Here is a 57,671-nt window from a genome sequence, read left to right as displayed (position 1 = left end):
GGATCGAGATGGCCCTCGAATTCTCGGGGCTCGCCGCGCGCAGGAAGGATCGCGTCTCGACCTACTCCGGCGGGATGCAGCGCCGTCTCAACCTCGTCAGCGGCATTCTCCACGACCCGCCCGTGATCCTCCTCGACGAGCCGACCGTCGGCGTGGACCCTCAGTCGCGAAATCTCATCTTCGACAACATCGAATCGCTGAAGCGGCTGGGACGGACGATCGTCTACACCACCCACTACATGGAGGAGGCGCAGCGCCTCTGCGATCGCGTCGCGATCATCGACCGGGGGAAGATCCTGGCCCTCGACACCGTCGAGGGTCTGCTTCGCGCCCACGGTGGGCCGCCGACCGTGCAGGTCGAATTCGCGCGAAAGCCGGCGGCGCTCGAGGATCTGGGCGGCGAGTGGGAAGAGAATACCCTCCGCGTCCGAACCGAGCGACCCATGGAGGTGCTCGGGCGGATCGCCGGAATGGGAGACGCGTTCCAACACGTCTCGATCGAGCGGGCCGATCTTGAGGCGGTGTTCCTCCATCTCACCGGCAAGAAGCTGAGGGACTGACCGTGAACGCCATCCTCACGATCGCGCTCAAAGACCTCAAGCTCCTGGCGCGGGACAAGGCCGGCTTCTTCTGGGTGCTTCTCTTTCCCATCCTGATGGCGGTCTTCTTCGGCGCCATCAGCTCCGGCGGAAGCGGAAATCGGGCCGCGATGCCGATCGCGGTCGTGGACAAGGACGGAAGCCCCTACGCCCGCGCGTTCCTCTCGGAGCTCAAGAAATCGGAAGCGCTCCGCGTGCGCGAGGCCGACCTCGACTCGGCGCGTCTGCTCGTGCGGCGGGGCCAGCTCGTCGCCTACGTCGCGCTCTGGCCCGGCGCCGGCCGATCGTTCGGCTTCGGAGGCGACAGCGCGATGATCGAGCTCGGGCTGGACCCCAGTCGCCGCGCGGAGGCCGGCTATCTTCGGGGGCTTGTGACCGCCGCGACATTCTCCACGATGCGCGGGCAATTCTCGACGGGCGGGAGCGGGCGCGAGATGATCCGCCAGAGCCTGGCGACCCTCCAGACCGACCTCACGCGATCCCCCGAAGAGCGGCGCCGCGCGGCCGGTGTCCTCAACAATCTCGAGCGCTTCATGGTTTCGTTGGACTCCACGGAGGGTGCCGGCGACACGACCGGCGCCGCCGCTACCACCGCCGCGGGCGCGGGCGGCCCGAGGATCAAGGTCATCGACATCGCCGAGGAGGAGAACGGGCCGCGGAACGCCTACGAGATCACGTTCCCGTCCTCGGTCATGTGGGCTCTGATCGGGGTCTGCATGAGCTTCGCCATCTCGATCGTCCACGAGCGGATCCGCGGAACGTTTCTCCGGCTTCGACTCGCGCCGATCTCGAGGTCCCAGGTGCTCGCCGGGAAGGGGCTCGCCGCGTTCCTCGCCGCCCTCGGGGCTGCGACCCTGCTGCTCGTCCTCGCCGCGGTGGTCTTCAACGTGCGGATCACGAACCCGCCCGCACTGGCGGTCGCGCTCGTCGCGGCGGCGTTCTGCTTCACGGGACTCATGATGCTGATCTCGGTCTTCGGCCGCACGCACTCCGCGGTCGCCGGGGCCGGCTGGGCGGTGCTCCTCGTCATGTCGATGACCGGCGGAGGCATGATCCCGCTGATCGCGATGCCTGCGTGGATGCAGAGCGTAAGCAACTTCAGCCTGGTGAAATGGGGTGTCCTCGCCGTGGAGGGCGCGATCTGGCGGGGATTTTCGGCGCAAGAGATGGCGGTCCCCGTCGGCATTCTGCTCGCGGCCGGGGTCGTCGGCTTCGCCGTGGGCGCGCGCGCGCTCGCAGGCTCGGAAGGGTAGCGTCGCCGGAGGTTCGCCGCCGGGACGCCGTCCCTAGTTCTGCAGCCAGCGCTTCGAGAGGGCGATCAGCTCGTCCTCCATCTCGTCAAAGATCAGGTCGAGCCTCTTGAAGGCGCCCCCAACGCGCCCGATGCCATCCGACCAGCCCTGCACGTCCTTCATCTCCTGCCTCGCGATGAGCTGGAGCATGGCGTCTCCGAATTCCCGTCTCGCTTCCTCCAGCCTCGGGAGGAACGGACGGACCTCGGGCGCGTAGAAGCCGATCAGCATCCGTAGCCGCTCCACGGGGAAATCCTTGGGAGCTGCGATCCGGTCACTGGGCATGCGCGCGACGCAGCCCGCGACGACCTCCAAATAGGCGCCTCGAAGATCGCCGACCGCGGCGTAGAGGTCCTCGAGCTTGGAGCGGTACAGCGTCCTCCGCTCCCAACCTTTATCCCACTTGAACTGAGATCGGGCACTGATGAAATGGGAGATCCCGACGATCAGCGCGCCGGCGAACGCCCCGATGAGTCCGACCCAAGCATTTTGCATGGGACACCACCTTCTATACCCCCGAGCGTTACAGAGACTCTAGGAACTTGATCAGAGCCGCCCGCTCCGCTTCTGAGAGCGCCGCGAATTTGTCGCGCGAAGCCGCCCCTTCCCCACCGTGCATCCGAATTGCCTCCTCGACCGTCTTGGCCCGACCATCGTGAAGGAAGCTCGCCTCGCCCTCGCCTTCCGAGTTTGCCGAGAACCGAAGACCCATTAGCGGCTCGGTCCGGAACTCGGACGGCGATGCCTGACCCAAGCACATATCGGCCAGCTCCGGACCCATGTCGTGGAGCAGAAGGTCGGTATAGGCGGCGACCTTCTTGTACCGGAGCGCCCGCACCGGGTTGTTCCCCGTCCAGAGGGCCGGCAGGTGGCACCGGTTGCATCCGACCTCGGTGAATAGCTGCCGTCCGCGCTTCCCGACCTTGGAGAGCTTCTCGGGCGCCGGCGGCGAGAGGAAGCGGACGAAGGCGTTGGTCAGATCGAGCCCTTCCTGATTGATCTCCGGCTCGGGCACAGAGTCGACGCCCGCTGGAATCGGCTGCCCTCCGACCGTCTCCTCGTTGGGGACGGCCGGGCTCGTGATTCCCATCTCCGCCGCGTAGGCTCCGTTGTTGAATTCCGCGAGCGTCGGGACGAGCGCCTTACGGCCGAAGCGTCCGATCCGTCCGTCGAAGAATCGGTTGGGGCGGCCGGAGATTCCGTCGTGATTCCGATCGTCGGGATCGGCGTTGGCCAGGATGACCGAATCCGGGATCGCGTCCAAGAGGCCAAAGCCGAGGACGTCCGGCGTCGTTCGGTGCGCGACCGTCGCGTCGGGGGGCAGTGGCTCGCTGTCGATGCCGAGCGCGGCGTGGAGCGCCGGCGTCACCTTTTGCTCGATCACGAATCCACCCTTGTCGACCAAGGGATCGCAGAACCCGGTCTCCGGCATAAACGCGCTCACGTGCACCTCGACCTCGTCGCCGCGGCCTCCGACGGCCGGATCCTCGTGGCACTCGGCGCAAGCGTCCGAGTTGAACGTGGGACCCAAACCAGTCCCCGGCGTGAATACCGTCGTGAACCGAGCCTTGCCGCGGTCGAAGAGCGCTCGTTCCTCGGGGGTCAGCCCGACGAGCGGCTCACCCGGCTTGGGAGGCTTGGCGCATCCCGCGCAGAGGATCACGGCGCCCAGCGTCAGCGCGGCGAACGTCGCGGCCGCGCGGCTCACCGCACACCTCCGCTCTCCGAGAATGAAACGGTCTCAATGGCGCTCGCCATCAACCGCGGGGGAGCCTTCGGCCCCGCAGGCACGGGCTGGTAGCGAACCCGAACAATCGTGCCCGGCTTGATGTTGTTGAGCTCGGCCGCGGACCCGCCGACGCTGATCTCGCAGGCCGGAGCGACACTCATGCGATAGAGGCGGAGCGCGTAGCCCACGCCCGTGATGACTTCGACGGTCCTGGTCTTCACGTCGACGGCCCGGACGGTGCAATTCAGATACGCCGGCTCCCCTACAGCCTGGGCCTCCGTCGGCGCAGAGGTCGTCGGGGCCGAGCGCGCGCCGAAACCCAGCGCGAGAACTGCGAGTGTCAGAAGACAGCCGAATAAAATCGATGTGCGTTTCATGGAAACCTCCAGACCAAGCTACGTCTTATGAGGTGGACATGCCCCCACCAAATTGGAACCCGTCCGACTCCTGTCGGATTCAGTCTTTCTCGCGGAATCCACTAATTGCCGCGTGCAAATTGCACTATACACTGCCGGTCTCCACCATCCTCCCCAGCACCTACCTCTTCGATCCCTTGCGGAGCTTCGCGCGCATTTCTTCGAAGAAATTGAACGCGACGTCGAAGCGCGTGAGATCGTCTTCGTCTTCGCCCTTCTGGATCACGAGAAGGTTGCCGTCAGGCAGGAGGTCGAACAGGGAGCTGCTCCCATCGCTCACGGTCCGGAGTGCGCCCAGGTCCCATGCAATCTTCGGAGCCGACGCGCTTAGTCGCGGCGTGGTGCTGATGTCGACGGACGCGACCTCGTTCTGACTTGACTCGTAATACAGATGCTTGCCGTCCCGACTCCACCTCAGCCAGTAGTTTCCCCCGTTCCGCGATGCCAGGATCGGCTGGCCCACAGGACCACCCTGTTCCCATCTACAAACGTGGGCCTCGTGCTGTCCCGTTTCGTTGGACATGTACGCGAGCATCCGACCATCCGGTGAAAAGCATCCCGACCAGCGCGACGGGCCTTCCCCGAAGACCCTCCGCGCATCTACCTCGTGCGGTTGGGAGACCGGTGCGACCATGAGATCGGCTCGGCCGGAGGGGAGTCGGGCGCAGCAGAGGAGCTGTGCGCCGTCCGGAGACCACGACGTCGGGACGACTGGAGTGTCCTCTTCGCCTTTGACGATCCTCCAGGCCGCGCCGCTCCCGTCGGCGTTGGCGATGTAGACTCCGTTGACGTTGCCTCGCCCGTTTTGGTTGAAGGCGAGCTTCGCACCGTCGGGGGACCACTCGGGCATATAGGCGTCGACTCCGGAGACGGCGATCACGCGCCGGGAGACCGGGGCGCCTCGATCGGAGACCCAGATCTCGTAGATTCCCCCCGCGTCCCCGATGACGACCGCGAAGCGACTCCCGTCTGGTGAGGCCTTCACGAGCGACTCGAATGGCTGCCTCTCTCCCGACCACTCGGAGATCTTGCCTCCCGCATCCACGACCACGGCGCGGCGGTCCTGCCCGACGTTTCCACCCAACATGTGGAGCAATGTCCCGTTGGAAGCTAGCCTGATTTCCGCGTTCCCGTCGCTCGCGACGACCCGCAGTCCTCCCAGGAGCGCGACCGGCTCCCCCTTCACCTCCAGCCTCCCGAGATCGAACGGAACGGCGAGTAGGGCGTTTCCGCGCGTGAATAGAAGATGCCCTGTGGGTGAGTATTCCGCGCTCCCCCCGTCGCGAATCAGGATCTTCGTTTTCCGGGACCTCAGGTCGAGGACGCCGACGCCCAGCTGGTAGGCGCCGCCCTCATACGAGATCGCCTCGAGCAAGACACCCCGATCGCCGGGTAGCGGGCGCCTGAAAATGAACGATCCGTCGAATCCCGGGGCATCGAATGGTCGCGCCTTCGATGGCGGGCCGCCTGTCGAGGGCAGGCGTGAATATTCCTTACCGTTGGTCGATGGAATGAGAAAATCGCCGGACTCAAGCCAGGACGGATGCCTGGGCAAAGCAACATCCACTTTCGCGATGGGTACGGGCGGGGCGCTTCCATCGGTGGGCATCTTCAACATCTGCGTCTGAGTCGATCGCTCGGAGGCGGCGACAAATGAGATCGACTTCCCATCCGGGCTCAGCATGAAGGTGCTCGCTCGACTGGTCCCGCGAATTGGCTCGAACGAAGGTTGGTCCATCCGCCGGGCGTAGATCTGGGATTGTGGCTCCTCTCCCTTCGCGGTCCTGCGCGGCAGCGCGAGGATCAAGATGGTTCGCCCGTCGGGTGCGATCTCCCATTGCAGCACTTGCAATCCCACCGGAATCTCGACGGAAGCGCGCGTAACCGCGCGGCCGGCACGCCCTCCACCTCCGCCCAGACCCAACACGCCCCAAAGTATGAGGGCCAGGGCCCCGACAACGACGATGCCGAGACCGAGCATCGCGCCGCTCATCGCGCCAAGGCCCCTCTTCCCGGGCGCTCCCTCCACCGCGGCCGCGGCTGGCGGGGCGGCGACGCCCCGGCCCGCCTTCAGCTCCTCGAAGGCAAGTCGAGCGTCGCCCATGTCCCGAAGCCGCTTCCTCGCGTCGGGCTCGAGACAGCGCTCCAGGAGTGCGCGGATGGCCGGCGGCGTGTTCCCGGGCAGGCGCGACCAATCGACGTCCCTATCCAAGATCCTCGCGATCGTGTCCGAGACGGTCTCGCCCTCGAACGCCAGGCTCCCAGTGAGGCACTGGTAGAGCACACAGCCGAAGGACCAAATGTCCGTGCGGCGGTCGAGCGGCTTTCCCCGGGCCTGTTCCGGGGAGAGATAGGCCGCCGTTCCGAGAACCACGCCCGGGATCGTGGTCGGTGCGTGGTACGTCGGCGAAGGCGCGATTGTCGGGGACTGCGGGAACGTGGGCGAGGTCGGAAATGTCGGCGACCGCCCAAGATCAGAGTCCGCGACCTTTCCCTTCGCTAGGCCAAAGTCCAGCACCTTGACGACATCACTCGGCGTGATCATCACGTTTCCGGGCTTCAGATCCCTGTGGATGACGCCGCCTTCGTGCGCCGCCTCGATCCCCGAGGCTATCTGGTGGCAGATGTCGAGCGTGTCGGCGAGTGGCAGCGGCCCCCGGCCCAACCGCTCCGCGAGCGACTCGCCCTCGACGTGCTCGAGGATCAGGTATCGCGCCCCCTCGCTCTCTTCAACACCGTAAATCGCCGCGATATTGGGATGACTGAGCGAGGCAAGCAACCTGGCCTCGCGCTCGAAGCGTTGGAGCTGCTCCGCGCTCGCCACCACTTCGGGGGGGAGGACCTTGATCGCGACAGCACGATCGAGCCGCGTGTCGTGTCCGAGAAAGACGACGCCCATGCCGCCTCGGCCCAGCTCGCGGTCGATCCGGTAGGGCCCAATCGTCGTCGGGAAGGTGGTGGTCACGAACGCTCCGTCACTGGCCGGATTGGAGCCCCTTCAGGAGGTCCTGCGCTTTACGGTTCTCCGGGTCCAGCTCCAACGCGTGCGAAAGGCTCTCGATCGCGGCGGCCTTGTCGCCCTTCGTGATCTGGAAGGTGCCGAGAAGAACGTAGCTGTCGGCCACCAGGGGGTCTCGATCGATGCTGAATTTCATGATGGAAATCGCCCCGTCGGTGTCCTTCCGGTCGCGGGCCAGCCATTCGGCGAGCGCGCTCAACGATCCGGGCCCAAAGTCGTAGGCCCCGCTCCCGTAGTATTTCCCCCGAAGCTCCTTGTATCGCTGCATCGCCCCATCGATGCCGTCCTTCTTGACCGTCTTTTTCAACAGATCGGTCAGCGTTTCCGGGGTCTCGACGCCGCGGTGGCACGTGACGCACTGAACTTTGGCCGGTGATTTGATTCCGGTCTTCGGAATCAGCTTCTTGTTGATCGAGTCGACCATCCTCATCATTCCCCGCGCGATTTCCTTCTCCTTCTTCGCGTCGGAGGCGAAGTCCATCTTGTTGCCTTTCCCGCTGTCGGCCTGCATATGACAGTAGTTGCACCGGACGCCCAAGCCGATCGAGAATTGGCGCATGGTCTGGATGAGATCGTCTTTGGCGATGGTCTTCGGGAGAATCTTGAGATTCGTGAACTTGTCCGGAACCTGCGCCGACCCCGATCCGCTCCAGGCGAGCAAGGCAAGGCAGGCCAGCGTTCCGGCGAGCGTCCGCGGATCCAGGTTCATGGGCGACTCTCCCCCGTATTGGGCGTGGGCACGAAGGGATCGTGCGTGGGGAGAATAACAGGCGCATCGACACTTTCCACCCTCAGGAATCGCCGTTGCTCCCGAAACTGATGCTGGGCCGGCTCCTCCTCGCTTCGGGGCTCCTCGCCCTTTGCGTCACGCCCGCGCCCGCGACCACGCCCGCACCCGCAACCGCCCCTGCGCCCGGCGTCGCAGCGGCCCCGGGCGGCGTTCGTCTCATTCCCGTCGGCCGCTATGACTTCGAAGCGCCCGCCGTCGGCGAGCGCGCCCTGCGCCCCGAAGGGCTGAGTGGCATCGTCTCGCTCGGAGGCGATCAATATCTCGCCATCGGCGATGAGCACGCTTGCCTGCATCCGCTGACGATCCAGGTGGACTCGATCACGGGCAAGATCCGCGCGGCACGGTTCGGAAAGCCGATCCGCCTGCTCGATTCCCTCGGCGCGCACCTGCCCGACTCGGTCCTGGGCAAGGATCGCGAGGCGATCGCCCTCGACGCCACCAGCCAGTCGGTCTGGATCGCGAACGAGCGCACCGGAACGGATCTCCACCGTCCCTCTCTCGAGCGATACGCGCTCCCGAGCGGCCGGATGACGGAGCTTGTCCGTGTCGACTCTCATCCCATGCTCCGCGTCTTCGAGACCATCCGCGTCAACCTGGGATTCGAATCGCTCGCGCGCGGCCCCGGGGGGTTCTGGACCGCGAACGAGGGCCCGCTCACGGTGGACGGGGCCTCCGCCACCAACTCCGCCGGGGCCGTCGTGCGACTGCAGAAGCTCGACGACCAGATGCGGCCCCTCGCCCAGTACCCATACGAAATCGACCGCTACCCGGCCCGAATCACCTCGCCCTTCTTTCTCGCGAGGAACGACGTGAGGGGGCTGTCCGAGCTGCTGGCGTTGAGCGACGGTCGGCTCCGTGCTCTGGAGCGATCGTTCGCGGGCGATTCCACCGGATCCGCGAATTTCAGGAACCGGATTTACCTGGTGGACGTGACCGATGCGACGGATGTCTCGCGGGGAGAATTCGCGGTTGGTCTGGAGGGACGCGCCTACACGCCCGCCCGGAAAACCCTGCTCTGGGAGCTGAACTCCGGATTCACGAATTCCAATTTCGAGGGGATGGCGTTCGGCGGACGCCTGGCGAACGGGGACCAGCTCCTGATCCTGATCGCGGACAACGACACCGGGCGGGACGAGGCGCTCTACTCCTTGCGGCTGGTCCTGCCTAAGTAGCCCTTTCCGCCGCCGATCGCTCCAGAAGACATACGCCGCCCCAGGGGTGCGAGCCTTGCCGGCCCTGCGACTCGGGCAGGAGCGCGGCGAGCCGCAACAGGAGGGGCAGCCGCTTCTTTTTCGCCGCCCATTTGAGCATCGAATGGACGGCGACCGGACGCCAACCGTAACGGACGAAGAATCCCGGTCCTTCCTCGGGGCTGAACCGAAGCGGCGCGCGCGCCTCGTTCAAGAGGGAGCCGATCTGCCGCATGACCATCTTCCTGAGCCCAGGGGACATCAGATCGTGGGTCCACCACCGAAAGCCGGCCGGCGCCGCCAGATCCTCCGCGAGCCCGGCGACCTGCTCCGCGGTGAGGTAGACGATGAGACCCTCGGACACGACGAGGGCGGCCTTCGACTCGCGCCCCAGCTCCGCGAAAAGCGCGCGCCGCGCCTCGCGGTTGGCGAGGTCGAGGCGGACGCGCCGGAGCGCGCATCGGGGTTTCTCCCCCGCCAGAATTCCCTCCTTATAGTCGAGAATCTCCGGGAGATCGACCTCCACCCATCGGAGCGAGGACGGCAGGTCCATCCGGTAGGGCCGCGCGTCGAGACCGGCGGCCAGGTTGACCACCGTGTCGCCGCCCCGGCCGACGTAATCGGCGATGAAGGTGTCGAAGAGGTTGGTCCGGATGACGAGAGACCAATCGTTCCGCGAGCGCCGGAGCACCTCGGCCGCGATCTCCTCGCCGCGCTGCCCCGCCAGGCGGGCCGCGAACGGATCGCGAAAGAGCGCGTCCGGCCGCTCCGACTCGCGCGCGCGGTAGACCGCGACCCAGCGCGCGGTGTCGGAGATGTTGCGGATGAGGGGCTCGGTTTGGCTCACCCGCGTGCGCGCCTCGCCCCTAGTCCGGCCACAGCCAGCCGAAGACGCCCGCGGTGAGGCACGCGTAGACAAGGCCGTCGAACATCGACTTCAACGTCGCGCTCCGGGAACGCTTGTACCAGATGTGATTCTGGATCAGTCCCATCGAGTAGCAAGCGAAGGCGGTGGTGCCCACGAAGCGGAAGACCGCGAGGTAGGGCGCGCCCGGAGCGAGCGCGCGGCCCGCCACGTAGGCCGCGAAGATCCCGACGACCACGATGTACACGAACCACTGGAACAGCTCTCTCCCCATGGACGGCGGGCCGGCCTTCATGACGGTCATCATGCCGATCGGGCCCTTGGTGCACTTCTCGATGAATGCCGGGTCTTTCATCGCCTTCATGCTGTCCGGGCGCGGGAAATGGTAGTCGCCCGGCGGAATGTTGAACTTGCGGAGCGCCTCGAGAACCGCGTCTTCGGAGGGGAGCTTCTTGTAATCGGAGCGGTGGTAGCCGAGCACCATGTGAATGATCGCGCTGACGATGAAGACGAGAACCGAGGAAAGCAGAAGCGGGATCCAGAGTGCTGGGATATGGACCATCTGACCCTCCTATGGTTGACTGGGGCAGGATAGCAGGCTCAAGCGCCTGGGAAACCGGAATCTAGGGGAAGGAAGGAGAACCGCGTGGCTGAATCCATCGAAAAGGAGACGGCACGGGTCGAGGCGTTCAGCGACGGAGTCTTCGCCATCGCGATCACGCTGCTCGTGCTCGAGTTCAAGGTCCCGCACTTGCCGGTGGGAGCGAGCGGCCGGGACCTGTTCCTCGCCCTCCTCAAGCTGTGGCCCTCGATGGTCGCGTTTCTCGGGAGCTTCGGCGCGATCCTCATCATGTGGATCAATCACCATGGCCTGTTCCGCCTGATCCACAAGATCGATTCGCCCTTCCTCTTCGCGAACGGGTTCATGCTCCTGCTGGTCACATTCGTTCCGTTCCCGACCGCGGTTCTCGCTGAATATCTCGGCACGCCGGGCGAGCGGGTCGCCGCCGCGTTTTACATCGGCACCTTCGTGGTCATAAGCATCACCTTCAACGCGTTCTGGGCCACGGCGACAAAGCGCCGTCTCCTCAAACACGGCGTTCCCGACGCGGTCGTCCTGAGAATACGGAACGCCTACCGGTTCGGGCTCGGCGTCTACGTCGCGTCGACCCTGCTGGCTCTCTGGAACGCGTCTCTCGGTCTCGCCGCTTGCCTCTCTCTCTGGATTTACTGGTCGGTGCTGGAGTATCGCGCGGAAACGTAGGCTACGGCAGCTCGACGACCGGAGCGGGTCGGCGCGTCCCCGGAAGGAGCATCGCGCAGGTGAGGCCTCCGAGCAGCGCGCACGAAAGCACGGCCAGCGCGGCGTGCAACCCGTAATGATCCGCGAGCGCTCCGATCGGCCCGATGAGGAGCGCCCCCATTCCCCACGCGGCTCCCATCAGGAGGCTCGAGATCGCCGAGGAATGCCTCGGCGAGAGCTCCTGCCCCAAGACCACGTTCACCGAGAGAGAGGACTGGAGCGCGAACGACCCCAGGATCACGCACGGGATTCCGAGCGCGTCCGGCAAGACCAGAAAGCCGAAATAGAGCGGGGCCGCGACCAGGAACGACAGGACGATCAGCCGGTGGCCCCCGATGCGCTCGGAAAGCCACCCGCCGAAGAATCCGCCAAGGGCGCCCAGGAGCAAGTAGGCCGAGACCATCGCGCCGCTCTGCGAGAATTGGTAGCCGCGCGCGTTCAGGTATAGCGGCAGAAACGTCATGAAGCCGTACGACACGGTCGAGCGCGACACCGTCGCGAAGTAGAGAAGCGAGAGCGGCCGTGCGACCGGGCGAAGCTCGCGGAGCGGGACGTGTCGGGCCTCGTGGCGCGGACGCGGGGGCACGCGGGAGAACCAGGCGAGCAAGAGAGCGGACGCCACGAGCCCCGGTGCGGCCGCCACCCAGGTCCACTCGAGGCCGAAGGCCGAGACGACCCCCACCGCGAACATCGGTCCGACGGAGAACCCGATCGTTCCGCCGGTGATGAAGAAGGCCATCGAGACGTTCCGCCGCGCCGATACCTGCGACGCCAAGACCGCCGCCTGCGGATGGAACGCCGCCACGCCCAGACCCCCGAGCATGAGGAGCGCCAGCAGCGCCCCATAGCTCGGCGCGAGTCCCAACCCGCTCATGAAGACCGCCGCAGTCAGCGGCCCGAACGCCACGAACCAGGGGCGCCGCATGCGATCCGAGATGAGGCCGAAGAGGGGCTGCGAGAACGACGATGTGATGGAGGAGAGCGCCACCAACGTCCCCACGAGGGTGAGGCTCAGATGGAGCTTGTGCACTAGGAGCGGGAGGAGCGGCGAGAAGAAGCTCGAGTACGAGTCGATCGTGAGATGGCCGAAGGCCAAGAGGCCGAGGCGGGGGGTGATGGTGCGAGGCATGCGCGGTGAGAATAGCACCGAATGGCGGCGCGGGGACGATGCTGGTATCCTTATAGGCTACCTATGAATTTCCTCTCCTGCCGACGCCCATTCCCGACACTCATGGCGCTGCTGCTTGGTATCGCCGTGGTCCTGAGCGCCGCGACCGGCATCGGGCGAGCCGATGATTCCTCGCTTCCAGCCTCGGTTCCGGTTCCGGCGAAGCCGGCCCGGATCCGGTACGAGGGGACCGTCTGGCTCGAGGGCCACTTTCGGAGACCCCACGAGACGCGGCCTCTCCACTCCATGGCGATTTACGTAACGGACGGCAAAGGCCGCTCGCGCGTCGACTGGACGACTTGGGCGGAAGGCGATTCGGCCCGCGTCCCCGAGACCTACCTCGCGGTGCGCGAGAGCGTCTTCCATCGGGACGCGCCCGGGGGAGCGTGGCAGCTCCTCGCGGGCGAGAGCCGCCGCCTCGGGCGCCTCCAGGCGGTGGCCGGCATTCCGTCGCAGCTGGGGCGACTCGCGCGACTCCAAGAGAGGACCGGGGGCAGCGACTTCATGTTCGACGGGCCCCGATTCACCTACACGGAGCGGCGCGCGCATCCGCGGCTCGGCGACGTGATTGACTCGGTGGCGTATACCTATGAGGGATTGGAGGTGCTTCCCCGGGAAGCCCTCGTGGTGGTCCACGAGCGCGATTCGCAGTGGCGGCTCGTGGAGCACGTCGTCGGCTCACCCAAGCAGGAATTCCCAGAGTCGCTGCTGGTGTCGCCCGCCTCCTTCGAGCCACCCACGGCCGACGCCGACTCGCTCGTCGGAGAGCCGAAGATCGTCCCCCTCGCTCCGGGGCTCTGGGCCGCGGAGATGGAGGACGTCGACTCGCGCTCGATGATCGTGGAGTTCGCCGACCATCTCGCGGTGATCGAATTCGCCGTGGGTAGCGCGAATGGCGAGCGGCTGGCCGACGCGGCGCGGCGCCAATGGCCCAGCAAGCCGATCCGCTACGCCCTTTTCAGCCACCACCATCCGCACTACGTCGGCGGGGTTCGCGCAATGATCGCCGAGGGCGCGACGGTGATCACGACTCCGGGGAACGAGGCGTACGTGCGGGAGATCTCGGGGTATCCCTTCGAGTCGAAGCCGGACCGTCTCGCGCGTAAGCCTCGACCCGTCACGATCCGGACGTTCGCGGATCGTCTCGAGCTGACCGACTCGACGAACCAGCTCGTCGCGATCAACTACGGCAAGCGGTCCCAGCACACGGACGAGTTCGTCGTCTTCTGGTTCCCCGGCGCCAAGCTCCTCTTCGAGGCGGAGCTGGGCTGGGTCCGCGCCGGCGGGAAGCTCCGCGCCAGCAAGCGAGCGGCCCCGCTCCTGGCCTGGCTCACGGAACAGAAGCTCGACGTCGATCGGATCGTCCAGTCATGGCCGATGAGCGGGAACGAAGCCAGCCAGACGCGAGCGGAGCTCGAAACCCTGGTCAAGGCCGCCAAGCGCTGATCTCTCCCGTGGCCGGTTCGAGCCACGATCGGCGCGGAAGCACCCAATCCATCGCCCGCACGGCAGTTTGTCCTACGACAGGATCCCCCGAAACTCGATGAAGAGCCGCGATTCACTCGATTCCCTCAGTTTGGCACCCCTGATGCTAGGTCTATGTACGCGGCAGACATGGAGGCGCCGTAAACCCGACAACGAGGGGAGTGGAATCCAATGATTCGCAACGAGAAGGGCTTCACACTGATCGAGCTTATGATCGTGGTCGTCATCATCGGGATCCTCGCGGCTATTGCGATCCCGAACTTCATCGCAATGCAGGATCGCGCACGCGAGGCGAGCGTGAAGGCGAATATGCATAGTTTCCAGCTGGCGATCGAGGACTTCGCCGTCAAGAACACGGGTACCTACCCCGTGGCGGCGGATGCGGCGGCCGTGAAGTTGAACATGCCGAGCGGCACGTATCCGACCAACCCGTTCACCGGCGTGGTCGACGAGGCTGCGCTGTGGGTGGCCCCGGCCGCTCAGGGTCGTTATGGCACGACCGTGGTGTCGACGAACGGCTACACGATTCAGGGCTTTGGCAAGACCGCGCTCTTGTCGCTCTCGCTCACAAACGGCTAAGTAGACTTAGAAGCAAAAATAGCGGCGGATCCGTTTCCCGGGTCCGCCGCTCGACGAGCAGAGCGACCGCGACACCAACTACGCCGAGCCTGCCGATCTTCACCCCTCCTGCTCCTCGTACTTCGACTTCAGGCGCGCAATCACGTTGGGGTCGGCCAAGGTCGTCGTATCCCCCACCGCCTTCCCTTCCGCAATGTCACGCAACAGCCGCCGCATGATTTTCCCGCTCCGCGTCTTCGGCAAATCGACCGTAAACAAGACCTCATCCGGACGCGCGATCTTGCCGATCTTCTTGACCACGTGCTCCTTGAGGTCGTCCATGAGGCCGGGCCCGAACGAACCGGCATCCTTCGAAGCGGGGTGCGCGTCCTTGATCGTCACGAACGCGACGATCGCCGTGCCCTTCAAGTCGTGCGAACGACCAACCACCGCGGCTTCGGCCACCGCGGGGTGATCGACCAAAGCGCTCTCGACCTCCATCGTCGAGATCCGGTGCCCCGCGACGTTCATCACGTCGTCGACGCGGCCCAATAGCCAGAAATTCCCGTCCTTGTCCCGCTTCGCGCCGTCCCCGGTGAAGTAGACGCCGGGGAACCGCGACCAATACTGCTCTCGATAGCGGGCGGGATCGCCGTAGATGCCGCGCAGCATCGCGGGCCAGGGCTTCCTCAAGACCAGGTACCCGCCGCCGACTCCGACCGACTCGCCTTTCTCGTCCACGACGTCGGCCACAACACCAGGCAAGGGCCGCGTCGCGCTCCCGGGCCGCGTCGTCGTCACGCCGGGCAGCGGCGAGATCAGGATCATGCCGGTCTCCGTCTGCCACCAGGTATCGACCACCGGGCAGATCCCGCCACCGATGTTCTGCTGGTACCAGATCCACGCTTCGGGGTTGATCGGCTCCCCGACAGAGCCGAGCAGCCTCAAAGACGTCAGCCGATGCTTCCCCGGCCACTCGGTGCCCCACTTCATGAACGCCCGGATCGCGGTGGGTGCGGTGTAGAAGACCGTGACGCCCAGCTCCTCGATGATCTGCCAGAAGCGGTCCTTCTCGGGCCAGTCGGGCGAGCCCTCGTAGATCACCACGGTGGCGCCGTTCGACAAGGGCCCGTAGACGATGTAGGAGTGCCCGGTGACCCAGCCGCAATCGGCGGTGCACCAGAAGACGTCCTCCTCCTTCAGATCGAACACCCACTTCGTCGTCGCGTAGACGCCGGTCAGGTAGCCGCCGGTCGTATGAACGATTCCCTTCGGTTTCCCAGTCGTGCCGCTCGTGTAGAGGGTGTAGAGGAGATCCTCCGAGTCGATCGGCTCGGGCCAGCAGGTGTCGGCGATCCCGTCGACCAGCCGGTGCCACCAGTGGTCGCGACCCTCCTTCATGTGGACCTGGAATTCCCCGCGCTTGAAGACGACGACGTGCTCGATCGTGGGCGCGCCCTTCACGGCCTCATCGGCGTCGCGCTTCAATGGCACGATCTGGCCGCGCCGATAGCCGCCGTCGGCGGTGATCAGGACCTTGGCCTGCGCGTCGTTGATCCGGTCTCGGAGCGCCTCGGCGGAGAAGCCGCCGAAGACCACCGAGTGCACCGCACCGATCCGCGCGCACGCGAGCATCGCGATCGGCAGCTCGGGAACCATCGGCATGTAGATGGCGACGCGGTCGCCCTTCGCGACGCCGAGCTTCTTCAGCCCATTCGCGAAGCGGCAAACCTCGCGATAGAGATCCCAGTAGGTGAGCGTTCGCCGGTCGCCGGGCTCGCCCACCCACACGATCGCGGCCTTGTTCTTCCTCGCGCCGCGCAGATGGCGGTCGATGCAGTTGTAGGAGACGTTGATCTTCCCGCCGACGAACCACTTCGCGTCGGGGGGACGCCACTCCAAGACTTTCTCCCACTTGGTAAACCAATCCAGCTCGGAGGCGATGCCGGCCCAGAACTTCTCGGGGTTCTTCTCCGCCTGGGCGTAGATCGAGTCGTCCTGGACGTTGGCTTGCTTCGTGAACTCGGCCTTCGGCGGGTAGGCGCGATCCTCGTCGAGCAAGGCCGCGATCGCGCCGGAGCCTTTGTCGGACTTAGGCGCGGGTTGTTTCTCGTCGGACATCAATACCCCCGGTTCTCGAGGCAGAGGACCAAACGCGGCCCGGACGGCGCTCCGCAGATGCGACCGCGGCAGTATAGCCGCCTGCCGCGACCCGGGACCAGTGATGGCCTTCCACGAAAATTTCCTTGGCGCGCGACCGCCACGTCCCCCACTATTCTCAGGCTCTCGCCTCGAGGGCCGAGGATCTCTTCTCTCCGAGGATCCTGCCCCCGCCAAGGATGGCGCCTCGGCCCTGGCGAGAATCCTTGGCGCCCCCCAGCGACCCCGCCCCGCTCCCCGTCAGGGTTCGTCCTACATCTAATTCCCCCACAACCGTTTATCCTGATCTTGAAGCGCTGGCGCCGGGACACCATCAAAACGTTGATGGGTGGATCGCCGGGATCGGCAAGGACGCCGGTCGTGGCTCGCGGCACAAGGAGCCGGCGGTTCGCCCAAGTCGAAGTACATCCCCTGAAAAGGAGCAATCGATGGCAAAACTCGCCGCGAGGCTGGCGGAGCGCGAGAAGATCGCGGACGCTACCTACGCGTTTCGGTTCGACGTGGGGGGAAAGCCCTTCGCGTACAAGTCAGGACAGACCGTCGACGTCATTCAGCCGGAGCCGCGCTACACCGACGAGGCGGGAAACCGCCGCACGTTCTCCATCGCGGACGCGCCTGGAAAGGAGCGACTCCTGGTCGCGACGCGGGACCGCGGGAGCGCCTTCAAGCGAAGCCTCGTCGAGGCCCCGCTCGGCACGGCGCTCGAGATCGACGGGCCGTACGGATCGTTCACGTTGCCCAGCAAGCCCTCCGACGTCTACCTGCTCGCAGGCGGCATCGGGGTGACGCCGTTTCGGTCGATGGTCGAGGACACGCGCGAGCGCTCTCTCGATCACACCCTCACGCTCATCCACTCGAACCGCACGCCGGAGGAAGCGCCGTTCCTCGAGGAGCTGATCCGGTGGGGCGTGGAGAGCGCAAAGGAGACTTCGACCGGGAAGAAGAAGCGCGGCGGCAACTCAGGTGCTGCGGGCGCCTCGACGGCAACCGCGTCGGGGCGTCCCCGCTTCATCTACGTCCCGACCATGACCCAGGTCGCGCGATCGGCCCGGGGCTGGAAGGGCGAGCGCCGGAGAGTCGCCCCAGACCTCCTCGACGACCTGCTCCCCACCGACCGAAACTCGGCGATCTATTACGTCGCGGGTCCGGAGCGGTTCGTCCAGGGGGCGGTGGGAGCGCTCAAGACGGTAGGGATCGAGGAAGACCAGATCCGCTTCGAGGAGTTCCCGGGGTACTAGGCGCGGGGCGTGACCGCAAGGGCGCGAGGCATCACCCTTACTATGCGAGCCCGCTCGCGCTGAAGAGGGGGCCGGGGTTCTTCCCTTCGGCCGCGGCCTTGAGCCGGAAGAGGAGCCCACCCCAGGTGGTGTTGCAGCTCACGAAGTAGTCGGTGATCTGGCGCCAGGCGGCGTGCTCGAAGCGAAGGAGCGTTCCGGAATTCGCCTGCTCGAGGGCGAAGACGATCCGGGTCCCCGCCCACTCCTTCCCCGAATCGCAGCGCCAGACGGCGCTCCGGCCCGGCACCATCCCCTCCGGGTGGAGACGGTAAGTGGTGGCGCGGTTGAAAAAGCCCAGCTCGACCGCGCCCCTTTCCCCTTCGCGGGTGTCCTCGGCCCACCACTGGGAGAGCCCGGAGGCGACCGAGACGAGGCGGAACAGCGACTCGGGTGTCGCCGCGATCTCGATGGAATGGCGGATATCGGGCATGACGCCTCCGATTCTGACGCTGGCGCCGCCGGGCACAGGGTGCCGGGAGGCTCGAAAGTCGGGACCGTATCAGAATCGGGTCCGCGTGGAGAAATTTCGAGCCCCGACCGGCGTCTGATCGACCCGGTTTCGTAACTTTTTTTTAACGTCCCGGGCACCCCGCCGGGAGGCTTACGGGCGCTCCGGAATCATCGGCAGGGGCCTCCGCGGACGATAGGAATGCGCCAAAACGGAACGGCCAGGGCCGCAAAATGGCATCGGTAAGCTCTTTTCCACCTCAAGGGATTGCGGTATAATTGGGCGTCGCCCCAAGATGTTGTGTTTTCCCTCTTGACGGTGCTCGGACCCCCTCCGGTACATTTCGACCCCTGTTTCCGGAAGGATCCCCGGTCGCATCTCGGCCGGGTGATGGCGGCCGCAGGAAGCGGCGCCTTGGGTGGGGAACGCACCTTTGGATGGGGGTTCGGCGATGATGAGGGACTTGGGCAGCGAGGGGACGACATTCAACGAGGGAATGGCTGTTTTAGAGGGAATCGTGGCTATGGAGACACAGGGGAAACGGGAATTCGGGGTCGAGACCAGAGCGGGTCTCCGCTTCCCCCGCGTCTATACGCGGCCCGGCGAGAATCCCTACGACGAGGTCGAATGGGAGCTCCGCACGGCCGTCATCTCGAACGAGCATGGTCAGATCGTCTTCGAGCAGCGCGACGTGGAGTTCCCCAAGTTCTGGTCGCAGATGGCGACCAACGTGGTGGCCTCCAAGTACTTCCGGGGGCAGATGGGCACCCCGCAGCGCGAGCGCTCGATCAAGCAGCTGATCGGCCGCGTCGCGACGACGATCGCAGGCTGGGGCCGCGCCCAGGGCTACTTCGCCACCGAGGCCGACTCGAAGGCGTTTGAAGACGAGCTGACCTACATCCTTCTCCACCAGAAGGCCGCCTTCAACAGCCCCGTCTGGTTCAATTGCGGCGTCGAGGTCAAGCCGCAGTGCTCGGCCTGCTTCATCAACTCGGTCACCGATACGATGGACGGCATTTTGACCCTCGCGAAGACCGAGGGGCTCCTCTTCAAGTGGGGCTCGGGCACCGGGACCAACTTCTCCTCGCTTCGCTCTTCCAAGGAGGCGATCCAGGGCGGCGGCACCGCGTCCGGACCGGTCTCCTTCATGAAGGGATTCGACGCCTTCGCCGGCGTCATCAAGTCGGGCGGCCGCACGCGCCGCGCGGCGAAGATGGTGATCCTAAACGTCGATCATCCCGACATCGTCGAGTTCATCAAGTGCAAGGCCGAGGAGGAGAAGAAGGCGTGGGCGCTGATCGACGTCGGCTACGACCCCTCGCTCAACGGTCCGGCCTACTCGTCGATCTTTTTCCAGAACTCCAACAACTCGGTGCGCGTCCCCGACGAGTTCATGCAGGCGGTCGAGAAGGACGGCAAGTGGACGACCAAGGCGGTCACGACGGGCGCGCCGGTCGAGACCCACCGCGCGCGCGAGCTCATGAAGATGATCTGCGAGGCGGCGCATCAGTGCGGCGACCCCGGCCTCCAGTTCGACACGACGAACAACGATTGGAATTGCGTCCCGAATACGGCGCGCATCAACGCGACGAACCCGTGCAGTGAGTTCTCGTTCATCGATGACACCGCGTGCAACCTCTCCTCGCTGAATCTCATGCGATTCCTCACCGAGGACGGCACGTTCGAGGTCGAGAAGTACAAGCACGCCGTCGCGACGATGATCACCGCGCAGGAGATCATCGTCAGCAATGCGTCCTACCCGACGCCCAAGATCGAGCAGAACAGCCACGACTACCGGCCGCTCGGTCTCGGCTACGCGAACCTGGGCGCGCTCCTCATGTCGTGGGGGACCCCCTACGACAGCGATCCGGGCCGCGCGGTGGCGGCCGCGCTTACGGCGCTCATGCACGGGCACGCCTACGCGACCAGCGCGCGGATCGCCGCGGTGACCGGACCGTTCCTCGGCTACGAGAAAAACCGCGAGCCGATGCTCCGCGTCATTCGCAAGCACCGCTCGGCCATCGAGAAGATCGACTCACGCTTCGTACCGAAGGACGTCATGGAGGCCACGCGGTCCACGTGGGAAGAGAGCTACAACCTGGGCGTCGAGCACGGCTACCGGAACGCCCAAGTCACCGTCATCGCCCCGACCGGAACCATCGCGTTCATGATGGATTGCGACACGACCGGAATCGAGCCTGACATCGCCCTCGTCAAGTACAAGAAGCTGGCGGGCGGGGGCATGCTCAAGATCGTCAACAATACGGTGCCTGAGGCGCTTCGGTGCCTCGGATACGGGGAGGATGAGGTGGCTCGGATCGTGCGGTATGTTGACGAGCACGAGACGATCGAAGGAGCACCCGCGCTCAAGGATGAGCACCTTCCCGTATTTGATTGCGCGTTCAAGCCGAGGAACGGCAGCCGCACGATCCACTACATGGGCCACATCCGGATGATGGAGGCGGTGCAGCCGTTCGTCTCCGGCGCGATCTCGAAGACCGTGAACATGCCCGAGGACGCGACGGCGCAGGACATCGCCGAGGCCTACATGGAAGCGTGGAAGGGCGGGATCAAGGCGATCGCGATCTACCGCGACGGCTCGAAGCGGAGCCAGCCCCTCTCGACGAGCAAGGAAGACCGCGGCGCGAAGGTCGCTCCGGCGAGCGCGCCGGTCGCGAAGCGGCGGCGTCTCCCCGACGAGCGGCAGTCGATCACGCACAAGTTCTCCGTGGCCGGACACGACGGCTACCTGACCGTCGGCATGTACGAGGACGGCACGCCCGGCGAGATTTTCATCGTCATGGCGAAGGCCGGGAGCACGCTGAGCGGCGTCATGGACTCCTTCGCGACGGCCGTCTCGCTCGGGCTCCAGCACGGGGTCCCGCTCCGGCTCCTCGTGACCAAGTTCAGCCACATCCGGTTCGAGCCGCACGGCTTCACCAAGAACCCGGACATCCCGATCGCGAAATCGATCGTCGATTACATCTTCCGCTGGCTCGGGATCAAGTTCCTGGGCGAGACGCCGGCGTCGACGCAGCACGAGGCGGCGAAGGACGATCCGCTGGAGGCGGGCGGCGTTCAGGCGGTGGCGGAAGTGCAGCTCAAGCTGATCAACGGCGGCGCGAACGGCCACGGCGAGGGTGCGGACGATCGCTCGTTCGTGACGCAGTCCGACGCGCCTCCCTGCGCCGAGTGCGGCTCCATCATGGTCCGTCGCGGGGCGTGCTACTCGTGCCTGAACTGCGGCGCCACGAGCGGGTGCGCGTAGGCCGATTCACGGCCGCAGCGACGGCCGCGTAGACTTCATCCAAAGACCACGTGAATGCGCCCCCCAGCCGGGGGCGCATTTTTATTCCCCTCGTCGTAAGATCCCAAGTCTTGTGAGCATTCGAGCCGCGCGTTTCGTTTTCCTCGGATTCTGCATCGCCTACTTCGCGGCGATGCTGCTCGCGAGCCAAAGCCCGGGCCCACTCGCGTGGGGCCTCCACTCCTTCGGATTTCTGCAGGGCGGCGTGAGGACCGCCTTGGTCGCTCTCTTTCTTGGCGCGGCGGCTCTCACCTTCTGCGGGTGCGTTGCGAAGTCCTCCGCGGCGCCTGCCGAGGAACGCGACACGGCCCCCGGCCCACCCGACGCGTCGCGATTCCCCAAGCTCGTCGCGCTGCTTCTCTTGTTCTGCGCGGCGCTCTACGTTCTTCGTGCCCGCACGCACTTGCTCGGGGACGGGACGGTGTGGCTCACGATCTTGAAGACGGGCCAACACCAAGCCTACAGCGAGCCGCTCGCGGCGGCGGTCTGGGTCGCGTTTGGGTCGATTGTTCGATCGCTCCTGCCGGGGGCGACGGCGGCGGAATTCGGGCTTCTCTCGATTCTCTGCGGTGGGCTCTCGTTCCTCATCTGCTTCGCGATGGCGAAGCATCTGGATCCGGAGACGAGGAGGGACGCCCTCTTTCTCCTTCTTACGCTCGGCGTCACCGGGCTCTATTGCGGCTATCTGGAAAGCTACCCACCGGTGATGGTTCTGGTCCTCGGCTATTTGTGGCTGGGCTTTCGGAGTCTTTCCGGGAAAGGCGCGTTCGCGGCCATTCCGGTTCTACTATCCCTGGCGACCGCCTCACACTTCCTCACCCTCTATCTCTGGCCTTCGTACCTCTACCTCGTCGCTCGACAGGAGCGGCGGATGTCGCACCGAATCCTCTGGTGCCTGGTACCGGTGGTGCTGACGCCGGCCCTGGCTCTGCTCGCGGGGAGTCGCCCGAGCGACTGGCTGGAGTCCTTGCGGATCGCCCTCGACGCGTCGACGCTGTCCGGGGCGGCATCGGGGGGATGGAAATTCACCCTGCCGCATCTCCTGGGGCACGCCGCCGACTTGGCGAACGAGGCTCTTCTGATCATGCCAATCGCCATGCTCCTCGCCATCGCGGCACTGACGACGCGGAGCGTCCGTCAGTGGCTGCGGTCGCGTGAGGCGATGTACCTCGCTGCGGCGATGTTCCCGGGCCTCGCCGCGGCGTTCCTGCTCGCCCTCCCGGCGCCCGCTGTGGATTGGGATTTGCTCGCGCTCCTCTTCGTCCCCGCGTGCGTGCTCGCGATCGGGCTCGGCGCCAGGCTGGTCCACGGCGCGCCGGTCCTCTTTCGCGTTGGCGTGGCGAGTCTCTCGCTCTGCGCCGTTCTACCCTTCCTCCTCGTCAGCGCGAACGAGGAGGCCTCGCTTCGCCGCTTCCGGACCTTGATCGGACCGGGGACCAGGATTCCGGCTCAGGGTCGCGCCTACCCGAACAGCGTCCTCGCGGAGTTCTACGAAGACCGCGGTGACTACCGCTCCGCGCTCGCGTATGCCGGGCGTGCGTACGAGGCCGAGCCGACGAATCCACGCTACTCGGTCATGGTGGGGAGCGAATATTTCCGTGTGGGCGACCACGCGAAGGCGGCTCGCTCCTACGAGGAGGCAATCGGTCGGGGATGGGATCGTGCCTCGACCCGGCACGATCTGGGTTTGAGCTACGCGTATCTGGGCCGCGGCGCTGACGCGCTGCAGGAGCTACGGGCAGCGGCGGGGAGACCCGGCGGAGAGCGACCCGACTACCTGCATGATCTGGGTGTGGCTTACGACCACGCCGGCTACCCGGACTCGGCAAGAGCGGTCTGGACTCGCGTGCTCGATCACTGGCCGGGCTACGCCCCGACGGTCAAGGCACTCGCCTCGCAGGCCCGGCGCTAGGCCCTCGAGGGCCCCCCTGCCGATCGGTGATGACTACGGAATCGGCGGCGGGAGCGGGGGCGGCTCCGAGGCCCTCGGCATCGCGGGGGCCGGCTCACGCCGCGGCGGCACCGGGGTTCGCGCCTGGGGCGGGAGCGTGCGCGCCCGAGTGTTGTAATCGCGCAGGAGCATCAACCCGGCGCCGATCATCCAGAGCTGGATGGGGAGCCCGACGCCGTAGCGGACACCCGCACCGCGCATCGGATTGATGGCGGCGCCGGTCGCGGTCGCCGTCAGGAACTCGAACACGTAGATCAGGATTCCCACGACGCCGAAGAACGCGCCGCCCCATCCGAGCCAGAGCGGCATCAACCCCCTCGACGTGCCCGAGACGCCGCACCCGATGACGGCCGTAAAGAGCAGAACGCCGCCGACCGCGAGCGCGCCCATTTTCCAGAACCAGACTGTGCTGAAGAGCATGGTCGCGAGACCGGGGTCGATCGGATAGTAGGTCTTAAGAAACGGCCCGACGAAGAACTCCATCGAGAGGAAGGTCGTCCAGAGCCCGCCCCCGATCAGGGCACTCGTGCTGACGAGGGAGGCCGGCCCCGACGAGCCCTTCAGGTGGAGAAGAAATCCGTACGCCACCAGGCCGAGCGTGGCGAGGAAGAAGCCCATGACCATCAGGGCGTGAAGCCCCATCCACGATCCGATGTCTTCCTTGGAGAGGGCGTCGAGGATCAGGTTCGTTTGATTCGCGGGCGCCAGCCTCGGATAGAGGCAGAGCGATAGAGATAGAAAAAGGGCCCCGAGCGTGAAGCCCAGCCCCGCGCAGAACTCGATCGATCGGACCCGTTCATCCATGACATCGGCCATCCTGGCCTCCTTGGTGAAATGTGCCCTTGAACCGACCGGCGATGAACGGCACTCTACCGCCGTGCCGGGCAAGAGGGAAGCCAAGAACCGCCATACAGGGGCCGCGACCCCACCCCGCGTCGCCGGCCCGCGCGCGTCCGCGCTGAGCCCCAACGTGCTAGGCGTTCTCTGCGCGTTCGCCGCGATCGCGCTCTACCTCCCCGCCCTCCCCTACGGCTGGGTATGGGACGACCGGCTTCTCGTCATCTCGAACGGCGCGGGCGGTGTGGGCGCGGAGGGCCTCCGCCTCCTGACGTCGCTCCTGTTTCGCCTCGAGTGGGCGTCGGGCTACGGCTCGCCCCTCTTCGCGCACATGGTCAGCATCCTCCTCCACGGCGCGGCGACGTGGCTCTTCTTCCGAATGGCGCTCCACGTCGGGGCGCGGCCCGGGATCGCCTTCGTGGCTGCGCTCCTCTTCGCCGCCCACCCCGTTCACGTCGAGGCGGTCGCCTACATCTCCGGCCTGCCCGATCTCCTGGCCACGGTCTTCGTGCTCACGGCGCTCCTGCTCGCACGCTCCGCCGAGCTCTGCACGCCGGAGGGATGCCGCTCTTGGAAGATCTGGCCTGCCTACGCGGCGATGGTGGCCGCGGTGTTGAGCGACGAGGTCGCGATCGTGACGCCCTTTCTCTTGGTCGGGCTCGACCGATGGGGCCCGGTTCGAGTTCCCTTGCGCCAACGCCTCACGCACTACTCGGGCTTCTTCGCGATCGCCCTGGTCTACCTGCTCGTGCGTTTCGTGTCGGGCGGGGGCGCCACGCCAACCCTTGGGAGCGCCGACGCAGCGAGCGGCATCGACGCCGCGGCGCGAGCCTGGGCGGTGCCGATGGCGGTCTTCGAGTATCTGAAGATGCTCGTCTACCCCCACCCGTTGAACGCGCTCCGAGCGCTCCACGCCGGGGAGGTTTCATCCTGGACCGGCCGGCTCGCCCCGTTCGCTGCCCTGGCCGGCCTCGCGCTCATCGTCGTGTGGCGGAGGCGCGATCCCATCGCCCGGGCCGGCGCGCTCCTCCTTCTTCTCCCGCTCCTTCCGGCACTTCCCCTTCCCATGTTCATCGGATCGTTCGCGGCCGAGCGCGGTGCCTATCTTGCGTCGGTCGGCCTCTGTCTCATCGTCGCGTCGATCTACGCGTGGGCCGCCCGCAGCTTCGCGGCGCTCCGTCCGCTCCTCCTCGTCGCGGCAATCGTGATCGCCGCCGTGGCGGGGCTCGACACGCTCCTCCGCCTCCCGGTCTGGCGTGACGACGTGAGCCTCCTATACGCCGCCGTGGCATCGAATCCCAAGGATCCGGGGCCACACCTGACCCTCGTCAACTACTTTGGCCATGCTCGTGAGTGGCCGGCGGCGCTCGCCGAGATCGACCGCGCGATCGCGCTCGACCCGAAGAACCACGCCGCCGTCGCGAAGCGCACGGCGATCCTGAGCCAGCTTGGTCGCTTCTCCGACGCCGAGGGCTCCGCCCGCCGCGCCATCGACCTCGACCCCAACGACGCCGCTTCCTATGCGAACCTGAGCGATGCGCTCCTGCAGCAGCAGAAGATCGAGCAGGCGGTCGAAGCGGCGCGACGCGCGACCGACCTCGATTCGACGTTCGCGGACGGCTGGTACAACTACGGGGTCGCGCTCGCCGCGTACGGAGATGCGAAGGGCGCAATCGCCGCCTACGGGAAGGTGATCTCACTCCATCCGAGCGACGTCCTCGCGCTGAACAACCTGGGCACGATCCTGGGATCCACAGGGAAGGTGGAAGAGGCCCGCGATCTCTTCATCCGCCTTGTCGGCCTGGCGCCCAAGTCCGTCCAGGCGCACATGAACCTCGCGCTCGCCTACCTCCGGCTGGGAGACCGGGAGAGCGCGGCGGGTGAGCGGGAAGAGGTGCGGAAGCTCGACCCGATGGCGGTCAAGCAGCTCGACGAGATGTTCGGCGCGTACCTGAAGGAGCAGAGGAACGCCGCGGCGAAGAAGGGCGCGCGTTGACCGCGATTTCGAGGACGTGCTAGGGTCGAGCCATGGGCGCCGAGCTCGACACCCGGTGGTTTGACCCCGCCCGCACCAACCTTCTCGTCGGCCTTCTCATTTTCCTCGCATTTCTCACCATCAACATTCTTCGCGCGAAACGCGGCGGCTCGGTCTTCATCCGTCCCCTCGCCGGCCTCAAGGCACTGGACGAGGCGATCGGCCGCGCCACCGAGATGGGCAAATCGGTCCTCTACCTGCCCGGCCTCGGGGACATGAGCGAGGTCGGTACGCTCGCCGCGATCACGATCATGAGCCGCGTGGCGAGGAAGGTGGCCGATCTGGGATGCAGCATGCAGGTCCCCTGCTACGACCCTGTCGTCATGGCGATCATGGACGGGGTGGCGCGAGAGGCGTACGTGGAGGCCGGCCGGGGCGACGAGTTCAAGCCCGGGAGCGTCCACTACGTGAGCGCACAGCAGTTCGCGTACGTCGCGGCGGTCACGGGAGTGATGCTCCGCGAGCGTCCCGCGGCGATCGTCTACATGGGAAGCTTCTACGCCGAGTCGCTCTTCCTCGCCGAAACGGGAAATCTGACCGGCGCGATCCAGATCGCGGGGTGCGACAAGGTGACCCAGCTTCCCTTCTTCGTGTGCGCCTGCGACTACACGCTGATGGGCGAGGAGCTCTTCGCCGCGGGCGCGTACATCGGCCAGGAGGCGGTGCAGCTCGCGACGATCGCGGCGCAAGACTGGGCCAAGGCGCTCGCCGCCGCGATGATCGTCTTGGCCATCGCCCTCTCCGCCCTCGGCCACCCCGAGCTGGGCCGCCTTCTCAAAGCCTCGTGAGCACCTAGGCCGACCGCGTGCGCTCGGGGCCGCTTGTCCTCACGTTCCTCGTCGGCACGACAATCATCGCCCTCTTTTTCATCCCGCATTACCAAGCCCAGGCCGTCAACGGGAAGCTCTTGGAGTGGGCCTCCGTCGTCTACGCGTTCGCGCTGATCCTGGGCTCGATCTCGCTCTGGAATACGCACTTTCGGAAGATTCGGCTCAAGTCGGACGGATGGCCCTACAGCATCGTCACGCTCGTCGCGCTCGTCGTCGTCACCGCGCTCGGCGTCGCCCAGGGGGTCGCCGAGGGGACGCTCGTGAGCCGGATCTACAACATGGTGAACTCGCCGCTCGCTTCGACGATGTTCGCCCTGCTCGCCTTCTTCATCGCCTCGGCCGCGTTTCGCGCCTTCCGGGCGCGGAACGTGGAAGCGACCCTCCTTCTCGTGACCGCCGTCCTCATGATGGTCGGACGGGTCTCGATCGGGGAACTCATCTGGAAGGGGTTCCCCGGATTCACGGAGTGGCTCCTCGACGTGCCCAACCTCGCCGCGAAGCGCGCGATCGCGATCGGCGTCGGGCTCGGAGCCGTATCGATCGGCCTCAAAATCATTCTCGGGATTGAGCGCGGATACCTCGGGAGATCGCGATGAGCTGGGCGGTCAGGGTCCTCGCGATCGACCGCCGCCTGATCTTCGTGCTCGTGGGTCTGGGGACGGCGCTCCCGCTCCTCTGGCCGGTGAACCTCCCGATCACCGTGACGCCGCGCGTCGAAGCGGCGTATCAGACGATCGAGTCGCTTCCGCCGGGCTCGACCGTGTTCATCTCGATGGACTATGAGCCCGACACGATGGCGGAGCTTCAGCCGATGTCGATCGCGGTGCTCCGCCACTGCTTCCGTAAGAATCTCAAGCTGATCGTGATCACGCTCTACCCGGCTGGCCCGGGCCTCGTCGAGCCCGCGCTCCGACTGGCGGCCGTCGCCGAGGGGAAGGAGCGGAACAAGGACTACGCCTTCCTCGGATACAAGTCGGGATTTCAGACGGTGATGATCGCGATCGGCGAGAGCATCCGACAGCAGTTCCCGGTCGATTTCTACGGGACGCCGCTCGATTCGATCCCGGTGATGCGCGGAGTCGATTCGTACGCGAAGATCGACCTCGTCATCAATCTATCGGCGTCGAGCGGGGCCGACTACTGGATCCAGTTCGCGGCGAGCCGCTTCCACAAGCCGCTCATCCTCGGCGTGACCGCGGTCATGGCGACCGACTACTACCCGTACCTGTCGTCGCGTCAGATCCTGGGCCTGATCGGCGGGATGAAGGGTGCCGCGGAATACGAGAAGCGGATGGGCATTTTCGGGGACGCGCGCCGGGGAATGGATGCGCAGAGCCTGGTTCATCTGATCATCGCCGCTCTCGTGATCCTGGGCAACGCGGCGCTCTTCATGACCCGGAGGGTCGCGTGAGCATCGTCGAGACCTGGGTCGCGGCCTTTCTGACGCTCTGCGTCTTCTCGTTCCTCTATCGCGACAATCCGTTCTACCGCTTCGCCGAGCACCTCTTCGTCGGCGTCGCCGCGGGCTACCTGCTCGCGATCCAGTACCAGGACGTGATCCTGCCGAACGTCTGGACGCCGCTCACTGCCGGACCGCGCACGCCGCAATCGATTATCCTGGCCCTGATCCCCGCGATTCTCGGCATTCTGATGCTCGCCAGGGTCTGGGAGCGAATGACGGGTCCCGCGCGATGGGCGATCGCCTTCTACGTGGGGATCTACTCGGGGATCGCGGTGCCGGGATACTTACAGGGACAGATCTTCGCGCAGCTGAGCGACGCGGCGAAGCCGTTCGCGCCGGGCTGGGGCGCGGTCAACTCCGCGCTCGTGCTTTTGGGGCTCCTCACGGTACTGGCCTACTTCTTCTTCTCCGCGCCGCACCGGGGGATCCACGGAGTGGGGGCCAGGATCGGCACCTGGTTCCTGATGGTCGCCTTCGGGGCGTCCTTCGGCTACACGGTGATGGCTCGCGTCTCGCTCTTGATCTCCCGGGTTCAGTTCCTGCTGCGCGACTGGCTTCACCTGATCCCGACTACGTAGCGCCCCGCTCCCGATCGCCGCCGCCGCCGGGTCGCGGCGGGTTCATGCCCGCCCACGAGCCTAGACACGGACGAAGACGTCATCGCCGTCGATCTTCACCTCGTAGGTGCGCACCGCGACGACCTCGGTGTCGGGCGCTTTGCCGGTCTTGACGCTGAATCTCCATCCGTGCCAGGGGCAGCGGACGATCTCGCCGGAAAGGTATCCATCGCCCAGATCACCCCCCATGTGCGGGCACTGGTTCTTGATCGCGTAGACCTCGCCCTCGCACCGGAAGAGCGCGATCCGGATGCCGCCCACCCAGACAATCTTCCCTTTTCCCTCCTCGAGGTCGGAGGCCCTCGCCGCTTTCACGAATTCCGGCATCGCATGGCTCCCAGGGAAAAAGAAAACCGGCGCCCCATTGCCGGAGCGCCGGTCAGTCTACGATCGATTGATTCCGGACCTAGTGGCTCCCGCAGCCCCCGCTACCGCACCCGTGGCCTCCGCCCCTTCGGCCCCTTCTTCAGTCGCGAACGAGGACCCGCAGCCGCAGGTCTTCGCCGCGTTCGGATTGTTGATCTTGAAGCCGCCGCTCTGAAGCGTATCGTCGAAGTCGATCGAGGCGCCGTCGAGATACTGATGGCTGCCCATGTCGACGATCACCTTGACGCCCTCCGCTTCGAACACGAGGTCGTCCGCCGTCGCCGGCTCGTCCGCGATCTGCATACCGTACGACATGCCCGAGCAGCCGCCGCCCGCGACGAAGACGCGGATGCCTTGGAACGTGCCTCCCTGCTGCTGCATGATCTGCTTGATCTCGGCCGCGGCCTTGTTGCTCAAGGTGACCATTGTGGGCTCTTCCTCCGGTTCGATCGATTTGGCGCAGGAGCTATCGCACTGGGCCAAAGCAATATACGTGCCTTATGTTTAGATGCTCCCACCCCCAAAGCGGTGCAGAGCATTCAGCCCCAATGATATCGGGGCCGGGAGGCCGTGTCAACGGATTGGCGTGCGGGGCCGATCCGGGGGCCGGCCAAGCTGCACAATGCGAAGAAGGTTCGTGCCGCCGGAGCGGGTTGTCGTGCCCGCCATCGCGACGACCCAGTCGCCCCTGCGGAGCATCTTCTTTCCGAGAAGGAGCTTCACTCCGGATTCGATCATCCCCTCCGCCGTGCGCCAATGCGGCACCAGCACCGGCAGGACGCCCCACCAGAGCGTGAGCCTCCTGCAGGTCGAGTCGAGCGGCGTCAGCGCGAGGATCGGGGTGTTCGGGCGCGACTTGCTCACGAGGCGCGCCGAGTAGCCGGTGTGGGTGAACGTCACGAGCGCGCGGGCCCGGATCTCGCGGGCCGCTTGAAACGCGGTGTGGGCGAGCGCGTGGGTCGGCGACGCGTGGGCCGTCGGGGCCGTGCCGTCGGAGGAGCGCCGCGGGGCCCTCATCCCGGCGGCGAACTCGTCGGCCTCCGCCGCGATCCGCGCCATCGTCTGCGTGGCCCGGTCCGGGTAGTGGCCCACCGCGGTCTCGGCGCTCAGCATCACGGCGTCGGTCCCATCGAATATCGCGTTGGCGACATCGGACGCCTCGGCGCGGGTCGGCCGCGCCGCGTGGACCATCGACTCGAGCATCTGCGTCGCGGTGATGACGAGCACCTCGCGCAGGTTGCCCCGCTCGATGATCCGCTTTTGCAAGATCGGGACGCGCTCGGCCGGGTACTCGACCCCAAGGTCCCCGCGCGCGATCATCACGCCGTCCGCTTCGTCGAGAATCGACTCGAGGTTCTCGATCGCCTCGCGGCGCTCGATCTTCGCGATGACCGCGGGGGGCCGCTGCGCCCGGCGGAGGAGCCTCCGGAGCGCGATGATGTCATCGCCCCGGCGAACGAAGGAGAGGGCGACGTAATCGACGCCCATCGAGAGGCCGAAGGAGAGATCGGCGCGGTCCTTGGCGGTCATGGACGGCACGCTCAGGCGGACGCCTGGGAAGTTGACCCCTTTGTGGTCGGCGATCTCGCCGCCCGTGACGACGCGGCATCGAAGCCCGTCCTTGCCCTTGCCCACCACGCGAATCTCGACCAGGCCGTCCGCGATCAGGACGCGGTCGCCCACTTTCACGTCGCGCATCAGGCCCGAATAGACGATCGGGACCCGGCGCGCGTTCCCTTTGCCGCGGCGATTGGTGAGGATCACCTCGGCGCCGGCGCGGAGCTGCGCGACGCCGCCGTCCAATTCCCCGACGCGGAGCCGGGGGCCCTGAAGGTCGAGGAGGAGCCCGACGTGCTTGCCGATCCGCTTCGACACGGCGCGGATGTGACGGATCGCGCGCGAGTGGTCGCGGTAGGTGCCGTGGGAAAAATTGAGGCGCGCGACATCCATCCCGCCGCGGATCATGCGGGCTAGAACGGCCGGGTCGGAGGAGGCCGGCCCGATGGTGGCGATGATCTTGGTGCGGCGCGAGGACACTAGACGGCGAGCGTCGCCATGACCTCCTCGGCGTGCCCCTCAACCTTGACGCGCCGGAAGACGTTCTCGACGCGACCCTCGCGGTCGATCACGAACGTCGTTCGCTCGATCCCCCAGTAGCTCCGGCCGTAGAGATTCTTCTCCTTGTACGTCCCGTACTGGCGCGACACTGCGGCGTCGACGTCCGAGAGGAGCGGGAACGGCAGGTTGTACTTCTGCGTGAATCGCTGGTGGCTCAGCTCGTCATCGAGGCTGACCCCGAGCACCACGGCGCCCTTTGTCTGGATCCGCGGGAGGTGGTCGCGGAACGCGCAGGCTTCCATCGTGCAGCCCGGCGTGTCGTCCTTCGGGTAGAAGTAGAGAATGACGCGCTTCCCCGGAATTCATTGAGCGAGATCTTCCGGCCGAGCGTGCTCGGAAGCGAGAACTCCGGCGCCATCATGCCCACGGTCAGGCTCTCGCCCGGCCAATCGGGCGAGCCAGGCTTCGCGGCCGACCGGCGTCGCGGCGCGGGCGGGACGTTGACCGGCGGCTCCGTGTACGTGCTCATGGTGGGCTCGGATTCGAACTCCAGCGCTCCCTGCCCCGAGCCTCCCGTCCTACCGCCCGAGCGCGCCGACATCTTCGACCTGCCCATGACGGGCGCTTTCGCCGCCCTTGCCGCCTGAGGCATCGGCCTAGGAGGCGCCTTCGCCTTCGAGGCTGGCTTCGGCTTGGTAGCGGGACGGGCCTTTGCTTTGGCAGCGGCGCTCGATTTTGGACGTGTTGTGCGCGCTGCGGGCTTCTTCCTGGCGCTTCCCTTCGGCTTCGTCGGCACCGATCGTTTCCTCTTTATCTGCTTGTGAGATTTAGACTTCCGTGACTTGGCCGATTTCTTTGGCCTGCGGGCCGATGGCTTCTTGGCCATGGTTGGCACCCTCCGAAGGGGGTGGATGGGCCGAAATCGTTGCCTTCGCGGGGCATCCTAACCGCTGTCGGGGCGCCGTTCAAGCGGGGTCATCGATGGGCAGCCGAATCCCGCGCGGACGGCGAGAGTGAAATGCTCTCCCCAACTTCGAGGGGCACGATGGTGGAGCCCAGCGCCCCGACCAGCTCCGCGCGCCAGCGAGGACCAAGGCGCGTGCTCTTGCCGTCGTATGCACCGAGGTGCATGGGCACGACCGACGGCATCCCGAGACCCGCGATCGCGAAGACCGCGTCCTCGGAATGGAGGTGGGCGTTGATGTTGAGGAGCGCGATGTCGGGCCGGTATTTGGATCCGATCGCGGCGATTCCGGGGAAGTAATCCGTATCGCCGCTGTAGTAGATCGTGTTCCTCGGGCCGCGGATGATGTAGCCGAGAGCGCGTCCATCCGAGCGGGCCTTCAGCGAGTGGCGCCCACCGGGGTGATGCGCGGCCACCGCCACGATGGTCCCTCCTGGAAAGTCGAATTCGTCACCGGGCCTCATCACGAGAACGCGGAGTCCCAATCCCGCTACGTACTTGGCCGCCGGCCGGGGACAGAGCACGATCGTCCCTGGCGTGAAGCGGGCGAGTGTTTTCGGATTCAGATGATCCTGGTGCGCGTGCGAGATCAGCACCACCTCGGCCTGATCGAACGACTCTCGGGGTGGGGCCGCGATCAGCCGGCGTCGGATGACGGCATACCTTCGCGCGAACACCGGATCGGTCACGATGCCAAAACCGCCGATGTCGATGTACGCGCAGGCGTGCCCCCAGAACGTGATCGCGTTGCGCGGGGGCTCAGGATAGAGCAAGGGGTCGATCGCAAGTTTGGCGTTGGTGGGTGCGACATATCCCGCTCCGGCCGCGGACACGAGAACCACTGCCAGCCACGAGCGGGACCTCATATGTCCTGCCTTACCCCAGCCGACTGCAAATTCTCCTGGCGAAACAGGGCAAGGCGACCGGCGGGCCGGGATGCATCCATTGACACCGACTCCGATCGAGCATTGAATGAGGCGTCCCACGAAGAAGTGGAGGGCACATGAAGTCGAGCTCCCCTCTCCCCCGGCTCTCGTTCACGCTCTCAATCGTTCTCGTCGCCCATTCGTTCGCAGCGGTCCCCGCAACCGCGGCGATCGACTCCGCGCGGGATCCCGCATTTCCCGGTCCTGCTGCGGCAGAGCTTCCGATCGGCCAGCCCCCGCAGTTTCGATTCGACTGGGGGTCGTTGGGCGGATACGGGTTTCGATCGGAGCGTCCCACGCTGCGCTTTCTGACGGACGTCGAATCAAGATTGGCGCTCCCACACTTCGGTCTCCTGGATCTCGCCGTCGAGGGCACCTATGGACGCATGGACCGCGTATCCCGGGGCACGGTCGGCGCATCCTTGAAATTGCCGGTGCTCCGCTGCGGATTCGAGCATGACTTTCACGACGGAAATTCCTACTTCAAGCTCTCGCTTCAGGGGGCGCCCCGGCGGGGCGGGATACTCGGGCGTGGCGATCGCCTGCGCATCGACTACACCCCAACCCTGAGGCGGCTCGAGGCGGGGATCAAGATGCCGTATCCGTGGCCGCGATACCGGGCCACTCGACCCCGCAACGCTGCGGTGGCGATGCCTCGAGGAACGCTCCCCCGCCCGCTCGCGGTTTCGCCAGCGGCTTGGCCCGCGGCCGAGGTCGCCAACGTGCGCCACGCCATGGTCTGGGTGGACCGGCTCATGACGCCCAACCAGACGCCGCGGAACCCGACGACCAAGAAGGGTCGACGCGCGTTGGAGCTCGCGGCAGCGACGCTCAACGATCATCTGCGCATGCCCGGCCACTCGTTCGCCGCGGAGGATTCGACCTATCACGCGAACCTGCGCGCCGCGTTCTCGATCGCGGCTGGCGGGGATTCGGACCTGGGAGAGGCGCTCGCGTCGGAGGCGCGCCGAGTGCTGCTGCATCGCGTGATCATTCCGAACAACCGCCTTCTCGGCCGCATCAAGAAGCCGGGCGATCTGAGCGGACTCCTGGAGGAGGCGTACGTCGAATTCTCAGCATCGCTGGATCGAGGTGATCTTCGCGTTGGAGCCGCGCAGAGAGATGGGGTCCTCGAGGTCTACCGCCAAGTGCTGGAGCAGCTCGGCGCGGTCGCGCATGCCGCCAGGGATCGCTGGAAGACGTGGCGGCTCGTTTGGCTCCCTCTGAACTATGGCCTTCGCCCAGAGGAATACGACTCCCAGTCCGAGCTGGACGCGGTCATAGGCGATGTTGTGGGGCGGAGCTTCACCTCGGCAAACGACGTCCGGTACGTGCTGAATGAGCAGTTCTACATAGAGCTCCGCCGGTCCATCTTGGAGACGCGGAATTATCACGTCCTGTGGATTCACGACTACAGCGGACGGAATGGAGAGAAGGGCCCTGACCGGATCGCCTGGTCGTTGGCGATCGACGGCTACGTCGGCTCGTTCGTGCGGGCGATCCAAGCCATCGATCGAGGGGAGCGCGAGGAGCTTCCCCACTTCCTCATACTCCTCGACGAGCACTACTTCCGGACGAACGGCTCGCGGGAGGTCGTCTCGTTCCTGGAGCACCTCGGCACCGCGGAAGCGCCGCGATTGTCGGATAAGGATCTCGAGGCACGGGTGCGCACGAGCCTCGAGCGCCTGCGGCGGGCCGTCGAGAGCTCGCCCGCCATGCGGAGCCGGGGCGTGGAATATTTGCGGAGCCGCGTGCGGGTGCAGGTCGCGATCACCAACCCGTTCGACCCGACGTACATCGACGACATGGTCATGCGCGATCACACGAAGCTCGCGTTTCGAGACGTGACCGAGCTCGACCCTGCTTCCGGGGAGGCGATATTCACGGGGCTCGGGGTCGGGGAGCACTACGTCGGCCCGCAATGGGAGGACCGAAGCATGGTTCTCCGCGGGACCGAGGCCGTCCACCTGAAAGCGGAGGCCCGCGAGCTTCTGATCTCTCAGGGCGTACGCCCCGAGGAGATCCCACTCTTCCTTCGCGCGCGACCGTATCCGGCGGAATACGAGGGCATGTGCGACTCGCTGCGGTCCGCGGGATGGACCGCGAGCGTGCTCACCGTCACGAACGGGACGGGATTTCGCTCGAAGCAGGCTTCCGTTCTGAAGGCGACGATTTACAACCTCATGCTGCGAGGCACGGTGATCGTAGCGCCGGACTCGCTCTGGGCGAGCGACTTCTGGGCCGGAATGTTCCTCTCGGCCGCTTTACGTGGCTGCCACGCATTCCCGATCGCGCCCGCCAGCGAGAACGCGCCCAGCAGCGCGCTGCCCACGCTGGGATTGATGCACCAGACGCTGTGGTCGCTGGCGCGCTCGGCGGAGCTGTTGGACGGTGCCATCCGCGATGCCGGAGGCACGCTTCGGGTCGGCCTCTACACCGATGACCGGGACGTGGACGACGTCAGCGCGCTCCTCTACCGCTTGTTCGCTAATGGGTGGCGGAACACTCCCTGCCAGGATCGCGTCGCGTTCGACCCAGCCGCCATTCAGGGGCTGCGCGACGAGTACGGACGGCTCTGCCAAAGCTATCCGGGTCCGGCTCACATCCTCCCGGCTGGAAAGCCCTGCAAGCCGCAGCTTCATATGAAGATGCAGATATTCGCGAATGAGGCGGCGCTCCGATCCCTGAGCAGCGAGGAGTGGGCATTCGCGCTCTCTAGGTACCTCGAGGCGCGTCGGCGTCAGACGCTGGGGGAACCGCCGGATTCCGTCGGTCGAGCCGTCCGGGCGGAGAAAGAGAAGGCCATCTTCCTCTCCACGATCGGATCCCACAACCAGGACCGCCGGAGCCTGTTGCTCGATGGAGAGGACCTGACCGCCGTCGCCGGCGACCAGTGCCTTCCGACCCTGATCGACCTCGGCCTCATCATGGGTACCTGCACGTGGCCCGAGCGGGCGGAGGACCTGCACGCCTACTTTCCCGAAACCAGTGGCCTGCTCCGTAAGCTGAGCCGCTTCTTGCGCGACCTGATCTGAGCTCTACTAGTTCTTCACCCGTGAGTTCGTGAAGACCGCCTCGTCCATCATCGTGGGGGTAGCGACGTTTTCGAAGCGAAGCATGACCGGCTTCCCGGCGAAGCGACGGGCGAGGGACAGCTGGATCGGGCCGATCGAGGTCCAGGACTCCCACGTCGAGCCCTGAGGCGGCGGCTTCTGGCCGGTGAGGACGAACTCCCACCGGTCGATCAGGTGGGTTTTCTGGTTCACGTAGAGCCAATACCGGTCGTGGGGTGTGAGGCCGACATCCGATGCGAACGATAGCTCGAGAACGTCGTAGGTCTCCCCGCCGCCGGCGTCCTGCTGCTCGCGCACGTGTTTCACGCGGGTGCCAGGATCGTGGAGCTTGAACGGCATCATGATCCAGTACGTGTCGTTCACCCACCGCTCGTAGCCGTTCTCGATGATGTTCTTGACGTTGGTGGTGTCGGTCTCGACGATCCCGTCGGTGAACGCCCTGCCCTTCTTGTCGGCCAGATTGAAAATCGCGGTGACGGTCTGCCCCTGATCGTCCGGACCCTCGACGCGGCAGCGGCCGTGCGCTTTATCCCACCAATGCTTGAACCGAGTGACCTCCTTCATGTCCTTCACGACCACGAAATCGAAGCGGAAATAGGGGAGACGATCCCACGTCTGCTGTCCCCCCATCGCGTCGGTGAGGCTCTGGACGACCTCCTTGGATTCGGCGTCCATCTCGCAGGGCGGAGGCGGGCTCTTGGGCTTCGCGGCGGGAGGCGGCGCGGCCTTCTTCGCCGCGGCGGGAGCCGGGCTCTTCTTTGCGACCGGCGGCGCGGCACCGTGCGCGATCGCACCGGCGACCAGGAGAATCAGCGCCGTTCCGGCGAGGAGAATCGCCGACCGGGCGAGCGCGTCACGCTTCCGCGCGCTCACTTCAGGTCCCTCAACGCTTCGATCAGCTTGGATTGATCCGGCAGCTTGCCGATCTCGTGGATCTCGATGTAGCGGACAATTCCCTTCGTGTCGATGACGAACGTCGCGCGCTCCGCGTAGCCCTCTGGGCGCAGGATGCCGTACTGCTTCGCCACCTCGCCGTGGGGATGGAAATCGGAGAGCATCGGGTAGTCGATGCCGCCGAGCTGGTCCGCCCAGGCCTTGTGGGCGGGAACGGAGTCGACGGAGATCCCGAGCACCTGCGTGTTCAGCCCGTCGAAGGTCTGGCGCTCCTTGCTGTATCCGGGCATCTGGATCGAGCAGACGGACGTGAACGCGAGTGGGTGAAAGATCAGGGCCACGTTCTTCTTCCCGAGGAACGAGGAGAGCGTGACCTTGTTGTTTGTGTGGTCGACGAGGGAGAAGTCGGGGGCCTTGTCCCCCACCTTCAGAGTCGCGGTTTGAGCCATCGTGGCTTCCATCTCCTGATCTCCTCTTGGAATTTCACGAGGACCGGGAGCCCGGACCTCTGGTCACTCTGCGTTGACGATGCTTGCCTGCTCGCCCGCGAGACGCTCCAGCGTCTCGGGATCGTTCACGCCCTGCTGGATTTCCTTGGGAATGTAGTCGAGCAGGTATTTGAGCGAGAGCGCTTCCTTGACGAGGGCGCGGGCGACGACCATGCGCTGCACCTGGTTCGTCCCTTCGTAGATCTGGGTGATCTTCGCGTCGCGCATGTATTTTTCGATCGGATAATCGCGCATGTAGCCGTACCCGCCGAAGATCTGGACGGCGTTGGTCGTGACCTCCATGGCGACATCGGTGGCGAAGAGCTTGCACATGGCCGAGAGCTTGGAGACGTTGGGCGCCCCGGTGTCCACCGCCATCGCGGCGACGTAGACCAGATTTCGCGCGGCCTCGACCTTGGTCGCCATGTCCGCGAGCATCGCCTGGATCATCTGGAACGAGGAGATCGGCGCGCCGAACTGCTCGCGGTGTCCCGCGTACACCATGGCGTACTCGAGGGCGCCCTGCGCGAGGCCGACCGCCTGGGCGGCGACGCCGGGTCGCGCCTTGTCGAGCGTCGCCATCGCGTGCTTGAACCCCATGCCCGGCGTTTCGCCGAGGAGATTCTTCTCGGGTACGCGGCAGTTGTCGAAGTGGATCTCGACGACGGGGACGCAGCGGATCCCCATCTTGTCCTCGACCTTGCCGATCCGGAACCCGGGCATCCCCTTCTCGAGCATCAAGGCACTGGTGCGCCTCGATTTCGAGGCGGGATCGGTGACGCAGAAGACGGTGTAGATTTCGGCCGCGCCGCCGTTCGTGTTCCACTTCTTCTCGCCGTTCAGGACGTAGTGGTCGCCCTGTTTCTCCGCCGTCGCGCGAAGGCTCGCGGCGTCGCTCCCGGCGAATTTCTCCGAGAGACCGAAGGAGATGAGCTTCTCCCCCTTCGCGATGGGCGTGAGCCAGCGGTGCTTCTGCTCCTCGGTCCCGCCCACCAGGAGCGGGAACGTGCCGAGCGCGTTCACGGCGTAGAGAACTCCGACGCCGCCGCAGGCCCGCGACAACTCCTCGACGCAGATGCAGAGGTCGAGGACGCCCCCGCCGGAACCGCCGTATTCCTTAGGGATCCAGACGCCGAGAAGCCCGGCCTTTGCGATCGCGTCCTTGATATCCCAGGGGTACTCCTGCGCCTTGTCGTACTTGGCCGCGTTCGGGCGCACGTATTTCTCGGCGACCTCGCGCGCGCGCTGGCGCCACATCAAGTTCTGTTCTGAGAGCAGACCGGACACGGGACCCCCGTGATGAGCGAGTAGGATTCGGACCCGAGAGGGCCGGACGACGCGCGCGGGCCCGAGGGGACGCGGCCTTCAAGGCCGCTCCGGCGCGGGACCTAGCGGAGCCCTGATTATTCCCCATGCCGCGCGCGTTGGCTACCCTGAGTTTTCCGAGGGAGCACGCGGCCCGGCGTCACGAACGGGGATTCGGCCTCGTAGAACCGCCACGGGATCTGGTCCCAGGGCGCGGGCGCGGTATGGCATCCGATCCGCCGCGACACGGCGACGCGCGAGTCGGGGATCGGCTCCCCGGGCTCGATCCAGAGGTCGGGGCCGCGCAGGTCGGTACGGTTCAGCCGCAAGTCGATACCAAAGGCCTGGCAGAGTTTCGCCGGTCCGCTCGCAAGCGCCTGGGGCTTGGCGGCGCCGCGGGACGAAAATCCGCGACCGCGCGCCATCGATTCGAGCCCTCGGAGCGGCTCGGCCGCGCGGATCAGGATCGCGGCGGGGCGACCGGCCGGCTCCGTGACCGCGTTCAGCATGTAGTGCATGCCGTACGTGAGATAGACGTACGCGAAGCCGGGGGGCCCGTAGAGCGGATCGGTGCGCTGCGTGCGTCCGGCGCGGGCGTGGCACGCCTTGTCTTCCTCTCCGACGTACGCCTCCGCCTCCACGATCCGCCCGCACAGCTCCGTTCCCGCGCCGATTTTTCGGACGAGCACGCAGCCCAGGATCTCGCGCGCGACGGTAAGCGTGGGACGCGCGTAGAAGGATCGCGGCAACGGTCGAGGCATTTCAGCATTGTATCGGTTGACCGCCCCGGGGCGCGTTCCTAGAATCCGCGCGTGACGCGCCTCTCGAGCAGGCCGTCCTGACCGCACGTGGGACCCCGGGTCGTTCTCTTCCTCACGGTTTTCATCCATCTCGTTGGGTTCGGGCTCCTCCTTCCGCTTCTTCCCTACTACGCCGAGACGTACGGAGCCACCGGGGTAGCGGTCGGGCTCCTGAACACGTCGTACTCCCTCATGCAGTTCCTCTTCTCGCCGGTCTGGGGCAGGCTCTCCGATCGGATCGGCCGGCGCCCGGTCATCATCGGGAGCCTGGTCGCGACGGCGGTGTCCTACGTCGTCTTCGGGCTGGCGACGTCGCTCCCGGTCCTGTTCGCGTCGCGGATCTTCGCCGGGATCGCGGGCGGCGTCATCCCCACGACGCAGGCCTACGTCGCGGACACCACCACGCCCGCCGGGCGGACGAAGGGGATGGGGCTGATCGGCGCCGCCTTCGGGCTTGGATTCATATTCGGCCCCGCGCTCGGGGGCATTTTGAGCCGCTTCGGCTACTCGGTTCCCGCGTTCGCGGCGGCGGCCCTCGCCTTGATCTCGGCCCTCTTCGCGCTCGTGCTCCTCCCGGAGTCCCTGACGCCGGACAAGCGCGCCGCGGCGGCCGCGCGGCGGCTCTCCCCCCGAGACACCCTCGCGACCCTTCGGCGGCCGGGGCTTCGCCCGGTCTTCCTGCTCTTTTTCATCGGGACACTCTGCTTCTCGGCGCTCGAGGGAACGTTCGCGCTCTTCGGCGAGCACGTCTACCGCATCGGGCCGAGAGACGTCGGATATCTCTTTGCGTTCGTCGGCTCGCTTTCGGCGCTCATGCAGGCGGGCCTCGTCGGGTGGCTCGCGCGGCGCTTCGGCGAGCGAGCGCTCGTCCTCGCGGGATTTGTCCTCATGGGCATGGGGATGGTCTTCGCTGGGACAAGTCCCGCGTTCGGGCTCATGATCGTTGCGATGGGAGCGGTCTCCGTGGGGAATGGGCTCGCGTCGCCGTCTCTGGCAGGGCTCGCGTCGATCTCCTCCAGCCCGGAAGAGCAGGGCTCGATCCTGGGCACCTACCAGTCGCTCGGGAGCCTCGCGCGATCGGCCGGCCCCTTCCTCGGCGGGCTCGCGTTCGACCGTTGGGGTGCGGGGAGCCCGCTTTGGCTCGGCGGGATCGTCGTGGCCCTCGCGTCGCTTCTGGCGCTCCAACTACCTCAACACAAATCCCGCCAACGACTTCCATCCGTTTGACGTAGAGCCGGGGTCCCCTTCCCGCCGCCGCGCCAAACTGCGGCAAGCGTTTGATCGCATTTAGGTTTCGCCCGCGATCGGCCGAAGATTGCTTGGTATGCGGAAAGCGCCGATCTGCTGGTTCATTTTGCTCGCCCTCGGAGTCGCGTCAGGCAGCGCCACAGCCGGCACCATTCGCGGCCAGGTGCGCGTCCCGCCGACCGACAACAGCGGGCTGAGCGCGCCCAACCCGTACCCGGGCCGCGCGTCCTCGTTGGCAAAGCGACCGGTCGCGGCGCGTGGCTCCGTCCTCGACGCGGTCGTCTACGTGGAGGAGGTCGCGCCCTCCGTCGACTCGACCCTCGCCGGCGCGGGCGGCACCCCGGCGATGGAGCAGAAAGATCAGGCGTTCGGACCCCGGGTGCTCGCCGTCCCGGTCGGAGCCACGGTCGCCTTCCCGAACCGCGATCCAATCTTCCATAGCGTGTTCAGCGTCTCCCCGGTGAAGCGATTCGATCTCGGCAAGTACGGACGCGGAAAGTCGAAGAGCGTCAGGTTCACGAAGGCGGGGGTCGTGAACGTCTACTGCGACATCCATTCCGACATGGCCGGGTTCATCCTCGTGGTCCCCAACCACGCGTTCGTCCAGCCCGACGCCGACGGCCGGTTCGCGCTGCCGTCACTCCCGCCGGGGACGTACACCGTGATCGCGTGGCACCCCGATCTCAAGCCGGTGCGCCGCACTGTCCAGATTCCGGAGACCGGCGACGTCACGGTGGATCTGAGCCTCTAGTCATGCGGATTTCGCTACGCGCCAAGATCCTCCTCTTCACGGTGCCGCCCCTCATCGCCCTCGCCGTGGCCACGATTTGGATCGTCAATCGCACGATCTCGACGGAAGTGCACCAGAACATCGAGGACGAGCTGAAGCGGGCCTCGACGCTCTTCGAGGATCTTCTGGCGACGCGGTCGGGACACCTCGCCGTCAACGGCATGGTCATCGTGCAGGACCCGCGGTTCTTCTCCGTCTTGACGCTCCCCGGCTCGCCGCGTGATCCGGAATTCCGAGCCACGGTCGCGGGCGTGGCGAACGCCTTCAATTCGATCACCGAGACCGATCTCTTCGAGGTCTTCGACTCCCGCGGCCGGTCGATCACCAAGACCGGACACGAGGAGTGGGCCGAGCAAGCTCTGGCGCCCTTCATCTCCTCGGCGCTGGCCGGCTCGCAGCGGGCCGGCCTTCTGGCGGGCTCCGAGCACAACTATCAGGTCGCGGCGACCCCGGTCGTGGCCGGCGGCCGCGTCGTGGGCGTGCTCCTCCTCGGAGACCAGGTAGGTAGCGAGCTGGCGGAGGGACTCAAGAGAACGACGCGGAGCGAGGTGACGTTCCTGACCGGCAAGGTGATCACCGCGAGCACGCTCGAGCATCCGCAGGAGCGCGACTCGATTCTCGAGGCGCTCCGCGCTTCGGACCCCAAGGTCGCGACCGAGGGGATGCTCTCGGAGATCCGGGGCAGCGACCACGTCTACGTCACCCTGATCCGCCAGCTCCCGCAATCGGATCCGACAACTCCTCAGTTTTACGCGCTCCAGCGATCCCTCGACGTCGAGACGGCGTTCCTTCGCTCGATGCAGAGCCGCCTCGTGGAGCTGGGTGCGTTGGCGGCGTTCATGGCCCTCCTCGCGGGGCTCCTCATCTCGGAGCGGATCACCTCGCCGGTGCGGCGGCTGGTCCGCGGCGCCGAGGAGATGGAGCGCGGTAATTACGACTTCCCGATCGACGTCGCGGACAAGGACGAGATCGGCTACCTAGCATCGCGATTCCAGGAGATGCGCCAGCGCCTGCGGGCGTACGTAACGAGCCTGGAAGAGGTGGCGCGCTTGAAGACCGAGTTCATCAGCGTCGCCTCCCACGAGCTCCGCACGCCGATGAGCGTCATCCGCGGTTATCACGAGCTCTTCGTTGGGGACATGCTGGGGCCGGTGACGGCGCTGCAGCGCGAGGCGCTCGAGGCGATCGGAAAGAGCGTGACCATGCTCAACCGGATCGCGGACAACGCGACCCGGTTCGCGCAGATCGAGGGTGACCGGCTGGACCTGCGGCCCACCGCCCAGCCGCTCGCCGGCCTGATCCGACGCTCGATGGAGCGCGCCCAGGCCGAAGCGACGGGACGCAAGGTCCAGGTCATCGCGCGGTCCGCGTACGAGGACCTGATCGTCCGCGTGGACCCTGCACGCTTCACCGAGGCCCTCACGAATCTCGTAACGAACGGAATCCGGTTCACTCCGGACGGCGGCTCGGTCGAGATCAAGAGCCGCATCGACGCGGAGAACCTTGTCATCGATGTCGCGGATACCGGAATCGGGATTCCGGAGGAGAGGCAGAAGGATCTCTTCGGCCGCCCACTCATGCTCCGGAATTCCCAGAACCATCACTCTTCCACGACGCTCGAATTCAACTCCGCCGGGCTGGGCCTGGGCCTCTCGATCGCCCAGGGCATCGTGCAGATGCACGGCGGAACGATCGAGGTTCGGAGCGTGGAGGGATCGGGAAGCGTCTTCACCATCCGTCTGCCCATGGCCGACGTCGCAGAAAGGAGAGCCGCGTGAACAGGCTCGATTGGGGTCGTGTGCTGAGATCGGGCTTCGCGCTCTTGGTTGCGGTGGCGGCGGCCGCGTGGACGCCGCTCCGGGCTTCCGCATCCGATGTCCGGGTACGGGGAATCCTGGACCTGGTGCTCGACGACAAGGGTGAAGGAGCCGATGTGAACTACCTGTGGGGCGACAACGCCCTCGACTCCTACCGGCTCCGCCTCTTCGTCGAGTCGGCGGTATCGGATCGCCTCGACGTCTTCACCGAGGCTCTCTACAACGAGGACGTCGGCGTTCTTCCCTTCGGGGCGTACGCCCTTTTCCATCCGTCGCCCGGCCGCGACATGCACGTCATGGCCGGCCTGATCCCATGGCCGATCGGGACGTGGGCGCCGCGCGCGAACTCGAACAAGAATCCGCTGATCGGGTTCCCCTTGGAGTACCAGTACCACACGACCTTGAGCTCGTTTCAGCTGGTCCCCAGCAGGGACGCCCTCATCGCCGACGCCGGCGATGGCGAAGACGGGACGAGCTACGCGTTTGGATCCCAGGGGATGCCGATCGTCTACGATCAGTGGTGGGATTTCGGCGCCGTGTTCCTCGGGAGCGCGCGGCCGGTCGAGTACTCGGTTGGATTCGTGAACGGCGCGCCCTCGTGGCCGAGCCCGGGCCGCGACAACACGCCGGGGAAATCGTTTCTGGGACGGGTCGGGTTGGCGCCGACGCCCGGCATTCGATTCGGCGTCTCCGGGTCGTACGGCCCGTACTTGATCGAGGATGCCGTGAAGAGCTCCCTCCCGCCCGGAAAGGACGCGGCGGACTTCAACCAGGTGCTAGGGATGGCGGACTTCGAATGGTCGGCGGGGCACGCCGAATTGCGCGCCGAGGGATATGCGAATCGGTGGCAGACACCGACGGTGGGCGATCTTCGGGTGCGCGGCGGCTACGGAGAGCTGAAATACACGCTCCCGGCCGGATTCTACGTCGCGGGACGTTACGACATCATGCGGTTCGGCGACGTGAAGGACTCGACCGGCACCGATAGGTCGTGGGACGCGGATGTCGATCGGTTAGAAGTGGGCGTTGGTTACCGGATGATGAAGGGCGTGACGGCCAAGGTGGTCTATCAGCGGAACAAGATCCAGCCGCCCGATCCCGCCGCGGACGCCGAGATCAAGGATATCTACGCCGGCCAGCTATCCGTGATCTTCTAAGCTCGATCGCGCAGGCCGCATCGACCTGCGCGATCGTTATTCCCCCCGCTACCTTCCTCTCGCTACCTTCCGATCGACTTCTTCACGCTCTTCCGGAGCTTCTCGAGACCCTCGGTGATGTTCTCCTTGCTCACGATCAAGGCCGGGCGGAACCGGATCGAGCTCGGGCCGCAGCCGATGATCACCATGCCGTCGTCATACGCGTTCTGGATCACCGTGTCGCGGAGCGATCCGTCGCGCAGGTCGAACGCGCACATGAGGCCCTTGCCGCGGGCGTTCGAGACGTGCTCGGGGTATTCCTTCGCGAGCGATTCCAGTCCCGTCAGGAGCTCGGCGCCGCGCGCCGCCGCGTTCTCAACCAGCCGCTCCTCGACCATGATCTCGAGGTAGCGCTGGGAGCGAACCATGTCGACCAGCGTTCCACCCCAGGTTGAGTTGAGCCGGCTCGAGACATGGAAGACGTTCTCCTCCACGTCGTCGATCCGCGGCCCGCAGATGAATCCGCAGACCTGGGACTTCTTGCCGAAGGCGACCATGTCGGGCTTCACGCCGTAGTGCTCGTGCGCCCAGAACTTCCCGGTCAGCCCGAAGCCGGCCTGCACCTCGTCGAAGATCAGCATCGCCTCGAACTCGTCGGCGATCCGCCGCAATTCCTGGAAAAACTCGGGCCGGAAGTGGTTGTCGCCCCCCTCACCCTGGATCGGTTCGAGGAGGATCGCGGCGATGTCATCCGGGTTTTCGGCGAACGCGCGCTTCATCTGCGCGATCGAGAGAGCCTCGCGCGCCTTGACGTCCTTCAGCCGCGCGTCGTTGAGCGGGAACTCGACCTTCGGGTTGAGGACCCGGGGCCAGTCGAACTTCGGGAAAAGCGACGTCTTCTTCGGCTCGGCCGTGTTGGTGAGGGAGAGCGTGTAGCCCGAGCGTCCATGGAACGACTGCTCGAAGTGGAGCACCAGCGTCCCGCGCTCCTGCCGGTAGCCGCGCGCGAAATTCTTGCGGACCTTCCAGTCGAAGGCAGCCTTGAGCGCGTTTTCGACGCCGAGCGTCCCGCCCGCGATGTAGAAGACGTGAGGCAGGTGGGGGCGCATGGCGTGCTGCGCGAAGGTCTCGACGAACTCGGCCATCTCGGTCGTGTAGACGTCGCTGTTCGAAGGGTTGTGGAGCGCCGCGCGGAGAATTCGGGCCGTGAACTCGGGCGTCTTGATCCCGGGGTGGTTCATCCCGAGCGGGTTCGTCGCGAAGAAGGAGAAGAAGTCGAGGAGCTTCCGGTTGTGCCGGGAGTCATAGAGATAGACTCCCTCGCTCTTGTCCAGATCGAGAACGAACTCGAAACCGTCGGCGAGCATGTACTTGCCGAGGACCTCGTGAACCTTGTCGGGCGTCACCTTGACCGACGTGGTCGTGGCCGTTGGATTCACCGCGTGCTCCTTTCGGGTGGCTTTCGTGTCTCGCGTTTCAGTCGACAGCGACTGCTTCATCCAGCTTGATCCGGTGGTGCTCCTTGGCGGTGGCCAGCACGATCAGCGTCCTCGTCTGCCGCACGCCGCGCACCGTGTTCAGTTTCTCGATCAGGAGGCGGCGAAACGCCGCCATGTCGGCCACCCTCACCTTGAGGAGCAGGGAGAACTCCCCGGTGATGTGGTGGCACTCGAGCACTTCGTCCAGGTGGCTCACGGCCTCGATGAATCCGGCTTCGAACTTTGGCTGCTCGATGAAAACCTCGACGAACGCCGTCACGTCCTGCCCTAGCCGCTTGGGATCGAGGACCGCCACGTAGCCGCGGATGTACCCGGCGCGCTCGAGCTTTCGGATTCGCTCGTTGACCGACGGCGCCGTCAGCCCGACCGACCTCGCGATTTTCGCCTGTGGGATCTTCGCGTCGTCTTGGAGCAACGCGAGGATCTTCCGGTCGATCGGGTCCAACGGCAGCCCATTTACTACTTTGATTCGGCCAGCAGCTTCCATCTCCTTATATTATTCGGCATTCTACCGAGAACATCAACTAATATTTTGAGGTTGGGGCGCGGCGCCCGGCGCCCGTCCCCTTGTGGACGGGCGCATCTAAGAGTAGGCTTGATGGAGCGAACCACCCCATATCGGAGGAGGATCCACCCGCCCTATGAACCGCCCACAAACCGTGAAGCAACTTAGAGATAGCGGCTACACGAACCGAACCGTCAAGCAGGAGATGCGGGCGAACCTGATCGCAGCCATCGAGCGCGGCGAGGACCGCTTCCCCGGAATCGTCGGCTACGACAAGACCGCCCTGCCGCAGATCGAGAACGCGATCATGAGCGGGCACGATTTCATCCTTCTCGGTCTTCGAGGCCAGGCCAAGACGCGGATTCTCCGCTCGCTCCCCCGCTTTCTCGACGAGTGGATCCCGGCGGTCGAGGGGTGCGAGCTCCAGGACGACCCGCTGAATCCGATCTGCCCCGCATGCCAGCGGCGCGCGGCCGAGAGCGGCGGCGAGCTGCCCGTCCGGTGGATCCCACGCGAGGAGCGCTACCGCGAGAAGCTCGCCACGCCCGACGTGACGATCGCCGACCTGATCGGCGACATCGACCCGATCAAGGCGGCGAACAAGCGACTCTCCTATAGCGACCCCGAGGTCATGCACTACGGGATCATTCCGCGCACGAACCGCGGCATCTTCGCCATCAACGAGCTGCCGGACCTTCAGCCGCGCATCCAGGTGGGCCTTCTGAACATTCTCGAAGAGAAGGACATCCAGATTCGCGGATTTCCGATCCGGCTCCCGCTCGATCTTCAGATCGTTTTCTCAGCGAACCCGGAGGACTACACGAACCGCGGGAACATCATCACGCCGCTCCGCGACCGCATCGCCTCGCAGATCATGACCCACTATCCGTACACGGTCGAAGACGCGATGAAGGTGACCGAGCAGGAAGCATGGGTGAAGCGCCCGGACGGGATCGAGGTCCTGATCCCTCCCTACATCCGGGAGCTGGTGGAGCAGGTCGCGATTCAGGCGCGGAAGTCATCGTACGTCGACCAGTCGAGCGGGGTGAGCGTGCGCCTCACGATCGCGCTCATGGAGAATCTCGTCTCGAACGCCGAGCGGCGCGCGATCCGGAGCGGCGAGCGCCGCCTGGCCGTCCGCATCTGCGATCTCCAGAACGGCATCGCTTCGATCACCGGCAAGGTGGAGCTGGTGTACGAGGGCGAGCAGGAAGGCGCCGTCGCGGTCGCGAAGCACCTCGTGGGGAAAGCCGTGAAGGAGGTCTTCGCCAAGTATTTCCCCGACGCCTACAAGGCGAAGGAGAAGAACGAGGGCGCGCCGTCGGAGTACGACCCGATCTTCCGCTGGTTCGCGCAGGGGAAGAAGGTCGAGATCTCGGACGACCTCTCGGCCCGCGATTTCCAGGGCCGGCTCCAGCAGGTGGCAGGCCTCGAGGAGCTGCCGAAGCGGTATCTGCCGGTCAAGGATCCGATCGAGCTGCCCACGGCGATGGAGTTCGTGTTGGAGGCGCTCCACCAGAACTCGATTCTCGCCAAGGAGCGGACCGATACCGCCGCCCTCGCCTATACCGACATGTTCTCGACCATGCTCGGGAAGCCCGAGGAAGCGGAGGACTAGTCGTGGATTTTCGGTATTCGCGCTGGGACGAGAGGCTCACGCAGAATCTCAATTTCCTGCGCCACCTCCTCTCCCTCTACCACCGCCTGCTTCTGATGACCGATGGGAAGGTGGACCAGGCCCTCCGCGCGCTGGAGGAGCTCGGTGAACGCTTCGGCTTCTTCAACGAGAAGTTCACGATCGAGGATTTCAAGAAGCAGCTACGTGAGAAGGACGCCATCCGGGAAGTGAACGGCCGGACGGTGATGACCAAGGCGGGCGAGCGGATGATCCGGAAGGACTCCCTCGACCGTATCTTCGGAGACCTCGCGAAGGATTCGGCGGGCGAGCACCGCGTGCCGCGGACCGGGGCGGGAGGCGAGAAGGTCACCGAGACGCGCCCCTACTCCTTCGGCGATCCGGTCACGGACATCGATTTCCTGTCGAGCGTGCGGAACTCCATGCGGCGGCAGCGCGGCGCTTGGGGCGACGAGGGCCTCGGGCTCACCGAGGACGACCTCGAGGTGTTCGAGTCCGAGCACCTATCATCCTGCGCCACGGTGCTCATGATCGACGTGAGCCATTCGATGATTCTCTACGGAGAGGACCGGATCACGCCCGCCAAGCAGGCGGCCCTTGCGCTGTCGGAGCTGATCTTGACCCGCTATCCCAAGGATTCGCTCTCCGTGGTGTTGTTCGGGGACGACGCGTGGGAGGTGAAGATCCGGGACATTCCCTACGTCTCGGTCGGCCCGTACCACACGAACACGAAGGCCGGCCTCCAGCTCGCGCAGAAAATCCTGGCCCACCAGAAACACGTCAACAAGCAGATCTTCATGATCACGGACGGCAAGCCGTCGGCCATCTTCGAGAACGGGCGCTTCTACAAGAACGCGTTCGGCCTCGACCCCCGCATCGTGAACAAGACGATGGACGAGGCGGTGGCGTGCCGGCGGAAGCGGATCCCGATCACCACGTTCATGGTCACGCAGGACCCCTACCTCGTGCGCTTCGTCGAGCGCTTCACGCAGCTCAACAAGGGGCGCGCATACTTCTCCGATTTAGAGGACCTCGGCTCCTACCTCTTCGTCGACTTCGCGCAGAACAGAAAACGTCGGGTTCAGTAGGGGCGCGGGGCGGGGCGCGCTGAGGGGGGACCGCACGCCGCGCCGCGTGCGGTGGGGGGTGCTGTTGTGCGGGTTTCGCTGCAGCTAGTGAATCACGTAGGACAAACCTGTTTCCACGCTGAGGAGCCGCGCAGCCGTCAGATATTGGTCTTCAGTTAGGAAGGCCTGGCCAAAGCTATGGTGGTAACGACCACCAAATTCCACGGCAAGACGCTGATTGACTCGGGCCGAGAGTCCCACTCCCCAATTAATGCCGAGCTGAGTGCCTGACGAGACGTAGCGCTGGCGGTTGTATCCAGTGGAGTAGAACGTATACACGACTTGAGTTTCGGTCAATTCGTAGACTCCAAATCCGACGCCAAACCGAGGTCGAATCCAACGTCTCGTCGGCGGCTGCAACTCGACCGACATTGTGGTCTGGCGGATCTCATTACGCCTCGGGCTTACCGAGCAGTCACAGTCAACACCGGTAAACTCCGTGACCTGGAACTGATGGTAGGCAAGTCCCAGGGACACTTGCGCCGCTCGTGCCACGCCGTATGAGACCGTAAGACCTGTGCCCCACCCCGCGTGCATGAGGCTCTGATCCTGGACGGCCGGGATAATTGCCCCAAAGGCCCGGATGATCGTGTGGCCGAGGAGCCCGCTTGGACGCGACTCGTCGGTCGGACTCTCTACCTCGGACGACATGGCTGGGCTTGAAACGCAGAGTAGTGCGGAGATTACGAACGCGGACCCGGCCGATCCCGCCGTGTGTGCCATCCCTATCGGACCACGTAGGAAAGTCCTGCCTGGACACTGAGAAGATCCACCTTGTGGCGCGCCGGATTGTCGAAGGATATGTTGTATCGGCCGCCAGCATCGAGCCCGACGCTTTGGCTGAGACGGAATGCGAAACCCGCTCCCCAGTTGAATCCAAGGGTGCCTTGATGCGTGATAAATTCGTCTCTGCGCCCTCTCTCCGAAGCATCCAGGGCGAAGATCGGTGGCGAGTACAGCTCCGAGTCGTAGTAGCCGAGGCCAACCCCGAGCCAGGGTCTCACGAAATCCTTGGAGGGGGAGACGAGCTCTATCGAGGTTGTCACTTGGCGCAACGCGTCCCAATCTTCAGAACTGATGGGGTTGACTCGATGGTAGGCGAATCCGATTGAGATCTGTGCGGCCCGAGCAACTCCGTAAGAGAGGCCGAACCCGGTACCCCACCCTGGACGCCCCCCAAAATCACTTCCCCAGCCGATGGGAACCATAGCCCCATAAGCTCGGATCGTGGTGTGGCCGAGGATTCCCCGGTTTGGTAGCTCGTCCGAAATGCCCTCCAGCTCGGATGACATGGCTTGGCTTGAAACGCAGAGCAGTGCGGAGATTAGGAACGCGGATCTGGCCGATCCCACTTCAATGCCCCCGAGGCGGTGGTCTCGTGCGGACGCGGGCCCTGCCTTGGAAGTGAATCCCAAGCTGGACCTTTCTCCTCCGCCGAACACACCTACTCGGGGCGGGTTCCTAATTATTCAGGGCGGGCCGGGCGGCCCGCCCGAATCGTGCCTCCCCTACAAGACAGCGGCGACGCCGACCTGATACGTGATGAACGGCGTGTCGATGAAGTTGTCCCCGCCGACGTAGTGGAACTTGAGACCGGTCCCGATCATGGTCTTCGCCCCAACCGGGGCGCCGATGCCCGCGCCGAAGTGGAGGCCAAAGTTGTTCTCGCTGACGGAAGCTGTGGTGCCGCCCCCTAGGTCGACGCTCTGGGCCACGTGGTAGAGGCCAATCCCGCCGCTCACCCACGGTCTGATCCCGCTTCTGACGGGAATTTTGTAGTCGACGCTGATCGTGTACGGGGTGATGTTCGCATCCACGTTCGATAGCTGCTCGTGACCGAAGTGGTGATAGGCGACGCCCCAGGAGATGAGGACCTGCTCGCTCACGCCGTATCCGATCGACCCTCCGCCCGAAAATCCGGTCTGATAGCTGCTCCCGAAATTCCCCATCGGGAATGAGGCGCCCCCGTGCAGCCGCAGCACGGCGCGGCCGTCCCAGCTGGGCATCGGGCGTCTGGCCGCGTGGGCCTCACGCGGAGCGCCCGCGACGGCGAGCGAAGCGAGTGCAACGAAGAGAAGCAGAGTCGTGCGTGGTCGCATGGCTTCATTCCTCCCGATCTGCATTCAGGGAACGACATCCAACGGCGGCGGAAGCTTAGCACGCCTTGACGACCGCGAAGGCGCGTGGTCTACTTCGGGCACAAAATCACCCCCTGGGAGTCCGATGGCTCAACCCCTCTCCCCCACCGAACAGACCGACACCGAGGAAGTTCCGATCCCGCTTCACGAGGCATACGCGGCCTGCGAAGCGATCGTTCGGAGCCACTACGAGAATTTCCCCGTCGCGTCGCGGTTCCTCACGCCGGCGCGGAGATCCTCCCTTGCCGCCATTTACGCCTTCGCGCGGCGCGCCGACGATGTCGCCGACGCCTCGGCCCCGCCGCGCGAGCGTCTCGAGGCGATCGATCAGATCGAGGTCGCGCTCCATCGCGCGGTCGACGGCGCTCCGAGCGGACCGATCTTCGTCGCTCTCGCCGATTCGGTGGAGCGATTCCGGCTTCCGGTCGAGCCGCTCCTGGATCTCCTCTCCGCGTTCCGCCAGGACGCTCGAGACGAGACCTTCTCGACGTGGGACGACCTGCTTGCCTACTGCCGTGGCTCGGCGAACACGATCGGGAGGCTCGTGCTGGCCCTCCACGATATCGAGGATGCCGACGCCCTGCGCGAGTCGGACGCCATCTGCACGGCGCTCCAGCTCACGAATTTCTGGCAAGACCTCGGGGGCGACCTGACGCGCGGGCGGCTCTTCCTGCCGCTCGAGGATCTGCGCCGCTTCGGCCTCACGCGCGAGGATCTCGCGCGGCCGGCCCAACGCGGCCTTCTCACGCGCCTCCTCGTCCACGAGTGCAGGGCGACGAACGAGCTCTACGAGCGGGGACGGCCGATCGTGCGGCGCGTTCCCTTTGGCTTGTCGCTCCAGCTGCGCCTGACCATCGCCGGGGGCCGCGCGGTGCTCCGCCAGGTGGAGCGGAGCGGCTGGCGGGTGCTGCGGAACCGCCCCACGCTCGGCGGCCCGGCGCGGGCCCGCATCCTGCTCACCTCGCTCCTGGGGTTCGATGCCTAGCGCGGCCCCGAACGGCAGGCCCACCAATTTCGGGGTCGCGTTCGCCGTTCTTCCTCGCGCGGAGCGAGACGCGATCCGAGCGCTTCACGCCTGGAGCCGCTCGGTGGACGACGGCGTCGACGATGCGGTCGACACGGCGTGCGCCCGCGTATCGATCGAGCGGTGGCGGCGGGAGGTCGACCTCCTCTACGACGGCCGCCCGGAGGAGCCGGCCACGCAGGCGCTCTCTCCCCACGTCGAGCGCTTCGGCATTCCCCGTATCTACCTCGAAGAGCTGGTCACCGGGATCGAAATGGATCTCATTCACGCGCGCTACGGCACGTTCCGCGAGCTCTCGCGGTACTGCTATCGAGTCGCCTCGGTGGTCGGGCTCATCTGCCTGCGAATCTTCGGCGACTACGAGGAGCGCGGGCGCGGATACGCGGTGGACCTCGGCGTTGCCCTGCAGCTCACCAATATCCTACGTGACGTCGGCGTCGATCACGCGCGGGGACGAATCTACCTCCCCGAGGACGAGCTGCGCCAATTCGGATACGGCGAGGATGCTTTGGCCCGCTCCGAGCGGAGCAAGGCGTTTCTCGACCTGATGCAGTTCCAAGCCTCGCGCGTCCGAGCGTTCTTCGCGTCGGCGGAGCGCGAGGTGGCGCGCCTCGACCGGAGGCGTCTTGTGGCCGCCGAAATCATGGCGCGTGTCTATCGCCGCCTCCTCGATCGGATCGAGGCGTCCAAGTTCGACGTCTTTCGCAGCGAGATTCGGGTGCCCAAGCTCGAGCGCGCCTGGATCGCCGCATCGACCGCGCTCGGCGTCTTCGCGGGGCGATGAGCGGTCGTCCCGACGTCATCGTCGTGGGCGCCGGCTTTGCCGGCATCGCGGCCTCGACGGCGCTCGCGGAGCGGGGCGCGCGGGTTCTGGTGCTCGAAGCGCGCCAGCGCCCGGGGGGGCGTGCCTACTCCTGGGTCGACCCCGCGACGGGCGAGGTGCGCGACAACGGCCAGCACGTGCTCGCGTCGTTCTACGACGAGACGGCGCGGCTCCTGAGCCGCCTCGGGACCGGCGACGCGCTCGAAGCCGACCCGACGTTCCGGCTCCACCTCTGGGAGCGCGGGCGCGGAGAATACGACCTCGCGTGCCCCAACCTTCCCCACCCGTTCCACTGGCTGGCCGCTGCCGGCTCCTGCGCGCGGCTCTCCGCCATCGCGCGCGTCGGCGCGCTCACGCTTCACGACCGCGCGCGCGCCTTGATCGCGTCGAACGGAGACGGACGCGCCGTGACGGTCGCGCACTGGCTTCAAGCGGCCCCGGGGAGCGACGACCTGGCGGCCGTGCTCAAGCCGCTCGCGACCGCCGCATTGAATGAGGCGCCCGAGGATGCGTCGGCGCTCCTCTTCGCGCGCGTCCTCGACCGCCTCCTCTCGGTGCCCGCGTCCAAGAGCGGCTTGGCGCTTCCGCGGCGCGCGCTGGGCGACCTCATCGCGGGGTTCGAGGAGTATGTCGAGAGCCGCGGCGGGCAGGTCCGCTACCGCCAGACCGTCCTCGGGGTGCGCGTCGAGGGCGGGCGGGCGCTCGGCCTATCGCTCTTGGGCGGCGAGCGGGTCGAAGCTGGAAGCATCGTCCTCGCGATTCCGCACGAGCGGGCCGGGTGGGTCCTCCGCCCGGAGTACCTCGGGACAACGGCCGCGGTCGTCACGCTCCCGTGGTCGCCGATCGTCTCGACGCTCCAGGTGTACGACCGGCCGATTCTTCCCTCGCGCTTCGTCGGGATGCTCGGAACGAAGACGCAGTGGGCGTTCGATCGCGGCTCGTCCGGCGCCGGGCGCTTCCTGGTGGGGACCGTCCGGAGCGCGGCCTTCGCGGACGTCGATCGGGACGTCGCGACGATCGCGGCCGAGGCCGACAGCGAGCTGCGGGAAGCGTTCAGCGCGGCGCGGGCCGCGCGGCTTCTAGACTCGAGCGTCTACAAGGAGCGCCGCGCCACGATGCGCGCGACCCCGGAAGCGCAGAGGCTGCGTCCCAAGACCAGGACCGCGATCGAGGGCCTCTTCCTCGCGGGCGACTGGACCGACACGGGGCTCCCGCCGACGATCGAGGGGGCCGTCTGGAGCGGGCACCGCGCGGCGGAGCTCGCGTGGGGAGGCCACGCGTGAGGCGCGCTTTGCGGGAGACGGCCCCCCATACCCTCCGCGCGGCGATTCTCCGGTGGTATCTGAAGCATCGCCGGGATCTCCCCTGGCGGAGCACCCAGGACCCCTACGCCATCTGGGTCAGCGAGATCATGCTCCAGCAGACGCGCGTCGAGACGGTGATCCCCTACTATCGCCGGTTTCTCGAGCGATTCCCGAACGTCCGCTCCCTTGCGAAGGCGAGTGAGGCGGACGTCCTCGCCCGGTGGTCGGGGCTAGGCTACTACGGGCGAGCACGGAACCTCCGCGACGCCGCTTCGGTGCTTGTCCGGGAGCACGCGGCACAGCTCCCCGAAGACCCGGCCGCGCTGCGCCGTCTCCCCGGGGTGGGCGAATACACGGCGGCCGCGATCTCGAGCGTCGCGTTCGGCCGGCCGGCCGCAGCAGTGGACGGGAACGTCATCCGGGTACTCGCGCGAATTCATGGACTCCGAGGGCGGCGCGACTCGACCGCTCTCCGCCGCCGGGTGAATGCGATCGCGGAGACCCTCGCGGTGGGGCCGCGCCCCGGCGACTGGACCCAGGCCTTGATGGAGCTGGGCGCGACGGTCTGCCTTCCGCGAGAGCCGCTCTGCGAGCGATGTCCCGCGCGCACTCCTTGCATCGCGCGCCGAAGCGGCCACGCGGATCGCTATCCGGAAGCCGCGCCGGTCGCGTCGCCCAAGCAGGAGCGCCGCGTGATCCTGCTCGCGCGGAGGAACGGCCGACTCCTTCTGATCCCCGACCCTGCCGAAAAGGGTACCGTCTGGACGCTCCCGATGGCGGCGGCCGGGGCCGATGGCGCGCGTGCGGCGCGCTCCCTCGCACGGCGGCACGGGCAGCGGGGCGACCTGCGCGGACCGGTAGCCCAATTTCGGCACCGCACGTTCTCCGCGGACATCTCCTTCGAGGTCTGGGAGAACAAATCGGCAGGCGGCCGCGACCTGGCGCCGCCCGGCCGGTGGGCCGCGCCAAGTGAGATCAGGGAGCTTCCCGTCCGCGCCCCTACTCTCAAAGCGATCAACAAGTTGCGCGGGAAACGCTGATTCCAACGCGGGCCTGAAAGTGGTAAAATAGAGGATGTAGCGCGGTCGCCACCGCTGTGAGAGTCCCCACGAATTCGAGGAGCCCATGCACTCGCCGCGGCCCTTTCCGCCCCCCAGCCGACATTCGCTAGGCGTGATCTGCCTACTCACGCTTGGCCTCTTCGTGGCCCCGGCCGGCGCGATCACCGTCGCACCGGCGCCCCGCTCGATTCCCCTCGCGCTGCGCGCGCCGATCGACCCGACGCTCAAGATCAATCAGCGGTTCCTGTCCGCCGCCGCCAACGGCGCGCAGATGGTCGATCTCTTCATCCAGGGCGATGTCGCGCCTGAAGTGCTCCGCGCGAAGGGCATCGAGGTGAACACGGTAGCGGGAGGATTCCTGACGGCGCGTTGTCCGCTCGGGAAGGTCGATCTGCTCGTGGCCACGCCCGGCATCAGGCGCCTCAAGGTCTCCGAGAGGTGCAAGCTCTACCTCGACCAGAGCGCGGTGGACCTGGGTCTTCCGTCGGTTCGCACCGTACCGCCGCCTGATTTCACCGGACAAACCGGACAGGGCGTTCTGGTCGGGGACGTGGATACCGGGATCGACCTGGCCCATCCCGATTTCAAGAATCCAGACGGCACGACCCGGTTGGTCGCGGTATGGGATCAGACGGTCGCGGGCACGGCGCCGCCTGGATTCACGTACGGCGCCTACTGGACGCAGGCGCAGATCAACGCGGGCCAAGCGACCGAGCTGGACACGAACGGCCACGGCACCCACGTGCTCGGGATCGCCGGGGGAGACGGAAGCGGCACCGGGAACGGCGTCCCCGCGTTCACATACGTCGGCGTCGCGCCCAAGGCCGACCTCATCATGGTCAAGACGGACCTGAGCGACGTGGGGATCGTCGACGGCGTGAACTTCATCTTTCAGCGCGCCGCGGCGCTCGGGAAGAGGGCCGCCGTGAATCTCAGCCTGGGCTCGCAGGACGGGCCCCACGACGGCACGAACGCCTTCGACACGATGGTCAGCGCGCTCACCGGCCCCGGGAAGATCGTCGTCGCGTCCGCCGGGAACGCGCAGGAGGACAACCTCCACGGTCAGCTCACGCTCGGCGGATCGCCGCAGAATATGACGCTGATCGTTCCCAACTACACGAGAAACGCCGGAGCCGGAAACGACTACCTCCTCTTCTCGGGATGGTACGAGGGAGCGGACCAGATCTCGCTCACGATCACGACGCCGCTGGGCACCGTGATCGGTCCCGTCGCGACCGGAACCGAGAGCTTGGGGAACGCCACGTCCGCCGGGTACATCAACATCACGAACGCGACGAGCGCCCCGAGCAACGGGGACCACGAGATCTATATCGAGATCTTCGACGGCTT

Annotated in this window: 50 protein-coding genes and 2 pseudogenes (1 of these 52 only partly in view); 26 read left to right on the top strand and 26 right to left on the bottom strand. The window is 66.1% G+C overall.

The genetic code is table 11. The features are described from left to right. Window positions 1-560, top strand: the 3' portion of a protein-coding gene (locus E6K79_03460) for an ABC transporter ATP-binding protein (GenBank protein ID TMQ65938.1). 337 nt of this gene lie to the left of the window's left edge; 560 of the gene's 897 nt are visible here — the last part of the coding sequence; its start codon lies beyond the left edge, outside the window; it ends in the stop codon at window positions 558-560. Further along, window positions 557-1,852, top strand: a complete 1,296-nt coding sequence (locus E6K79_03455; GenBank protein ID TMQ65937.1) for an ABC transporter permease — start codon at window positions 557-559, stop codon at window positions 1,850-1,852. Before E6K79_03460 ends, E6K79_03455 begins: the two co-directional genes overlap by 4 nt. Before the next feature lie 33 nt (window positions 1,853-1,885). On the opposite strand, the gene E6K79_03450 is transcribed toward E6K79_03455, so the two are convergent. The 5 genes from E6K79_03450 to E6K79_03430 all read right to left on the bottom strand — a co-directional run bounded on the left by E6K79_03450 (window position 1,886) and on the right by E6K79_03430 (window position 7,764). Continuing rightward, a complete protein-coding gene (locus tag E6K79_03450) occupies window positions 1,886-2,386 on the bottom strand; it encodes a hypothetical protein (GenBank protein TMQ65936.1) in 501 nt (166 codons plus the stop codon). Between the two features lie 28 nt (window positions 2,387-2,414). After that, window positions 2,415-3,599 (bottom strand): hypothetical protein, encoded by a 1,185-nt coding sequence (locus tag E6K79_03445; protein ID TMQ65935.1) that lies wholly within the window; start codon window positions 3,597-3,599, stop codon window positions 2,415-2,417. After that, window positions 3,596-3,997, bottom strand: coding sequence for a hypothetical protein (locus E6K79_03440; GenBank protein TMQ65934.1), 402 nt, complete (start codon window positions 3,995-3,997; stop codon window positions 3,596-3,598). The genes E6K79_03445 and E6K79_03440 overlap by 4 nt, the downstream gene beginning before the upstream one ends. Window positions 3,998-4,157: 160 nt before the next feature. After that, complete coding sequence (locus tag E6K79_03435) at window positions 4,158-7,001, bottom strand: serine/threonine-protein kinase (GenBank protein ID TMQ65933.1); 2,844 nt, start codon at window positions 6,999-7,001, stop codon at window positions 4,158-4,160. A 10-nt stretch (window positions 7,002-7,011) separates the two neighbouring features. Further along, window positions 7,012-7,764, bottom strand: coding sequence for a c-type cytochrome (locus E6K79_03430; GenBank protein ID TMQ65932.1), 753 nt, complete (start codon window positions 7,762-7,764; stop codon window positions 7,012-7,014). 95 nt (window positions 7,765-7,859) lie between these two features. On the opposite strand from E6K79_03430, the gene E6K79_03425 reads away from it, so the two are divergent. Further along, window positions 7,860-9,017, top strand: a complete 1,158-nt coding sequence (locus E6K79_03425; protein TMQ65931.1) for an esterase-like activity of phytase family protein — start codon at window positions 7,860-7,862, stop codon at window positions 9,015-9,017. Here E6K79_03425 and E6K79_03420 read toward each other — a convergent pair. Beyond that, window positions 9,010-9,954, bottom strand: a complete 945-nt coding sequence (locus E6K79_03420; protein TMQ65930.1) for a class I SAM-dependent methyltransferase — start codon at window positions 9,952-9,954, stop codon at window positions 9,010-9,012. The genes E6K79_03425 and E6K79_03420 overlap by 8 nt on opposite strands. Beyond that, window positions 9,902-10,462: a hypothetical protein gene (locus tag E6K79_03415; protein ID TMQ65929.1), complete on the bottom strand. Its 561-nt coding sequence runs from the start codon at window positions 10,460-10,462 to the stop codon at window positions 9,902-9,904. Before E6K79_03415 ends, E6K79_03420 begins: the two co-directional genes overlap by 53 nt. A gap of 84 nt (window positions 10,463-10,546) precedes the next feature. On the opposite strand from E6K79_03415, the gene E6K79_03410 reads away from it, so the two are divergent. Next, window positions 10,547-11,164, top strand: coding sequence for a DUF1211 domain-containing protein (locus E6K79_03410; protein TMQ65928.1), 618 nt, complete (start codon window positions 10,547-10,549; stop codon window positions 11,162-11,164). A gap of 1 nt (window position 11,165) precedes the next feature. Here the strand turns inward: E6K79_03410 and E6K79_03405 are convergent, their stop codons facing one another. Continuing rightward, window positions 11,166-12,332, bottom strand: coding sequence for an MFS transporter (locus E6K79_03405; GenBank protein ID TMQ65927.1), 1,167 nt, complete (start codon window positions 12,330-12,332; stop codon window positions 11,166-11,168). 63 nt (window positions 12,333-12,395) lie between these two features. Here E6K79_03405 and E6K79_03400 point away from each other — a divergent pair, with 63 nt between their 5' ends. Both E6K79_03400 and E6K79_03395 read left to right on the top strand, forming a co-directional pair. After that, entirely contained in the window at window positions 12,396-13,817 is a 1,422-nt protein-coding gene (locus E6K79_03400) for a hypothetical protein (GenBank protein TMQ65926.1), read from the top strand. A 210-nt stretch (window positions 13,818-14,027) separates the two neighbouring features. Next, complete coding sequence (locus E6K79_03395; GenBank protein TMQ65925.1) at window positions 14,028-14,435, top strand: type II secretion system protein; 408 nt, start codon at window positions 14,028-14,030, stop codon at window positions 14,433-14,435. 99 nt (window positions 14,436-14,534) lie between these two features. Here E6K79_03395 and acs read toward each other — a convergent pair whose 3' ends face one another. Further along, on the bottom strand, window positions 14,535-16,535 hold the full coding sequence (gene acs / locus E6K79_03390) for an acetate--CoA ligase (GenBank protein TMQ65924.1): 2,001 nt from the start codon (window positions 16,533-16,535) through the stop codon (window positions 14,535-14,537). A 125-nt stretch (window positions 16,536-16,660) separates the two neighbouring features. On the opposite strand from acs, the gene E6K79_03385 reads away from it, so the two are divergent. Next, a complete protein-coding gene (locus E6K79_03385) occupies window positions 16,661-17,812 on the top strand; it encodes an FAD-dependent oxidoreductase (protein TMQ65923.1) in 1,152 nt (383 codons plus the stop codon). A gap of 40 nt (window positions 17,813-17,852) precedes the next feature. Here the strand turns inward: E6K79_03385 and E6K79_03380 are convergent, their stop codons facing one another. Then, window positions 17,853-18,281: an SRPBCC domain-containing protein gene (locus E6K79_03380; protein ID TMQ65922.1), complete on the bottom strand. Its 429-nt coding sequence runs from the start codon at window positions 18,279-18,281 to the stop codon at window positions 17,853-17,855. 514 nt (window positions 18,282-18,795) lie between these two features. Between E6K79_03380 and E6K79_03375 the strand changes: the two genes are divergently transcribed. Further along, window positions 18,796-21,567 carry a vitamin B12-dependent ribonucleotide reductase gene (locus E6K79_03375; GenBank protein TMQ66081.1) on the top strand — a complete coding sequence of 924 codons (2,772 nt, stop codon included), beginning with the start codon at window positions 18,796-18,798 and terminating at the stop codon, window positions 21,565-21,567. A gap of 112 nt (window positions 21,568-21,679) precedes the next feature. Beyond that, window positions 21,680-23,518 (top strand): hypothetical protein, encoded by a 1,839-nt coding sequence (locus E6K79_03370; protein ID TMQ65921.1) that lies wholly within the window; start codon window positions 21,680-21,682, stop codon window positions 23,516-23,518. A 33-nt stretch (window positions 23,519-23,551) separates the two neighbouring features. Here the strand turns inward: E6K79_03370 and E6K79_03365 are convergent, their stop codons facing one another. Beyond that, the gene (locus tag E6K79_03365; protein TMQ65920.1) at window positions 23,552-24,361 is read right to left on the bottom strand and encodes a hypothetical protein; all 810 of its coding nucleotides are present in this window, start codon (window positions 24,359-24,361) and stop codon (window positions 23,552-23,554) included. Here E6K79_03365 and E6K79_03360 point away from each other — a divergent pair. The 5 genes from E6K79_03360 to E6K79_03340 are packed head-to-tail and all read left to right on the top strand — an operon-like array spanning window position 24,360 to window position 29,299. Beyond that, window positions 24,360-26,390, top strand: coding sequence for a tetratricopeptide repeat protein (locus tag E6K79_03360; GenBank protein TMQ65919.1), 2,031 nt, complete (start codon window positions 24,360-24,362; stop codon window positions 26,388-26,390). The genes E6K79_03365 and E6K79_03360 overlap by 2 nt on opposite strands. A gap of 32 nt (window positions 26,391-26,422) precedes the next feature. After that, complete coding sequence (locus tag E6K79_03355; GenBank protein TMQ65918.1) at window positions 26,423-27,217, top strand: hypothetical protein; 795 nt, start codon at window positions 26,423-26,425, stop codon at window positions 27,215-27,217. A gap of 17 nt (window positions 27,218-27,234) precedes the next feature. After that, window positions 27,235-27,855, top strand: a complete 621-nt coding sequence (locus tag E6K79_03350; GenBank protein ID TMQ65917.1) for a hypothetical protein — start codon at window positions 27,235-27,237, stop codon at window positions 27,853-27,855. Continuing rightward, window positions 27,852-28,670, top strand: coding sequence for a hypothetical protein (locus E6K79_03345; protein ID TMQ65916.1), 819 nt, complete (start codon window positions 27,852-27,854; stop codon window positions 28,668-28,670). Before E6K79_03350 ends, E6K79_03345 begins: the two co-directional genes overlap by 4 nt. Next, window positions 28,667-29,299 carry a hypothetical protein gene (locus E6K79_03340; protein TMQ65915.1) on the top strand — a complete coding sequence of 211 codons (633 nt, stop codon included), beginning with the start codon at window positions 28,667-28,669 and terminating at the stop codon, window positions 29,297-29,299. Before E6K79_03345 ends, E6K79_03340 begins: the two co-directional genes overlap by 4 nt. A 60-nt stretch (window positions 29,300-29,359) precedes the next feature. On the opposite strand, the gene E6K79_03335 is transcribed toward E6K79_03340, so the two are convergent. The 5 genes and pseudogenes from E6K79_03335 to E6K79_03315 form a co-directional block, all read right to left on the bottom strand. Then, entirely contained in the window at window positions 29,360-29,665 is a 306-nt protein-coding gene (locus E6K79_03335; protein ID TMQ65914.1) for a Rieske (2Fe-2S) protein, read from the bottom strand. A 57-nt stretch (window positions 29,666-29,722) separates the two neighbouring features. Then, window positions 29,723-30,130, bottom strand: coding sequence for an iron-sulfur cluster assembly accessory protein (locus E6K79_03330; GenBank protein ID TMQ65913.1), 408 nt, complete (start codon window positions 30,128-30,130; stop codon window positions 29,723-29,725). A 147-nt stretch (window positions 30,131-30,277) separates the two neighbouring features. Next, window positions 30,278-31,741, bottom strand: coding sequence for a pyruvate kinase (gene pyk, locus E6K79_03325; GenBank protein TMQ65912.1), 1,464 nt, complete (start codon window positions 31,739-31,741; stop codon window positions 30,278-30,280). Further along, a pseudogene (locus tag E6K79_03320) lies at window positions 31,741-32,183 on the bottom strand (thioredoxin-dependent thiol peroxidase). The gene pyk and the pseudogene E6K79_03320 overlap by 1 nt, the downstream one beginning before the upstream one ends. Before the next feature lie 554 nt (window positions 32,184-32,737). After that, the gene (locus E6K79_03315; protein TMQ65911.1) at window positions 32,738-33,592 is read right to left on the bottom strand and encodes an MBL fold metallo-hydrolase; all 855 of its coding nucleotides are present in this window, start codon (window positions 33,590-33,592) and stop codon (window positions 32,738-32,740) included. A gap of 137 nt (window positions 33,593-33,729) precedes the next feature. On the opposite strand from E6K79_03315, the gene E6K79_03310 reads away from it, so the two are divergent. Further along, complete coding sequence (locus tag E6K79_03310; protein ID TMQ65910.1) at window positions 33,730-36,687, top strand: hypothetical protein; 2,958 nt, start codon at window positions 33,730-33,732, stop codon at window positions 36,685-36,687. A 6-nt stretch (window positions 36,688-36,693) separates the two neighbouring features. Here E6K79_03310 and E6K79_03305 read toward each other — a convergent pair whose 3' ends face one another. The 5 genes from E6K79_03305 to E6K79_03285 all read right to left on the bottom strand — a co-directional run bounded on the left by E6K79_03305 (window position 36,694) and on the right by E6K79_03285 (window position 40,174). Next, window positions 36,694-37,299 (bottom strand): hypothetical protein, encoded by a 606-nt coding sequence (locus E6K79_03305; protein ID TMQ65909.1) that lies wholly within the window; start codon window positions 37,297-37,299, stop codon window positions 36,694-36,696. Continuing rightward, window positions 37,296-37,520, bottom strand: a complete 225-nt coding sequence (locus tag E6K79_03300) for a hypothetical protein (protein ID TMQ65908.1) — start codon at window positions 37,518-37,520, stop codon at window positions 37,296-37,298. Before E6K79_03300 ends, E6K79_03305 begins: the two co-directional genes overlap by 4 nt. Window positions 37,521-37,595: 75 nt before the next feature. Then, a complete protein-coding gene (locus E6K79_03295; protein TMQ65907.1) occupies window positions 37,596-38,069 on the bottom strand; it encodes a peroxiredoxin in 474 nt (157 codons plus the stop codon). A 63-nt stretch (window positions 38,070-38,132) separates the two neighbouring features. Continuing rightward, window positions 38,133-39,395 (bottom strand): acyl-CoA dehydrogenase, encoded by a 1,263-nt coding sequence (locus E6K79_03290; GenBank protein TMQ65906.1) that lies wholly within the window; start codon window positions 39,393-39,395, stop codon window positions 38,133-38,135. Between the two features lie 116 nt (window positions 39,396-39,511). After that, complete coding sequence (locus tag E6K79_03285) at window positions 39,512-40,174, bottom strand: DNA-3-methyladenine glycosylase (GenBank protein TMQ65905.1); 663 nt, start codon at window positions 40,172-40,174, stop codon at window positions 39,512-39,514. An 87-nt stretch (window positions 40,175-40,261) separates the two neighbouring features. Here E6K79_03285 and E6K79_03280 point away from each other — a divergent pair, with 87 nt between their 5' ends. From E6K79_03280 to E6K79_03265, 4 genes are all read left to right on the top strand, one after another. Then, on the top strand, window positions 40,262-41,440 hold the full coding sequence (locus E6K79_03280) for an MFS transporter (protein TMQ65904.1): 1,179 nt from the start codon (window positions 40,262-40,264) through the stop codon (window positions 41,438-41,440). A gap of 97 nt (window positions 41,441-41,537) precedes the next feature. Further along, window positions 41,538-42,212, top strand: coding sequence for a methylamine utilization protein (locus E6K79_03275; GenBank protein TMQ65903.1), 675 nt, complete (start codon window positions 41,538-41,540; stop codon window positions 42,210-42,212). A gap of 2 nt (window positions 42,213-42,214) precedes the next feature. Beyond that, window positions 42,215-44,029: a HAMP domain-containing histidine kinase gene (locus tag E6K79_03270; protein ID TMQ65902.1), complete on the top strand. Its 1,815-nt coding sequence runs from the start codon at window positions 42,215-42,217 to the stop codon at window positions 44,027-44,029. Continuing rightward, window positions 44,026-45,225, top strand: coding sequence for a hypothetical protein (locus E6K79_03265; GenBank protein ID TMQ65901.1), 1,200 nt, complete (start codon window positions 44,026-44,028; stop codon window positions 45,223-45,225). The genes E6K79_03270 and E6K79_03265 overlap by 4 nt, the downstream gene beginning before the upstream one ends. A gap of 62 nt (window positions 45,226-45,287) precedes the next feature. On the opposite strand, the gene E6K79_03260 is transcribed toward E6K79_03265, so the two are convergent. Together E6K79_03260 and E6K79_03255 are read right to left on the bottom strand one after the other, a co-directional pair. Further along, window positions 45,288-46,703 carry an L-lysine 6-transaminase gene (locus E6K79_03260; GenBank protein ID TMQ65900.1) on the bottom strand — a complete coding sequence of 472 codons (1,416 nt, stop codon included), beginning with the start codon at window positions 46,701-46,703 and terminating at the stop codon, window positions 45,288-45,290. Further along, entirely contained in the window at window positions 46,681-47,190 is a 510-nt protein-coding gene (locus E6K79_03255; GenBank protein ID TMQ65899.1) for an Lrp/AsnC family transcriptional regulator, read from the bottom strand. Before E6K79_03255 ends, E6K79_03260 begins: the two co-directional genes overlap by 23 nt. A gap of 154 nt (window positions 47,191-47,344) precedes the next feature. Between E6K79_03255 and E6K79_03250 the strand changes: the two genes are divergently transcribed. Both E6K79_03250 and E6K79_03245 read left to right on the top strand, forming a co-directional pair. Then, window positions 47,345-48,826: a magnesium chelatase gene (locus tag E6K79_03250; GenBank protein TMQ65898.1), complete on the top strand. Its 1,482-nt coding sequence runs from the start codon at window positions 47,345-47,347 to the stop codon at window positions 48,824-48,826. A 2-nt stretch (window positions 48,827-48,828) separates the two neighbouring features. Next, window positions 48,829-49,932: a hypothetical protein gene (locus tag E6K79_03245; GenBank protein TMQ65897.1), complete on the top strand. Its 1,104-nt coding sequence runs from the start codon at window positions 48,829-48,831 to the stop codon at window positions 49,930-49,932. Between the two features lie 84 nt (window positions 49,933-50,016). Here the strand turns inward: E6K79_03245 and E6K79_03240 are convergent, their stop codons facing one another. From E6K79_03240 to E6K79_03230, 3 genes are all read right to left on the bottom strand, one after another. After that, window positions 50,017-50,694, bottom strand: a complete 678-nt coding sequence (locus tag E6K79_03240) for a porin family protein (protein ID TMQ65896.1) — start codon at window positions 50,692-50,694, stop codon at window positions 50,017-50,019. Between the two features lie 2 nt (window positions 50,695-50,696). Beyond that, window positions 50,697-51,263 carry a porin family protein gene (locus tag E6K79_03235; GenBank protein ID TMQ65895.1) on the bottom strand — a complete coding sequence of 189 codons (567 nt, stop codon included), beginning with the start codon at window positions 51,261-51,263 and terminating at the stop codon, window positions 50,697-50,699. Between the two features lie 216 nt (window positions 51,264-51,479). After that, entirely contained in the window at window positions 51,480-52,094 is a 615-nt protein-coding gene (locus E6K79_03230) for a porin family protein (GenBank protein ID TMQ65894.1), read from the bottom strand. Here E6K79_03230 and hpnC point away from each other — a divergent pair. The 5 genes and pseudogenes from hpnC to E6K79_03205 all read left to right on the top strand — a co-directional run bounded on the left by hpnC (window position 52,069) and on the right by E6K79_03205 (window position 57,441). After that, window positions 52,069-53,094 carry a squalene synthase HpnC gene (gene hpnC / locus E6K79_03225; GenBank protein ID TMQ65893.1) on the top strand — a complete coding sequence of 342 codons (1,026 nt, stop codon included), beginning with the start codon at window positions 52,069-52,071 and terminating at the stop codon, window positions 53,092-53,094. The two genes, E6K79_03230 and hpnC, sit on opposite strands and share 26 nt — an antisense overlap. Next, on the top strand, window positions 53,087-53,917 hold the full coding sequence (gene hpnD, locus E6K79_03220) for a presqualene diphosphate synthase HpnD (GenBank protein ID TMQ65892.1): 831 nt from the start codon (window positions 53,087-53,089) through the stop codon (window positions 53,915-53,917). The genes hpnC and hpnD overlap by 8 nt, the downstream gene beginning before the upstream one ends. Continuing rightward, window positions 53,914-55,239, top strand: coding sequence for an FAD-dependent oxidoreductase (locus E6K79_03215; GenBank protein ID TMQ65891.1), 1,326 nt, complete (start codon window positions 53,914-53,916; stop codon window positions 55,237-55,239). Before hpnD ends, E6K79_03215 begins: the two co-directional genes overlap by 4 nt. Continuing rightward, a complete protein-coding gene (gene mutY, locus E6K79_03210) occupies window positions 54,876-56,300 on the top strand; it encodes an A/G-specific adenine glycosylase (protein TMQ65890.1) in 1,425 nt (474 codons plus the stop codon). The genes E6K79_03215 and mutY overlap by 364 nt, the downstream gene beginning before the upstream one ends. A gap of 85 nt (window positions 56,301-56,385) precedes the next feature. Next, window positions 56,386-57,441, top strand: a pseudogene (locus E6K79_03205) (hypothetical protein). Window positions 57,442-57,671: the final 230 nt, after the last annotated feature.

This window comes from Candidatus Eisenbacteria bacterium, assembly GCA_005893305.1.
Taxonomy (GTDB): Bacteria; Eisenbacteria; RBG-16-71-46; order SZUA-252; family SZUA-252; genus WS-9.
The sequence above is the reverse complement of the archived record's forward strand: the minus strand, read 5'-3'. Positions and strand labels throughout refer to the sequence as shown.

Coding starts and splice junctions, on each gene's coding strand:
- E6K79_03450 (TMQ65936.1), bottom strand. CDS start 2,386: ATGCAAAATGCTTGGGTCGGACTCATCGGGGCGTTCGCCGGCGCGCTG.
- E6K79_03440 (TMQ65934.1), bottom strand. CDS start 3,997: ATGAAACGCACATCGATTTTATTCGGCTGTCTTCTGACACTCGCAGTT.
- E6K79_03430 (TMQ65932.1), bottom strand. CDS start 7,764: ATGAACCTGGATCCGCGGACGCTCGCCGGAACGCTGGCCTGCCTTGCC.
- E6K79_03415 (TMQ65929.1), bottom strand. CDS start 10,462: ATGGTCCATATCCCAGCACTCTGGATCCCGCTTCTGCTTTCCTCGGTT.
- E6K79_03405 (TMQ65927.1), bottom strand. CDS start 12,332: ATGCCTCGCACCATCACCCCCCGCCTCGGCCTCTTGGCCTTCGGCCAT.
- E6K79_03400 (TMQ65926.1), top strand. CDS start 12,396: ATGAATTTCCTCTCCTGCCGACGCCCATTCCCGACACTCATGGCGCTG.
- E6K79_03395 (TMQ65925.1), top strand. CDS start 14,028: ATGATTCGCAACGAGAAGGGCTTCACACTGATCGAGCTTATGATCGTG.
- acs (TMQ65924.1), bottom strand. CDS start 16,535: ATGTCCGACGAGAAACAACCCGCGCCTAAGTCCGACAAAGGCTCCGGC.
- E6K79_03380 (TMQ65922.1), bottom strand. CDS start 18,281: ATGCCCGATATCCGCCATTCCATCGAGATCGCGGCGACACCCGAGTCG.
- E6K79_03375 (TMQ66081.1), top strand. CDS start 18,796: ATGGCTGTTTTAGAGGGAATCGTGGCTATGGAGACACAGGGGAAACGG.
- E6K79_03360 (TMQ65919.1), top strand. CDS start 24,360: ATGACATCGGCCATCCTGGCCTCCTTGGTGAAATGTGCCCTTGAACCG.
- E6K79_03365 (TMQ65920.1), bottom strand. CDS start 24,361: ATGGATGAACGGGTCCGATCGATCGAGTTCTGCGCGGGGCTGGGCTTC.
- E6K79_03355 (TMQ65918.1), top strand. CDS start 26,423: ATGGGCGCCGAGCTCGACACCCGGTGGTTTGACCCCGCCCGCACCAAC.
- E6K79_03345 (TMQ65916.1), top strand. CDS start 27,852: ATGAGCTGGGCGGTCAGGGTCCTCGCGATCGACCGCCGCCTGATCTTC.
- E6K79_03335 (TMQ65914.1), bottom strand. CDS start 29,665: ATGCCGGAATTCGTGAAAGCGGCGAGGGCCTCCGACCTCGAGGAGGGA.
- E6K79_03330 (TMQ65913.1), bottom strand. CDS start 30,130: ATGGTCACCTTGAGCAACAAGGCCGCGGCCGAGATCAAGCAGATCATG.
- E6K79_03315 (TMQ65911.1), bottom strand. CDS start 33,592: ATGAGGTCCCGCTCGTGGCTGGCAGTGGTTCTCGTGTCCGCGGCCGGA.
- E6K79_03310 (TMQ65910.1), top strand. CDS start 33,730: ATGAAGTCGAGCTCCCCTCTCCCCCGGCTCTCGTTCACGCTCTCAATC.
- E6K79_03295 (TMQ65907.1), bottom strand. CDS start 38,069: ATGGCTCAAACCGCGACTCTGAAGGTGGGGGACAAGGCCCCCGACTTC.
- E6K79_03285 (TMQ65905.1), bottom strand. CDS start 40,174: ATGCCTCGACCGTTGCCGCGATCCTTCTACGCGCGTCCCACGCTTACC.
- E6K79_03275 (TMQ65903.1), top strand. CDS start 41,538: ATGCGGAAAGCGCCGATCTGCTGGTTCATTTTGCTCGCCCTCGGAGTC.
- E6K79_03270 (TMQ65902.1), top strand. CDS start 42,215: ATGCGGATTTCGCTACGCGCCAAGATCCTCCTCTTCACGGTGCCGCCC.
- E6K79_03260 (TMQ65900.1), bottom strand. CDS start 46,703: ATGAAGCAGTCGCTGTCGACTGAAACGCGAGACACGAAAGCCACCCGA.
- E6K79_03255 (TMQ65899.1), bottom strand. CDS start 47,190: ATGGAAGCTGCTGGCCGAATCAAAGTAGTAAATGGGCTGCCGTTGGAC.
- E6K79_03250 (TMQ65898.1), top strand. CDS start 47,345: ATGAACCGCCCACAAACCGTGAAGCAACTTAGAGATAGCGGCTACACG.
- E6K79_03240 (TMQ65896.1), bottom strand. CDS start 50,694: ATGGCACACACGGCGGGATCGGCCGGGTCCGCGTTCGTAATCTCCGCA.
- E6K79_03235 (TMQ65895.1), bottom strand. CDS start 51,263: ATGTCATCCGAGCTGGAGGGCATTTCGGACGAGCTACCAAACCGGGGA.
- hpnC (TMQ65893.1), top strand. CDS start 52,069: ATGGCTTCATTCCTCCCGATCTGCATTCAGGGAACGACATCCAACGGC.
- E6K79_03230 (TMQ65894.1), bottom strand. CDS start 52,094: ATGCAGATCGGGAGGAATGAAGCCATGCGACCACGCACGACTCTGCTT.
- hpnD (TMQ65892.1), top strand. CDS start 53,087: ATGCCTAGCGCGGCCCCGAACGGCAGGCCCACCAATTTCGGGGTCGCG.
- E6K79_03215 (TMQ65891.1), top strand. CDS start 53,914: ATGAGCGGTCGTCCCGACGTCATCGTCGTGGGCGCCGGCTTTGCCGGC.